The sequence below is a fragment of the Hydrogenophaga sp. GW456-12-10-14-TSB4 genome, assembly GCF_059424305.1.
Window position 1 is genome coordinate 1 of the sequence record NZ_JBWKZH010000051.1, and the last position, 41,737, is coordinate 41,737.

Annotated in this window: 31 protein-coding genes; 15 read left to right on the plus strand and 16 right to left on the minus strand. The window is 70.0% G+C overall.

Annotation, left to right across the window (positions count from 1 at the left end):
* Positions 1–33 precede the first annotated feature (33 nt).
* From dctP to AC07ZS_RS21540, 4 genes are read left to right on the plus strand one after another with little or no spacing between them, the layout of a single operon-like run.
* On the plus strand, positions 34–1,086 hold the full coding sequence (dctP, locus tag AC07ZS_RS21525; protein WP_494800572.1) for a TRAP transporter substrate-binding protein DctP: 1,053 nt from the start codon (positions 34–36) through the stop codon (positions 1,084–1,086).
* Between the two features lie 20 nt (positions 1,087–1,106).
* Positions 1,107–2,309: an MFS transporter gene (locus AC07ZS_RS21530; RefSeq protein ID WP_494800573.1), complete on the plus strand. Its 1,203-nt coding sequence runs from the start codon at positions 1,107–1,109 to the stop codon at positions 2,307–2,309.
* 18 nt (positions 2,310–2,327) lie between these two features.
* On the plus strand, positions 2,328–2,837 hold the full coding sequence (locus AC07ZS_RS21535; RefSeq protein WP_494800574.1) for a TRAP transporter small permease: 510 nt from the start codon (positions 2,328–2,330) through the stop codon (positions 2,835–2,837).
* A gap of 10 nt (positions 2,838–2,847) precedes the next feature.
* Complete coding sequence (locus tag AC07ZS_RS21540; protein ID WP_494800575.1) at positions 2,848–4,149, plus strand: TRAP transporter large permease; 1,302 nt, start codon at positions 2,848–2,850, stop codon at positions 4,147–4,149.
* A gap of 18 nt (positions 4,150–4,167) precedes the next feature.
* Here the strand turns inward: AC07ZS_RS21540 and AC07ZS_RS21545 are convergent, their stop codons facing one another.
* Both AC07ZS_RS21545 and AC07ZS_RS21550 read right to left on the minus strand, forming a co-directional pair.
* On the minus strand, positions 4,168–4,803 hold the full coding sequence (locus AC07ZS_RS21545; RefSeq protein WP_494800576.1) for a LysE family translocator: 636 nt from the start codon (positions 4,801–4,803) through the stop codon (positions 4,168–4,170).
* Positions 4,804–4,818: 15 nt separating this feature from the next.
* Positions 4,819–5,610: an exodeoxyribonuclease III gene (locus AC07ZS_RS21550; RefSeq protein ID WP_494800577.1), complete on the minus strand. Its 792-nt coding sequence runs from the start codon at positions 5,608–5,610 to the stop codon at positions 4,819–4,821.
* Positions 5,611–5,620: 10 nt separating this feature from the next.
* On the opposite strand from AC07ZS_RS21550, the gene pyrE reads away from it, so the two are divergent.
* Positions 5,621–6,337 (plus strand): orotate phosphoribosyltransferase, encoded by a 717-nt coding sequence (gene pyrE, locus AC07ZS_RS21555; protein WP_494800578.1) that lies wholly within the window; start codon positions 5,621–5,623, stop codon positions 6,335–6,337.
* Positions 6,338–6,350: 13 nt separating this feature from the next.
* Positions 6,351–7,034 (plus strand): DUF4124 domain-containing protein, encoded by a 684-nt coding sequence (locus AC07ZS_RS21560; RefSeq protein WP_494800579.1) that lies wholly within the window; start codon positions 6,351–6,353, stop codon positions 7,032–7,034.
* A 6-nt stretch (positions 7,035–7,040) separates the two neighbouring features.
* On the opposite strand, the gene gatB is transcribed toward AC07ZS_RS21560, so the two are convergent.
* Genes gatB through gatC form a run of 3 tightly spaced genes read right to left on the minus strand, consistent with a single transcriptional unit; the run spans position 7,041 to position 10,283 of the window.
* Positions 7,041–8,495, minus strand: coding sequence for an Asp-tRNA(Asn)/Glu-tRNA(Gln) amidotransferase subunit GatB (gatB, locus tag AC07ZS_RS21565; RefSeq protein WP_494800580.1), 1,455 nt, complete (start codon positions 8,493–8,495; stop codon positions 7,041–7,043).
* Position 8,496: 1 nt separating this feature from the next.
* Entirely contained in the window at positions 8,497–9,987 is a 1,491-nt protein-coding gene (gene gatA / locus AC07ZS_RS21570) for an Asp-tRNA(Asn)/Glu-tRNA(Gln) amidotransferase subunit GatA (RefSeq protein WP_494800581.1), read from the minus strand.
* A complete protein-coding gene (gatC, locus tag AC07ZS_RS21575; RefSeq protein WP_494800582.1) occupies positions 9,984–10,283 on the minus strand; it encodes an Asp-tRNA(Asn)/Glu-tRNA(Gln) amidotransferase subunit GatC in 300 nt (99 codons plus the stop codon). Before gatC ends, gatA begins: the two co-directional genes overlap by 4 nt.
* Before the next feature lie 270 nt (positions 10,284–10,553).
* Here gatC and AC07ZS_RS21580 point away from each other — a divergent pair, with 270 nt between their 5' ends.
* From AC07ZS_RS21580 to mrdA, 4 genes are read left to right on the plus strand one after another with little or no spacing between them, the layout of a single operon-like run.
* Positions 10,554–11,597, plus strand: a complete 1,044-nt coding sequence (locus tag AC07ZS_RS21580; RefSeq protein WP_066269288.1) for a rod shape-determining protein — start codon at positions 10,554–10,556, stop codon at positions 11,595–11,597.
* Positions 11,598–11,657: 60 nt separating this feature from the next.
* Positions 11,658–12,602 carry a rod shape-determining protein MreC gene (mreC, locus tag AC07ZS_RS21585; protein WP_494800583.1) on the plus strand — a complete coding sequence of 315 codons (945 nt, stop codon included), beginning with the start codon at positions 11,658–11,660 and terminating at the stop codon, positions 12,600–12,602.
* Positions 12,599–13,129 carry a rod shape-determining protein MreD gene (gene mreD, locus AC07ZS_RS21590; RefSeq protein ID WP_494800584.1) on the plus strand — a complete coding sequence of 177 codons (531 nt, stop codon included), beginning with the start codon at positions 12,599–12,601 and terminating at the stop codon, positions 13,127–13,129. Before mreC ends, mreD begins: the two co-directional genes overlap by 4 nt.
* Positions 13,130–13,134: 5 nt before the next feature.
* A complete protein-coding gene (mrdA, locus tag AC07ZS_RS21595; protein WP_494800585.1) occupies positions 13,135–15,099 on the plus strand; it encodes a penicillin-binding protein 2 in 1,965 nt (654 codons plus the stop codon).
* A gap of 24 nt (positions 15,100–15,123) precedes the next feature.
* On the opposite strand, the gene AC07ZS_RS21600 is transcribed toward mrdA, so the two are convergent.
* On the minus strand, positions 15,124–15,885 hold the full coding sequence (locus AC07ZS_RS21600) for a sulfite exporter TauE/SafE family protein (RefSeq protein WP_494800586.1): 762 nt from the start codon (positions 15,883–15,885) through the stop codon (positions 15,124–15,126).
* Between the two features lie 345 nt (positions 15,886–16,230).
* Here AC07ZS_RS21600 and AC07ZS_RS21605 point away from each other — a divergent pair, with 345 nt between their 5' ends.
* Complete coding sequence (locus AC07ZS_RS21605) at positions 16,231–17,526, plus strand: ammonium transporter (RefSeq protein ID WP_494800587.1); 1,296 nt, start codon at positions 16,231–16,233, stop codon at positions 17,524–17,526.
* Positions 17,527–17,535: 9 nt separating this feature from the next.
* A complete protein-coding gene (locus tag AC07ZS_RS21610; protein ID WP_494800588.1) occupies positions 17,536–17,841 on the plus strand; it encodes a hypothetical protein in 306 nt (101 codons plus the stop codon).
* 92 nt (positions 17,842–17,933) lie between these two features.
* On the opposite strand, the gene AC07ZS_RS21615 is transcribed toward AC07ZS_RS21610, so the two are convergent.
* Both AC07ZS_RS21615 and AC07ZS_RS21620 read right to left on the minus strand, forming a co-directional pair.
* The gene (locus AC07ZS_RS21615; protein ID WP_494800589.1) at positions 17,934–19,592 is read right to left on the minus strand and encodes a GMC family oxidoreductase; all 1,659 of its coding nucleotides are present in this window, start codon (positions 19,590–19,592) and stop codon (positions 17,934–17,936) included.
* Between the two features lie 132 nt (positions 19,593–19,724).
* Positions 19,725–21,242: a CoA-acylating methylmalonate-semialdehyde dehydrogenase gene (locus AC07ZS_RS21620; RefSeq protein WP_494800590.1), complete on the minus strand. Its 1,518-nt coding sequence runs from the start codon at positions 21,240–21,242 to the stop codon at positions 19,725–19,727.
* Between the two features lie 113 nt (positions 21,243–21,355).
* On the opposite strand from AC07ZS_RS21620, the gene AC07ZS_RS21625 reads away from it, so the two are divergent.
* A complete protein-coding gene (locus tag AC07ZS_RS21625) occupies positions 21,356–22,306 on the plus strand; it encodes a LysR family transcriptional regulator (protein ID WP_494800591.1) in 951 nt (316 codons plus the stop codon).
* A gap of 7 nt (positions 22,307–22,313) precedes the next feature.
* Here the strand turns inward: AC07ZS_RS21625 and AC07ZS_RS21630 are convergent, their stop codons facing one another.
* The 3 genes from AC07ZS_RS21630 to AC07ZS_RS21640 are packed head-to-tail and all read right to left on the minus strand — an operon-like array spanning position 22,314 to position 25,077.
* Complete coding sequence (locus AC07ZS_RS21630) at positions 22,314–23,300, minus strand: Bug family tripartite tricarboxylate transporter substrate binding protein (RefSeq protein WP_494800592.1); 987 nt, start codon at positions 23,298–23,300, stop codon at positions 22,314–22,316.
* Positions 23,297–24,028 (minus strand): hypothetical protein, encoded by a 732-nt coding sequence (locus AC07ZS_RS21635; RefSeq protein ID WP_494800593.1) that lies wholly within the window; start codon positions 24,026–24,028, stop codon positions 23,297–23,299. The genes AC07ZS_RS21630 and AC07ZS_RS21635 overlap by 4 nt, the downstream gene beginning before the upstream one ends.
* Positions 24,025–25,077 (minus strand): zinc-dependent alcohol dehydrogenase, encoded by a 1,053-nt coding sequence (locus AC07ZS_RS21640; protein WP_494800594.1) that lies wholly within the window; start codon positions 25,075–25,077, stop codon positions 24,025–24,027. Before AC07ZS_RS21640 ends, AC07ZS_RS21635 begins: the two co-directional genes overlap by 4 nt.
* Positions 25,078–25,174: 97 nt before the next feature.
* Between AC07ZS_RS21640 and AC07ZS_RS21645 the strand changes: the two genes are divergently transcribed.
* Positions 25,175–26,098 carry a LysR substrate-binding domain-containing protein gene (locus AC07ZS_RS21645; RefSeq protein ID WP_494800595.1) on the plus strand — a complete coding sequence of 308 codons (924 nt, stop codon included), beginning with the start codon at positions 25,175–25,177 and terminating at the stop codon, positions 26,096–26,098.
* A 16-nt stretch (positions 26,099–26,114) separates the two neighbouring features.
* Here AC07ZS_RS21645 and AC07ZS_RS21650 read toward each other — a convergent pair whose 3' ends face one another.
* The 4 genes from AC07ZS_RS21650 to AC07ZS_RS21665 all read right to left on the minus strand — a co-directional run bounded on the left by AC07ZS_RS21650 (position 26,115) and on the right by AC07ZS_RS21665 (position 40,074).
* Positions 26,115–27,176, minus strand: coding sequence for an OmpA family protein (locus tag AC07ZS_RS21650; RefSeq protein WP_494800596.1), 1,062 nt, complete (start codon positions 27,174–27,176; stop codon positions 26,115–26,117).
* Between the two features lie 20 nt (positions 27,177–27,196).
* Positions 27,197–30,235 (minus strand): hypothetical protein, encoded by a 3,039-nt coding sequence (locus tag AC07ZS_RS21655; RefSeq protein ID WP_494800597.1) that lies wholly within the window; start codon positions 30,233–30,235, stop codon positions 27,197–27,199.
* A 14-nt stretch (positions 30,236–30,249) separates the two neighbouring features.
* Positions 30,250–38,661: a DUF7933 domain-containing protein gene (locus AC07ZS_RS21660; protein ID WP_494800598.1), complete on the minus strand. Its 8,412-nt coding sequence runs from the start codon at positions 38,659–38,661 to the stop codon at positions 30,250–30,252.
* A 495-nt stretch (positions 38,662–39,156) separates the two neighbouring features.
* Entirely contained in the window at positions 39,157–40,074 is a 918-nt protein-coding gene (locus tag AC07ZS_RS21665; RefSeq protein ID WP_494800599.1) for a LysR family transcriptional regulator, read from the minus strand.
* An 83-nt stretch (positions 40,075–40,157) separates the two neighbouring features.
* On the opposite strand from AC07ZS_RS21665, the gene AC07ZS_RS21670 reads away from it, so the two are divergent.
* A complete protein-coding gene (locus tag AC07ZS_RS21670) occupies positions 40,158–40,898 on the plus strand; it encodes a sulfite exporter TauE/SafE family protein (RefSeq protein ID WP_494800600.1) in 741 nt (246 codons plus the stop codon).
* A 57-nt stretch (positions 40,899–40,955) separates the two neighbouring features.
* On the opposite strand, the gene AC07ZS_RS21675 is transcribed toward AC07ZS_RS21670, so the two are convergent.
* A complete protein-coding gene (locus AC07ZS_RS21675) occupies positions 40,956–41,603 on the minus strand; it encodes a hypothetical protein (RefSeq protein WP_494800601.1) in 648 nt (215 codons plus the stop codon).
* Between the last annotated feature and the right edge of the window lie 134 nt (positions 41,604–41,737).

Sequence of the window (41,737 nt, forward strand, 5' to 3'; positions counted from 1 at the left end):
CCCCCGCGTAACCCACCCCACCAGGAGACAACAATGAAATTCAAACAACTGCTCACACTCACCGCCCTGGCCACCGCCGTCTGTGGCGCCAGCGCCGCCAGCTTCACCCTGCGCATGGGCGGCGGCCACCCCACCGGACTGACCTACGTGGGCGTCTACGACACCTATTTCGCCACCGAAGTGGGCAAGCGCGTGAAGGAAAAGACGGGGCACGACATCCGCTTCATCAAGGCCTGGGGCGGCAGTGTCGCCAAAGTCGACGGCGTGATCGAGGCCGTGCAGAAAGGCACGCTGGACATCGGACTGTCGCCCATCGGTTTCGAGCAATCGCGCGCCGGCCTGCTGAACTACAGCGCCTATGTGCCCTTCACCTCGCCCGACCCGGTGCTGCAGCAGAAGGTGTCCAACCGCATGATCAAGGAAGTGCCGGCCCTGCAGGCCAGCATGAAGCCTTACAACAGCCACGTGCTGGGCGCCATGACCTCGGAAGCCTATGGCGTGACGACCAAATTTGACTGGAACAGCGTGGCCGAGCTCAAGGGCAAGCGCATTGCGCTGGCGGGCACCAACGCACCGCTGTTCATCCCACTGGGCGCGGTGCCCGTCACGCTGGGCATTGGCGAGCACTACCAGGCGATCCAGAACGGCCTGGCTGATGGCAGTCTGTTCTACATCTCCGGCCTGGAAGCCTTCAAGCTGCAAGAAGTCGCCAAGGTGTTCAACAAGACAGGCTTCGGCTCGCTGAGCACGCTGGTGGCCTTCATGAACCTGGACACGCGCGCCAAGCTGCCCAAGGAAGTGGTCGCCATCATCGACGAGGTGGCCGAGGAATCGGCCATGCGCGTGGCCGAGATCAGCAAACAGCGCGACATCGAGGTCGAGACGCGGGCCAAAGCCGCGGGCGTCAAGGTCAACACCCTGCCCGATGCCGAGAAAAAGCGCTGGGCCGAGTCGCTCAAGGACCTGCCGGGCAAGGCGGCCAAGGAACTCGACGGCAAGGGCCAGCCCGCCACCGAGGTGCTCAAGACGTACATCCGCTTCATGAACGAAGCGGGCTACAAGTTCCCGATCGACTACCCGCTCTGAGCCACCGCACCCGCTGACCGGTGACGAACACCGCATCCAGCCGGACCACGCGCTCATGGCTGATCTGGCTCACCGCCATCGCCTGCCTGCCGCCGCTGGGGCTCAACGTGCTGGTGCCGCTCGACGCGGCCCTGCGCGACGCCTTGCAGCTCACGGCGCTGCAGGGGCAGGCGACGATCGCGCTTTATGTGCTGGGACTGGCCGTCGGTCAGCCGCTGGCCGGGGTGAGCGCCGACCGCTGGGGGCGCCGCCGCACGCTGCTGGCCGGTCTCTTGCTGGCGCTTCTCGGCAGCGTGGCCGCGGCCATGGCACCGGCGGCCGGCCCGCTCCTGTGGGGACGCGCGCTCACCGGACTGGGACTGAGCGTGGTGCTGGTGGTACCTCGGGCAACGCTGCGCGATCTGTGCGGCGGCATGGCGCTGCAGCGCGGCATGGCCATCATCTCGGTGGCCTTCGCGCTCACGCCGGCCCTGGCGCCCTTGTTGGGCTGGGGCCTGCTGGCCTGGGGCGGCGGCTGGCGCGTGGCGCTGGGCGCCGTGCCGGTGCTGATCGCGCTGGGCACGGTGCTGGCCTTGTGGCGCCACACGGAGACGCGCCCCACCAGCACCACCCAGCCCGACTGGGACACCCTGGGCGTCCTCTGGCGCCACCGCGTGCCCCGCTGGGTGGCGCTGGGTTTCGCCGCGATCAGTTCGGTGTTCTTCCTGCTGATCGCACAGGGCCCCGCCGCACTGCGCGAGTCCGTGGGGCTGGACGGGCGCGAGATCGCCTGGGTGCTGGGAGGGACCTACCTGGGTTTCCTGGCCGGCAGCCTCTGGGCCATGCGGCAGTCTCGCCATTGGAGCGGTCTGGCGTTGAGCACCTGGGGGGGCGGCCTGTCGGCACTGGGGGTTGCGGCCATCCTTGCGTGCGCCTGGTGGCCCTCGACGCTGACCTGGATCGTCGGCATGCTGATCTACTCGGCCGGCCACGGGGTGATCTTTCCATCGGCGCTGAGCGTGGTGATGCAGGCCATGCCCACGCGCGCCGGCATGGCCGCGGCCTTGACCGGCATGCTGCAAATGGCGGTCGGTGCCGTGGTCAGTGGCGGTGCGGCGCTGCTGCCCGGCACGGCCACACAACGAACGGCCGCGGTGGCCGTGGTGATGGTCGGTTCGGGCGTGCTCGCCCTGGTCGCCGCCCACCGCCAACGCGCCGCAGCGGGCCTTGAAAACAATGCGTGAAGCTGAATAGGAGATTCGATGAAAACCTGGACCGATCGGGCCCTGCTGGGGCTACATGTGGCGGGCGCAGTTGTGCTGGTCATCCTGACGCTGGTGATCTGCTACGACGTGGCGGGCCGGCTGCTTTTCAACAAACCCTTCGCAGGCACCGCCGAGCTGGCGGCCGTGGGACTGGTGCTGCTGACTTTCATGCAGGCACCTTACGTCATCCGCGAACGCAAGCTGCTGCGCGTCACCTTCTTCCTGGACCGCATGCCGCCCGCGGTGCGCAGCCAGTTCAACGCCTTCACCTACCTGCTGGGCGCAGCGTTCTTCATCGCCATCGTGATCGCCTCCTGGGAGCCTTCGCTGGCGGGCTGGAACAGCGGTGAATTCTTCGGTAACGACGCCTTCCGCATCCCCGCCTGGCCGCTGCGCTTCGGCTCCATCGTGTTGTGGGTGGTGGCCGCACTGGTGTGCATCGGCTTCGTCGCCGAGGGCGTGCGTGGCCGCATGGGCCAGCGCGAAGAAGAACAACTGCCGGAATAGGAATTCCAACATGTCATTCGAAATGTGGAGCGGCCTGATCGCGCTGCTCGTCCTCGTCGTGGTGGGTGTGCCCATCGTCTTCGCCTTTGCTGCGGCGGCCTCGCTGGGCCTGTATTTCGCGCTCGGCGGCATCGACCCCGTGATCAACCTGCTGCAACAGTCGGCGCTCTCGGGGATCAAGGAATACAACTTCGTCGTCATTCCCTGCTTTACCGTGATGGGCATGCTGATCGCGCACTGCGGCGCGGCCAGCGACCTGTTCAACGTGGTCAACCGGGGACTGCGCGGCGTACCGGGGCGACTGGCGGTGGCCACCGTCGGCGGCAACGCGGTGTTCGCCGCCGTGACCGGTGTGGGCGTGGCCGCCGCCGCCGCCTTCAGCCATGTGGCCTATCCGGCCATGCGCGAAGCCCGCTACAGCCGCAGCTTCGCCACCGGCTGCATCGCCGGCAGTTCCGTGCTGGGCCTGCTGATCCCGCCCTCCGTGTTCATGATCGTCTGGGCCATCCTCACCGAGCAGTCGGTCGGCAAGCTGTTCGCGGCCGGCGTGTTCCCTGGTCTGCTCCTGGCCTTTCTGTACGCGGTGTATTGCATGGTGTACGCCAAGGTCAAACCGTCGGTCGCACCGGAGTTGACCAACGAGGAGCGCGTATCGCTCACGCGCACCCAGATCGGCGGATCGATCGGCGTGGGCCTGCTGATCGCGGTGACGCTGGGCGGCATCTGGTTCGGCTTCTTCACGCCCACGGAGGGCAGCGCGATCGGCCTGGTCGGCTCGGCCATCCTGGCCTGGGCCAAGGGCATGCGCTGGCGCGGGGTGTTCAACGCCTTCGTCGAGGCCGGCCGCACCGTCACACCCATCATGCTGTTGCTGCTGACGGCCACGATCTACAGCAAGCTGATTGCCCTCAATGGCATTCCGCAGGAAGTCCAGGCTCTGCTGGAATCCATGGGCCTGGGCACCGGCGGCACGCTGCTGTTCATGGTCGCGGTGTGGTTCATCCTGGGGGCGATGATCGACAGCATCTCCATCATGCTGCTCACGGTGCCGATCTTCTGGCCGGTGGCGATGGCGCTCGGCATCGACCCGATCGTGTTTGCGCTGATCGGCATCCTGGTGATCGAAGCCGGCGTGCTCACGCCCCCCTTCGGCATCGGTGTGTTCGTGGTGAAGGCGGCCATTCCGGACCGCAACATCACGGTCAGCGAGATCTTCAAGGGCTCGGTGCCGTACTGGGTGCTGATCCTCTTCCTGGCCTGGCTGATCTACGTCTGGCCGGCGCTGGCCACCTGGCTGCCGTCGCACATCTGAGCGAACGACGCAGCGCGCTCAGAGCGCGCTGCGTTGCTTGAGCGACAGCACCGACAGACCGGCGGCGATGAAGGTCAGGCCCGCGCCCACGTTCACGCCCCGCACCACCCTCGGCCGTGCCTGCAGCCAGCCCGCGAGACGGGACGCGAAGGCGCCCATGAGCGTGAAGATCAGCGCCGTCATCAGTGCGAAGATCGCGCCGTAGACCAGCATCTGCACCGCCACCGAACCGCGCCCCGCGCTCACGAACTGCGGCAGAAAGGCCAGCACGAACAGGCCCGGCTTGGGGTTGAGCACGTTGGACAGCACGCCGGTGAGCAGGACCTTGCGCAGCGGCACCCGCGCCGACGGCTGGAACGAGATCAGGTCGCCCGCGACCAGCGCCTTGTAGCCCAGCCACAGCAGGTACAGCGCGCCCACCACTTTCACCACCCAGAACGCCTCGGGCGAGCCCTGGATGATCAGCGACAGACCGAAGGTGGCGGCCAGCGTGTGGAACAGGATGCCCAGCCCTGCGCCCAGGGCCGAGAGCGCAGCGGCCAGCGGCCCCTGGCTCAGGCCCCGGCCAATGGCCAGGATGTTGTCGGGCCCGGGCGAGACCACCACCAGGGCGCAGGCGGCCACGTAGGCCAGCAGGATCTCCGTCGGGAACATGGGGACCTCCCTCGTTCAGTGCTTGAAGTCGTACTCGATCGTCAAGGGCGCGTGGTCGGAAAACTTCTCGCCCTTGTAGATGGCTTCGCTGCGCGCCAGCTCGGCCAGTGCGGGGGTGGCCAGGTGGTAGTCCAGTCGCCACCCCACGTTGTTCGCGTAGGCCTGGCCCCGGTTGCTCCACCACGTGTAGCAGGCGTCGGTGGTGTCGGGCTGCAGCCGGCGGTAGACGTCCACCAGACCGGCCTCGTCGAGCAGCTTGGTCATCCAGGCGCGTTCCTCGGGCAGGAAACCGCTGTTCTTCTGGTTGCTGCGCCAGTTCTTCAGGTCTTTCTGCTGATGCGCGATGTTCACGTCGCCGCACAGGATGAACTCGCGCCCGCCCTTGAGCGCCTGCAGGTGGGGGTAGAAGCCATCGAGAAAGCGGTACTTCGCTTCCTGCCGCTCGGGGCCGGACGAGCCGCTGGGGAAGTAGACGCTGAGGATGGACAGCTTGCGCTGGGGCGTGTCGAAGCGCAGCTCGGTGAAGCGGCCTTCGGCATCGAACTCGGGCGAACCATAGCCGATGATCACGTCGCTGGGTTCGTGGCGGGTGTAGACCGCCGTGCCCGAGTAACCTTTTTTCTGGGCGTAATGGAAATGCCCCTTGAGACCGGCGATTTCTTCAAAGCGGCCGCTCACATCGGCGGCCTGGGCCTTGACCTCCTGCACGCAAATACAATCGGGCCGGTGCGCGGCGAGCCATTTCTCCAGCCCCTTGGTGGTGGCGGAACGGATGCCGTTGAGGTTGAGGCTGGTCAGTTTGAACAAGGATCTCTCCATGGTGTTGGATACAGGCGCGGCGAAGGCCGGCGCACCAGAGGCTGCGCTCGCGCAGGAATTCGTGCAGTTCTGCGTGGATGCCGGCGTGTTGCGCTTTGGTGAATTCAAGACCAAGGCCGGCCGCATGAGCCCCTACTTCTTCAACGCCGGTCTGTTCGACGACGGCGCCAAGCTGGGCCGGCTCGCACAATTCTATGCAAAAGCCCTGGTGGCCAGCGGCATCGAATTCGACATGATCTTCGGCCCGGCCTACAAGGGCATTCCGCTGGGCGCGGCGGTCTCCATCGAGCTCGCGCGGCTGGGCCGCAACGTGCCCTTCGCCTACAACCGCAAGGAAGCCAAGGACCATGGCGAAGGCGGCACCCTGGTCGGCGCCCCGCTCAAGGGCCGCGTGCTGATCGTGGACGACGTGATGTCCGCCGGCACCGCCGCGCGCGAATCCATCGCGCTGATCCGCGCAGCCGGCGCCACCCCGCACGCCATCGCGATCGCGCTGGACCGCCAGGAGAAGGCCACCGAGGTGGCGGCCGACGGGCAGGTGCGCGACGTGGACCACAGCGCCGTGCAATATGTCCAGCGCGAGCTGGGCATGCAGGTCTGCACGATTGCGAGGCTGGCCGATTTGCTGCACTATCTGACCGCCCGCGCCGGCGGCGAGTTCGATTCGCACCGCGAACGCGTCCTGGCCTACCGACAACGCTACGGCGTCGCCTGACCCTGCTCCCAAGATGACCCTGCACCGCCCCCTGCTTTCCGTTCTGTCCGCCCGACTTTGGATCGCCGGTGGCGCCTTGCTGGCGGGCACGGTGCACGCGCAGAGCGGCATGTACACCTGCGTGGACGCCAAGGGCAACCGCATCGTGCGCGACCGCCCCATCGTCGAATGCCTGGACCGCGAACAGAACCAGCTGGGCAACAGCGGCACCGTTCGCAAGACCCTGCCCCCCAGCTACACCGCCGACGAGCGCGCCCGGCTCGACGCCCAGCGCAAGGTGGAAGAGGAACAGCGCGCCCGCGTGCTGGAAGAGCGGCGGCGCGAGCGCGCCCTGATGACCCGCTACCCCAACCAGGGCGTGCACGACAAGGAGCGCGCGGACGCGCTGGCCCAGATCGACGAAGTGATCGGCGCGGTGAACAAGCGCGAGCTGGCGCTGGTGGCGCAGCGCAAGGACATCAATATCGAGCTGGAGTTCTACCAGAACGACGTCAACAAGGCCCCCAACTGGCTCAAGCGCAAGGTCGAGGACAACGAGAAGCAGATGGTGGTGCAGAAGCGCTTCCTGGACGAACAGGCCCAGGAAAAACAGCGCATCAACGCCCGCTTCGACGAAGAGCTGGCCAAACTGCGCCAGCTCTGGACCGCCGCGGGCGGCAGCCGCACCGGCGTCAGCGCAGCGCCCGCCGGGCGCTGACCGGCATCAACCGAGTTTCTGGCGCAGCAGGTCGTTGACCTGTTGCGGGTTGGCCTTGCCCTTGCTCGCCTTCATGGCCTGACCCACCAGCGCGTTGAAGGCCTTGTCCTTGCCGGCGCGGAACTGCTCCACCATCTCGGCGTTGGCGGCCATCACCTCGTCGATGATCTTCTCCAGCGCGCCGCTGTCGTTCATCTGCTTGAGGCCCTTGGCTTCGATGACGGCGTCGACCTCGTGGCCCTCGCCGGTCCACAGGGCGTCGAAGACCTGCTTGGCGGCGTTGTTCGACACCGTGCCGTCCGCGATGCGCCCGATCAGCGCCGCGAGCTGGGTAGCGCTCACCGGTGCGCCGGCGATGTCGCCTTCCTCTGTGTTGAGCCGGCGCGAGACCTCGCCCATGATCCAGTTGCTCACCAGTTTGGCCTGGCCGCTGGCCTGCGCCGCCGTCTCGAAATAGGCGGCCATCGCCGGGCTTTGCGTGAGCGTGGTGGCGTCGTATTCGGGCAGGCCATAGTCGCGCACCAGGCGCTCGGCCATGGCGCGTGGCAACTCAGGCATGGCCGCTTTCACGCGCTCCACCCAGTCGCGCGCGATCACCAGCGGCGGCAGGTCGGGGTCGGGGAAGTAGCGGTAGTCGGCCGCGTCTTCCTTGGTGCGCATGGCGCGCGTCTCGCCGGTGTCGGGGTCGAACAGCACGGTGGCCTGCTGGATCGCGTGGCCGTCCTCGATCTGCTCGATCTGCCAGCGCACCTCGTAGTCGATCGCCTGCTGCATGAACTTGAAGCTGTTCAGGTTCTTGATTTCGCGGCGCGTGCCCAGCGGTGCGCCGGGCTTGCGCACCGAGACGTTGGCGTCGCAGCGGAACGAGCCTTCCTGCATGTTGCCGTCGCAGATGCCGATCCAGGTGACGATCTTGTGCAGCTCCTTGGCATAGGCCACGGCCTCGGCGCTGGAGCGGATGTCGGGCTCGGTCACGATCTCCAGCAGCGGCGTGCCGGCGCGGTTGAGGTCGATGCCGCTCTGGCCGATGAAGTCCTCGTGCAGGCTCTTGCCCGCGTCTTCTTCCAGGTGGGCGCGCACCAGCCGCACGGTCTTCTTCTCGTCGCCGAGGAAGAACGAGACCTCGCCGCCTTGCACCACCGGGATCTCGAACTGGCTGATCTGATAGCCCTTGGGCAGGTCGGGGTAGAAGTAGTTCTTGCGCGCGAACACGCTCTGTTCGGCGATGTGCGAACCGAGCGCCAGGCCCAGGCGGATGGCGAGCTCCACCGCCGCCTTGTTCATCACCGGCAGCGTGCCGGGCAGGGCCAGATCCACCGCGCAGGCCTGCGTGTTGGGCTCGGCACCGAAGGCCGTGGAGGCGCGGCTGAAGATCTTGGATTGCGTGGCGAGCTGGGCGTGGGTCTCGAAACCGATCACCACCTCGTAGCCGCCGACCAGAAGGGATTTGCTGGAACTCATGTCAATAGCCTTGCGGAGCGCGGGTGTGCCAGTCGGTGGCCTGCTGGAAGGCGTGCGCGGCCTGCAGCAGCGGACCTTCCTGAAAGTAGTTGCCCACGAGCTGCAGGCCCACGGGCAGACCGCCCGCGCCGAAACCGGCCGGCACGCTCATGCCGGGCAGGCCGGCGAGGCTGGTGGAGAGGGTGTAGATATCGGCCAGGTAGTTGGCCACCGGGTCGTTGCTCTTCTCGCCCAGCTTCCAGGCCACGGTGGGGGCCACCGGGCCGGCGATCAGGTCGCACTGCGCGAACGCGGCCTGGAAGTCCTGCGCGATCAGGCGGCGGATCTTCTGCGCCTGCAGGTAGTAGGCGTCGTAGTAGCCGTGGCTGAGCACATAGGTGCCGATCATGATGCGGCGCTGCACCTCGGGCCCGAAGCCTTCGCTGCGCGACTTCTTGTACATGTCGATCAGGTCGTCGTACTTCGCGGCGCGGTGGCCGAACTTCACGCCGTCGAAACGGCTGAGGTTGGAACTGGCCTCGGCCGGCGCAATGATGTAGTAAACCGGGATGGAGAGCTCGGTGCGCGGCAGGGACACATCGACCAGGGTGGCGCCCAGTTTTTCATATTCCGCCAGCGCGGCGCGCACGGTGGCGACCACGTCGGGCGCGCAACCTTCGCCGAAGAACTCCTTCGGCAAACCGATGCGCAGACCCTTGAGCGGTTGGGCCGCGGTGGCGCCTTCGCGCGGCCGGCCCAGCAGCACCGAGTAGTCCTCGGCGGGGTGGTCCAGGCTGGTGGAATCGCGGTCGAGGTCGGGGCCGGCCATGGCGCTGAGCAGCACGGCACAGTCGGCGGCGCTGCGTGCCATCGGGCCGGCCTGGTCCAGGCTGGAGGCGAAGGCCACCATGCCGTAACGCGAGCAGCGGCCGTAGGTGGGCTTGATGCCGGTGACGCCGCAGAAACTGGCCGGCTGACGGATCGAGCCGCCGGTGTCGGTGCCGGTCACGGCGGGCGCCAGGCGCGCGGCCACGGCCACGGCCGAGCCACCCGACGAACCGCCCGGCACGCGCGTGGTGTCCCAGGGGTTGCGCACGGCACCGAAGGCCGAGTTCTCGTTGCTGCCGCCCATGGCGAACTCGTCGCAGTTGAGCTTGCCCAGCGTCACCGCGCCCTGCGCGGCCAGGCGCTGCACCACGGTCGCGTCGAACGGGCTCTGGTACGCCTCCAGCATCTTCGAGCCGGCGGTGGTGACGAAGTCCTTGGTGACGAAGATGTCCTTGTGCGCCAGCGGCACGCCCAGCAAGGGTGAGCGCTCACCTGCGGCGATGCGTGCATCGGCCGCCCGGGCCTGGGCCAGCGTCGCGTCCTCGTTGACGGCGAGGTAGGCACCCAGGGCACTGTGCTGCTTGGCACGCGCCAGCAGGTGCTGCGCGGCCTCGACGCTGCTGGTTTTCTTGTCGGCGATGGCGCTGGCGAGCTCGCCCACGCCCAGGGTATGCAGCTCGTTCATTCGATCACCTTGGGCACGAGGAACAGGCCGCGCTCGACCGCCGGGGCGCTCTTCTGGTTGGCTTCGCGCTGGTCGGGTTCGCTCACCACGTCCGGGCGCAGGCGCAGCGACACATGGTCGATCACCGCCGTGGGATGGGCCAGCGGTTCCACGCCGGTGGTGTCCACCGCGTTCATCTGTTCGACGATGTCGAAGAAGCCGTTGAGCTGGGAGAGCATGGTCTCGCTCTGGGCGCCGGAGAGCTCCAGGCGCGCGAGGTTGGCGATGCGCCCGATGTCGGACTGGGTCAGGGACATGACAAAAAGAGGGTTGCGGATGGGGAGGAGAGGCACCGTTTGCGGGTTTTCCGCCCTGAAACGGCTTGTAACTGGACAAAATGCGCCCTGTTTGCACGCAGTTACACACAGGGGATACGGTATTATCCAAGGTTTAACGGCAGCGCCCGTGCCGTTGCGGTTTTCGCGTTGAAATCAACCACTTAGCACCGATGCCCGGCCAACGACCCGGCCCCATACCCGGCGACGAGCGCGCGCAGCCGCGCCCGTGCCCCACAGGACCCATGCACCATGTTTGAAGCTTTCCGTCGGCAGTTTTCGACCGACCTGGCCATCGACCTCGGCACCGCCAACACCCTCATCTACGTTCGCAACAAGGGCATCGTGCTCGACGAACCCTCCGTGGTGTCGATCCGCCACGAAGGCGGCCCCCAGGGCAAGAAGACCATCCAGGCGGTCGGCCACGAAGCCAAGGCCATGCTGGGCAAGGTGCCCGGCAACATCGAAGCCATCCGCCCCATGAAGGACGGTGTGATCGCCGACTTCACCGTCACCGAGCAGATGCTCAAGCAGTTCATCAAGATGGTGCACCCGCGCTCGATGTTCAAGCCGAGCCCGCGCATCATCATCTGCGTGCCCTGCGGTTCCACCCAGGTCGAGCGCCGCGCCATCCGCGAATCCGCGCTGGGCGCCGGTGCTTCCGAGGTCTACCTGATCGAGGAACCCATGGCCGCGGCCATCGGCGCCGGCCTGCCGGTGTCGGACGCCTCCGGCTCCATGGTGGTCGACATCGGCGGCGGCACCACCGAAGTGGGCGTGATCAGCCTGGGCGGCATGGTCTACAAGGGCAGTGTGCGCGTGGGCGGTGACCGCTTCGACGACGCCATCATTGCCTACATCCGCCGCAACTACGGCATGCTGATCGGCGAACCCACCGCCGAAGCCATCAAGAAACAGATCGGCTCGGCCTTCCCCGGCAGCGAGGTCAAGGAAATGGAAGTCAAGGGCCGCAACCTCTCCGAGGGCGTGCCGCGCAGCTTCACCATCTCCAGCAACGAGATCCTCGAAGCCCTGACCGACCCGCTCAACAACATCGTCACCGCCGTGAAGATGGCGCTGGAACACACGCCCCCCGAGCTGGGCGCCGACATCGCCGAGCGCGGCATGATGCTCACCGGCGGCGGCGCGCTGCTGCGCGACCTCGACCGCCTGCTGGCCGAGGAAACCGGCCTGCCGGTGCTGGTCGCCGAAGAGCCCCTCACCTGCGTGGTGCGCGGTTGCGGCATGGCCCTGGAGCGCATGGAGCGCCTGGGCACCATCTTCACCAGCGAATAAGCCCCGGCCGCCCACCGGCGGCCCCTCCTTTCCTCCACCGACCAGAACCCTCCGAGCGCCATGCCACTGGGCACCCTGGACCGCACCCCGCCCCCGTTTTTCAAGCAGGGTCCGTCGGCCCTGTCCAAGCTGGTGGTGTTCAGCGCCCTGGCGCTGTTCCTGATGGTCGCCGACCTGCGCTTCCGGCTCACCGAGCCGGTGCGTGCCGTCGTGGCCGTGGTGCTCTACCCGGTGCAATGGGCGGTGCTGCAGCCGGTGCAGCTGGCCTCGATGGCCGGCGGTTACTTCACCTCGCTGCATGCCGCGCAGAAGAGCGAAGGCGAGGCCCTGCAGCGGCTGGCGGTGCAGGCCGAACGCAGCCTGCAGCTTGAACAGATCACCCTGGAGAACCAGCGCCTGCGCGAACTGCTGGCCATGCGCGAGCGCCTGGGCACCCAGGCCGTCGGCGCCCAGGTGCTGTACGACGCGGCCGACCCGTACTCGCGCAAGATCGTGATCGACCGGGGCCAGACGCACGGCATCGAGGCCGGCTCGCCGGTGGTCGATGAAAGCGGTGTGCTGGGCCAGGTCACGCGGGTCTATCCGCTGCTGTCCGAGGTGACGCTGCTGATCGACCGCGACCAGGCCATCCCCGTGCTCAACACCCGCACCGGCGTGCGCAGCGTGGCCTACGGCCAACCGTCCACCAGTGGCGACGGCCTGGAACTGCGCTACACCCTGGCCAGCGCCGACATCGCCGAAGGCGACCTGCTCTCCACCAGCGGGGTGGACGGCGTCTACCCGGCGGGCCTGCCGGTGGCGCGCGTGACCCTGGTCGAGCGCCAGGCCGAGTCCTCCTTCGCGCGCATCCAGTGCGAGCCCCTGGCCCGTGTGCAGGGCACGCTGCATGTGCTGGTGCTGGGCTCCATCGCGGCCGCCGTGCCGCCCTCGCCGCTGGCCGAGTCCGCCGACACCCCGCGCCCGGCCCGCGCCAACCGCCCCGGCGTCCGGAGCACCGCGCCATGATCATGCGTCCCGGCCAGCAGCTGCTGCTGCCCGCCAACCCTGGCTTCATCTGGTTCAGCCTGCTGGCCGCGCTGGTGTTCAACATGCTGTTGAACATGGGCCTGTTCGGCCGCGCCGCCTGGGTGCCCGACCTGCTCGCCGTGGTGCTGGTGTTCTGGAGCGTGCACCAGCCCCTGCGCATCGGTGTGGGCGTGGCCTTCGCTTTCGGCCTGGCCATGGATGTCCACCAGGGCGCCCTGCTCGGCCAGCACGCCCTGGCCTACACCGCGCTCGGTTTTCTGGGCATTTCCATGCACCGGCGACTGCTCTGGTTCAGCGTGCCCAACCAGGCCGTGCAGGTGCTGCCGCTGTTCGTCGCCGCGCACCTGCTCGAAATGCTGGCGCGCCTGGCCGGCGGCGGCAGCTTTCCGGGCCTGACGTACTTCCTCGCCCCCCTCATCGAGGCCGCGCTCTGGCCGGTGGTGAGCGTGCTGCTGCTGGCACCGCAGCGCCGCGCACCCAACCCCGACGACAACAGACCCCTGTAGTCAACATGACCGAGATCCGCAACGTCGAAGCCGATCTGGCGCAGTTCCGCACCCGGGCGCTGCTGATCGGCCTCACGGTGGTGTTCGTATTCGGCCTGATCGCCTCGCGCATGGTCTACCTGCAGGTGGTGCGCCACGAGGACCTGGCCGCGCAGGCCGAGAGCAACCGCACGGCCGTGCTGCCGGTGGTGCCCAACCGCGGCCAGATCCTGGACCGCAAGGGCCGCATCCTGGCCACCAACTACTCGGCCTACACGCTGGAGATCACCCCTTCGCGCGTGGAAGACATGGACGCCACCATCGCCGGCCTGAGCGAGCTGGTGGAGGTCACGCCACGCGACCAGCGGCGCTTTCGCAAACTGCTGGAAGAGTCGCACCGCTTCGACTCGCTGCCGCTGCGCACCCGCCTGACCGACGTGGAAGTCGCGCGCTTCACGGCGCAGCGCTACCGCTTCCCCGGCGTGGACGTGCGCGCACGCCTGCTGCGCCAGTACCCCAACGGTGAAGTGGCGAGCCACGTGATCGGCTACATCGGGCGCATCAACCAGCGCGAGACCGAGCTCATCGCCGACTGGCCCGAAGAAGACCAGGCCAACTACCGGGGCACGGAGTACATCGGCAAGCTCGGCGCGGAACAGAGCTACGAGCGCGAGCTGCACGGCATCACCGGCTTCCAGCGCGTGGAGACCTCGGCCGGCGGGCGCGCCGTGCGCTCGCTGGCCAACACCCCGGCCACGCCGGGCAACGCCGTGGTGCTGTCGATCGACATCCAGCTGCAGAAGCTGGTGGAAGACATGTTCGGCGAACGGCGCGGCGCGCTGGTGGCGATCGACCCGCGCTCGGGCGAGGTGCTGGCCTTCGTGAGCAAGCCCACCTTCGACCCCAACCTGTTCGTCGAGGGCATCGACGTGGAGAACTGGCGCGCGCTCAACGAGTCGATGGACAAGCCCTTGCTGAACCGGGCCCTGCGCGGCACCTATCCGCCCGGCTCCACCTACAAGCCCTTCATGGCGCTGGCCGCACTCGAAACCGGCTCCCGCAGCGCGAGCATGGTGATGAACGACCCCGGCTACTGGATGTTCGGCGGCCACCGCTTCCGCAGCCACGGCGACGGCCTGGGCGCGGTCGACATGCACCGCGCCATCGTCAAGTCCAGCAACACGTACTTCTACTCGCTGGCCAACGACATGGGCGTGGACGCCATGCACGACTTCATGAAGCCGCTGGGTTTCGGCCAGATCACCGGCATCGACCTCAAGGGCGAGGTGCGCGGCGTGCTGCCCAGCCAGGCCTGGAAGCGCAACACCTACAAGCGGCCCGAGCAGCAGCGCTGGTACGCCGGCGAGACCATCTCGCTGGGCATCGGCCAGGGCTACAACAACTTCACCATGCTGCAGATCGCGCACGCCATGGCGACGCTGGCCAACGGCGGCATCAAATACAAGCCGCACCTGACCATGGCGACCGAGAACGTGATCACGCGCGAGCGCGTGCCGCTGCCCGGCCCGCCGCCCGAGAACCTGGGCTTCAAGCCCGAGAACGTGCGCATCGTGCTCAACGCCATGCAGGCCGTGACCACCGAGGGCACCTCCACCCGCGTGTTCGCCGGCGCGGGCTACGCCAGCGGCGGCAAGACCGGCACGGCCCAGGCCGTGACCATCGGCCAGAAAGAGCGCTACGACGCGCGCCGGCTCGAAGAACACCAGCGCGACCACTCGCTCTACCTGGCCTTCGCGCCGGTCGACCAGCCGCGCGTGGCGCTGGCGGTGATCGTGGAAAACGCCGGCTTCGGTGCGGCGCACGCCGCGCCGATCGCGCGCCGCGTGTTCGACTACCTGCTGATGGACCAGTACCCCAACCCGCAGGACCTGGCCGCCGTGCGCGTGGGCCAGGCGGGCGCGCCCATCGGCACGCCGCTCAAGGCCAGCGAGCAGCCCTGGCCGCCGGCCTCCATGGCGCCCGCGCCCTGAGGCCGCGCTCAGGCCCTGGGGCACTCAGCCCCGGAGCCAGGCGTCGTAGGTGGTCTTGAGGATCAGCGCGCTCACCACGAAGATGAACACGATGCGCACGAAGCCGCTGCCGTGCTTCAGCGCCAGCCGCGTGCCCAGCAGGCTGCCGACCACGTTGGCGATGGCCATGGCCAGCACGAAATGCCACCAGACATGGCCCTTCCAGGCGAACAGCATCAGCGCCGCCAGGTTGGTGGCGGTGTTGAGCAGCTTGGCGCTGGCGCTGGCGTGCAGGAAGTCGTAGCCCAGCCAGCGAACGAACAGAAAGACGAAGAAGCTGCCCGTTCCGGGGCCGAAGAAGCCGTCATAGAAGCCGATGACGCCACCCAGCAGGCTGGCCGCCAGCATTTCCCGCCGGCCGCTGAAGCGTGGCGTGTGGTGCCGGCCCAGCTCCTTGCGCGCCAGGGTGTAGCCCAGCACCAGCAGCAACACCAGCGGCAAGGCACGCCGCAGGAAATCGGGCGAGATCACCGTGACCGTCCAGGCCCCGGCCATGGAGCCCGCAAACCCGACCGCCGCCGCCGGCAGCAGCGCGTGCCAGGGCATCTCGACCCGGCGGGCGTACTGCAGCGTGGCCGCCGCCGTGCCCCAGACCGAGGCGCCCTTGTTCACGCCGAACAGCGTGGCCGGGTGGGTGGTGGGAAACATCGCAAAGAGCGCCGGCACCAGGATGAGGCCGCCGCCGCCCACGATCGAATCGACAAAACCGGCGAACAGCGACGCCAGCGAGACCAGAATCAGTTCCATCCCCGGATTGTCGCCGGCCGCCACAGGCAAAAAAAAGGCCGACCCTTGTGGGGCCGGCCTTGGGAATCTGGCATCTCTTGGGGACGCTGAAACCGTTGTTCGAATTGGACTGGGTTGTCTCCTCGGTCCCCCGCGGTCACCAGCGCTGGGCGCTGTCGGCGAGTGCATGCACTGTAGCCGCTTGCACCACGGCTGTGCATTCGGGCTTTCCCTTGCTTTTTCGCCGTTTGGCACAGGAAATGCAACGGTCTGTTCGTCGTTGGAAGAGAACAATTCATGCACCAAAACCGCTATTTCGTTCGGCGGAGCTGGCTTCTGCCCGCCTTCCTTGGACCTTCGTTGGCGATGGCCCAGGCCCCGTCCACTGAAATCGTGACAAAAGTCACACTCGATTCGCCCGGGCTGGTCGCGGCCAATGCGATCCAGGGCGCCGACACCGCCTGGCTCATGGTGAGCACGGCGCTGGTGCTGCTCATGACACTGCCCGGCATCGCCCTCTTTTATGGCGGCATGGTGCGGCGCCAGAACGTCATCAACACCATGGCCAGCGTGGTCGGCATCGCCGCCGTGGTCAGCGTGCTGTGGTTCGCACTGGCCTATTCACTGGCCTTCACCCCCGGTGGTGCGCTGGGCGGCTTCATCGGCGGCGTCGGCCGCATGGGCTTTGCGGGCATGGAAGTCCTGGGGGCCACCGGCCAGGTGGCGGTGAGCCACATCGCCCAGCACGTGCCGGAATCGGTCTTCGCCATGTTCCAGCTCACCTTCGCCATCATCACCTGCGCGCTGGTGGTGGGCGCGCTGGTCGAGCGCATGCACTTCGGCGCGCTGCTGCTGTTTGCCGGCCTGTGGCTGCTGCTGGTGTACGCGCCGATCGCGCACTGGGTGTGGGAACCGGGCGGCTGGCTCGCGCAGCTGGGCGCGCTGGACTTCGCCGGAGGCGCCGTGGTGCACATCAATGCCGGGGCCGCCGCCCTGGTCTGCGCCTACGCCCTGGGCCCGCGCACAGGCTACGGGCGCGAACCCTTCGTGCCGTTCAACCTGGGCCTGACCATGGCGGGCACCGGGCTGCTGTGGGTGGGCTGGTTCGGCTTCAACGCCGGCTCGGCCCTGGCCGCCGACGGCCGCGCCGGCCTGGCCCTGCTGGTCACCCACGTGGCCGCCGCCTCGGGCGCGATCGCCTGGATGGGGGCCGAGTGGCTGGCGCGCAAGCGCGCCTCGCTGCTCGGTCTGTGCTCGGGCGTGGTCGCGGGGCTGGTGGCGATCACCCCGGCGGCCGGTTTCGTCACGCCGCGCGGCGCGCTGGCCATCGGCCTGGCGGCCGGCGTGGCCTGCTACTGGGGCGCGACCGCGCTCAAGCGCCGGCTGGGCGCGGACGACTCGCTCGACGTCTTCGGCGTGCACGGCGTGGGCGGCCTGGTGGGCGCCCTGCTCACCGGCGTGCTGGCCGACCCGGCGATCTCGGGCGCGCAGGCCAGCGTGCTGACGCAGCTGATCGCCTGCGTGGCGGTGCTGGCCTACAGCCTGGTGATGACGGCCGTGGTGCTGTGGATCACCTCGCGCTTCGCCACGCTGCGCGTGCGCGAGGGCGACGAGCGCGCCGGGCTGGACGCCTCGCTGCACCAGGAACAGCTCGGTCACTGAGGCACGGCCATGAGCACCGCGCCCGACCCCTTTGCCATCGCCGCCCACCTGCACGTGCTGCTGCGGCGCAAGACCGGGCGCGTGACCGACACCGAGTGGATGGCGACCAACGCCGACTACGCGCGCGAGATCGTGCGCCATGCGCGCGAGAAGGCCGCGAGCGACGGGCACGAGGAACTGCTGCCCTGGGCCGAAAAACTGGAGGCCGCCATCCCCACCATGGGTGCGGCGCCGCGCAAGACCCTGCTCGACGCGGCGGCCGACGCGCTGCGAAAGGCGCCTGACGGCAACCACTATGTAGGCGGGCTGAGGTGACCTGATGCCAGAGACACCGAGGGTCCGGCTCCGCCGGCCCCAGGTGTCGTCCCCCCTCCCAGGGGGGAAGCCGCGTCAGCGGCGCAGGGGGGTCAATCCCCTGCCGTGATCCAGTGGGCGGCCTTCTCCGCGATCATGAGCGTGGGGCTGTTGGTATTGCCGCTGGTGATGGTGGGCATCACGCCCGCGTCCACCACGCGCAGCCCGGCCACGCCGCGCACCCGCAGGTGGCTGTCGACCACCGCCATGGGGTCGTCGGCGCGGCCCATCCTGGTGGTGCCCACCGGGTGGAAGATGGTGGTGGCGATGTCGCCGGCCAGGCGCGCGAGCTCTTCGTCGGTCTGGTACTGCACGCCGGGCTTGAACTCCTCGGGCTGGTACTTGGCCAGCGCCGGCTGCGCCACGATCTTGCGCGTCACGCGCAGGCTGTCGGCCGCGACCTGCCGGTCTTCCGGCGTGCTGAGGTAGTTCGGCGCGATCAGCGGCGCGTCCGCGAAATTCGCGCTGCGGATGTGGACCGTGCCCCGGCTGGTGGGGTTGAGGTTGCACACGCTGGCGGTGAACGCGGGGAAGCTGTGCAGCGGCTCGCCGAAGGCGTCGAGCGAGAGCGGCTGCACGTGGTATTCGAGGTTGGCGTAGGGCAGGGCCGGATCGCTGCGCGTGAAGGCCCCGAGCTGCGAAGGCGCCATGCTCATCGGCCCGCTGCGCTTGAACAGGTACTCCAGCCCGATGCGCGCCTTGCCCATCCACGAGGAGGACAGCACGTTGAGCGTGGGCGCGCCGTTGACGGTGTAGACCGAGCGGATCTGCAGGTGGTCCTGCAGGTTGGCGCCCACGCCGGGCAGGTCCACCACCACCTCGATGCCGTGCCGGCGCAGCAGCTCGGCCGGACCGATGCCCGAGAGCTGCAGGATCTGCGGCGACCCGATGCTGCCGGCGCACAGCACCACCTCGCTGGTGGCCTCGGCCGTCACGTGGGCCACACCGTCCCAGACCTCCACGCCGGTGCAGCGCAGTTCGCCGTCGGCGCCGCGCTGCGTCACCAGGCGCGTGACCTGCGCGCTGTTCCACAGCTCGAAGTTGGGCCGGCCGTAGCAGGTCGGGCGCAGGAAGGCGCGCGCGGTGTTCCAGCGCAGGCCTTCCTTCTGGTTGACCTGGAAGTAGCCCACGCCCTCGTTGTCGCCGCGGTTGAAGTCGGTGGTGTGCGGGATGCCCGCCTGTTGCGCGGCCTCGGCGAAGGCGTCGAGCACGTCCCAGCGCAGGCGCTGCTTCTCCACCCGCCACTCGCCGCCGTGGCCGTGGTACGCGCGGAAGTTGCCGTCGCGCTGCGCGGCGTTCTGCTCGTCGCCCAGGTAGTGGTTCTCGTGCTTCTTGAAGTCGGGCAGCGCGTTCTCCCAGCGCCAGGCGTCGTCGCCGGTGAGCGCGGCCCACTGGTCGTAATCGCGCGACTGGCCGCGCATGTAGATCATGCCGTTGATGCTGGAGCAGCCGCCCAGCGTCTTGCCGCGCGGGTAGCGCAGCGCGCGGCCATTGAGCCCGGCCTCCGCCTCGGTGTTGTAAAGCCAGTCGGTGCGCGGGTTGCCGATGCAGTAGAGATAACCCACGGGGATGTGGATCCAGTGGTAGTCGTCCTTGCGACCGGCCTCGATGAGCAGCACGCGCTTCTGGCGGTTGGCGGAAAGCCGGTTGGCCATCAGGCAACCGGCGGTGCCACCGCCGATCACGATGTAGTCGAAGGTCGTCTCACTCATGCATGTCTCGCTCTCGTTTTCGTTGTGATTCAGCCGGCGAAGACTACCAGGGCTGTCAAGGGTCCGGCTCCGCCGGCCCAAGACAGCGTCCCCCCTTCGGGGGGAAGCGCCGAAGGCGCGCAGGGGGGATTCCTACTTCGCGGTCGGCATGATGAACTCCGCACCTTTCCCGATACTTTCAGGCCAGCGCTGCATGATCGACTTCTGCTTGGTGTAGAAGCGCACGCCCTCTTCCCCGTAGGCATGCATGTCACCGAACAGGCTCTTCTTCCAGCCGCCGAAGCCGTGCCAGGCCATGGGCACGGGGATCGGCACGTTGATGCCGACCATGCCGACCTGGATGCGCCGCGCGAACTCGCGCGCCACGTGGCCGTCGCGCGTGAAGCAGCTCACCCCATTGCCGAACTCGTGGTCGTTGATGATCTGCACCGCGTTCGCGAAATCGGGCACGCGCACGCAGCTGAGCACCGGGCCAAAGATCTCTTCCTTGTAGATCTTCATGTCGGTGGTCACGTGGTCGAACAGCGTGCCGCCCATCCAGAAGCCGTGGTCGCAGCCCTCGCCCGCGTCACGGCCCTGGAAGCCTCGGCCGTCCACCAGCAGGGTGGCGCCCTCTTTCGCGCCGGCCTCGATGTAGCCCGCGATGCGGGTGTGCGCGGCGGCGGTGACGATGGGGCCCATCTCGGCCGCGAGGTTGGTGCCATTGAGCACCTGCAGCGCCTGGGTGCGCTCGATCAGCCTGGGCATGATGCGCTCGGCCACGTCGCCCACGAGCACCGCCACGCTGATGGCCATGCAGCGCTCGCCGGCCGAACCGTAGGCCGAGCCGATCAGCGCGTCCACCGCCTGGTCCAGGTCGGCGTCGGGCATCACCACCATGTGGTTCTTGGCGCCGCCCAGGGCCTGCACGCGCTTGCCGTGGTGGGCACCGGTCTCGTAGATGGTGTTGGCGATCGGCGTGGAGCCGACGAAGCTGACAGCCTTCACGTCCGGGTGCACCAGGAGCGCGTCCACCGCTTCCTTGTCGCCCTGCACCACGTTGAACACGCCGTCGGGCAGGCCGGCCTGCCTGAGCAGCTCGGCCATGAACAGCGAGGGCGAAGGGTCGATCGGGCTGGGCTTGAGCACGAAGCAGTTGCCCGCGGCGATGGCCACCGGGAACATCCACATGGGCACCATCACGGGGAAGTTGAACGGCGTGATGCCGGCCACCACGCCCAGCGGCTGGCGCAGGGTCCAGTTGTCCATGCCGGTGGACACCTGGTCGGTGAAGTCGCCCTTGAGGAGCTGCGGGATGCCGCAGGCGAACTCGATGATGTCGATGCCGCGCGAGACCTCGCCCTGCGCGTCGGTGAACACCTTGCCGTGTTCGGCGGTGATCAGGCGGGCCAGGTCGTCCTTGTGCAGGTTCACCAACTCCAGGAACTTGAACATCACGCGCGCGCGGCGGATCGGCGGCGTGTCGGCCCAGGCCGGGAAGGCGGCCTGCGCGGCGGCCACGGCCGCGTTCACATCGCCCGCGTTCGCCAGCGCCACCTTGCCGCTCACCGCGCCCGTGGCGGGGTTGTAGACGTCCTGCCGGCGCGGCGAGGTGCCGGCGGTCACGGCGCCGTGGATGAAGTGATCGATGGGATGGGGGGTGGTGGCCATGGCGGTTCTCGCGTGAAGGGTTCGACGAAACGAGGGCCAGTTTAGGCAGCGCAAACCCCCTCGCCTAGGGGGCTGACCTGAACGGATTGTTTTCCATGGTGAACAATGGGGGCATGATCGACAAAAAAGTGGAAAACCTCTGGATGCACCTGCACGGCCTCACCGTGCTGGCGCAGCAGGGCAGCTACACCGCCGCGGCGCAGCGCCTGGGCGTGAGCAAGGCGGCCATGAGCCAGCGCATCAGCGAGCTGGAACGCGCCGCCGGCGTGCCCCTGGTGCAGCGCACCACGCGCAGCGTGCGCCTGACCGAGGCCGGCCAGCGCCTGGTGGACGGCCTGCGCGATCCGTTCGAGCGCATCGCGCAGAGTTTTTCGAGCGTGCGCGACCTGGCCGACGAACCGGCCGGCCTGGTGCGGGTCACGGCGCCGGTGGCCTTCGCGCGCCAGCAGCTGGTGCCGCGCATCGCGGCTTTCGCGCGCGAACACCCCAAGGTGCGGCTGGAGCTGGACCTGTCGGACCGGTTGAGCTCGCTGGCCACCGAAGGCTTCGACCTCGCGATCCGCCACACCGCCGCGCCGCCCGACACGCACGTGGCCTGGCCGCTGTGCGCCACGCGCTCGGTGCTGGTGGCCAGCCGCGACTACCTGCGGCGCCACGGCCGCCCGGCTTCGCCGCCCGAGTTGGCGCAGCACGCCTGCCTGCACTACCCACGCGCGCAGGACACGCCGGCCTGGCATTTCCTGCCGCCCGAAGGCCGCCGCAAGGCGCCACGCCCGCGGGTCACGGTGCCGGTGTCGGGGCCGTTCTGCGCCAACAACAGCGAGGCCCTGCGCGACGCGGCCATCGCCGGCCTGGGCATCGCGCTGGTGCCCGACTTCAGCGCGCAGGCGGCGTTGAAGTCGGGCCAGCTGGTGGAGGTGCTGGAGGGCTGGGCCTCGGTGGGCACCTTCAGCCCGCAGATCTACGCGATCCGGCCCTACGCCAGCCACGTGCCGCGCGCGGTGTCGGCCTTCGTGGCCTGGCTGCGCGGGGCGCTGGCCGAAGGTTTCGACGCCCGGGCCTGAGCCCGCCTCAATCCAGCCGGATGCCGTTGCGCGCGATCACGTCGCGGTAGATCGCGGTGTCCTGCGCGATGCGCGCGCTCAGGCTTTTGGGGCTGGGGTCGTCCACCCGCCAGCCTTGCTGGAACAGCTTCTGGCGCGTCTCGCGCTCGTTGAGGATCTTGCCGAGTTCGCTGCTCAGCCGCGCCTGGTGGGCCGCCGGCATGCCGGCCGGCGCCATGACGGCGTTCCACACCTCGATGTTGATGCCCTTGGCGCCGATGTCTTCCATCGACGGCAGCGTGGGCGCCAGCGGGCTGCGCTTGGCCGAGGTGACGGCCACGGCCTCGAGCTTGCCGGCCTGCACCAGCGGGTTGACGGTGGAGGCCGGCAGCAGCGTCATCTGCACATGCCCGCCCAGGATGGCGTTGATGATGGGCGGCCCGCCGTTGAAGGGCACGTGCAGCGGCTGGATGCCCAGCGCCTGCTTGAGCAGCTCCATGCCCAGGTGCCCGCCCGAGCCCGGGCCGATGGAGCCGTAGGACAGCTTGTCGCCGTCGGCGCGCATCTGCTTCAACACCTCGGCCACCGGCCGCTCCGGGCCCGACTTGTTCGTGACCCAGATCAGTGGCGCCGCACCGATCAGCGCGATGGGGGCGAAGGCGGTCGCGGGGTCGTAGGGCAGCTTGGCGTAGAGGTACTTCGAGCTGGTGAGTGGGCCGTTGCCGATCACGCCGATGGTGTGGCCGTCGTCGGCGCGGGCCAGCAGGTCTGCGCCGATGTTGCCGCTGGCACCCGGGCGGTTCTCGACCACCACCGGCTGGCCCAGCGCGCGCGACAGGGGCTCGGCGATCAGCCGCGCCTGCATGTCGGGCGATGAGCCGCTGGGGTAACCGACGATCATGCGCACGGGCTTGCTGGGCCAGGCCTGCGCCAGGGCGCCCAGCGGCAGCAGGGCGAGACCGAGCGCGACCAGGCGCGCGCGGGCGAGAAAGGAACGTTGGCGGGGGGAAGTCATGCGTTGTCTCCTGGATGGAATCGTTCAAACAAATCTGCCCGCGCCGGCTGGCGGCGGGTCAACGGCGCTTTCAGAGCGCTCTGCCGGACCTGGGTCAGGCACTCGAACACATCGGGCTCGGCCAGCGGCCGGGCCAGCGGGGCGATGGCGCGCAGCAGGTCCTGCACGCGGTCGCGCAGGGCCGGCAGCTCGCTGTGCTGCAGCAGCACCACGTGCGAGGGCGCGTCGGCGCCCGGGGTCTGGTTGGCGATCGGAAAATCGTCCGCCGGATGGCAGCGGCCCCATTGCGCGCTGACCAGGCCGGCCTGCGCCAGCTCGCGCGACAGAAAGGCTTCGATGCCGGCCTCCGCACCGCTGTCGCGCTCACCCAGGTGCAGCGCCGCGAGGTAGCGCGCCGAAGACAGGCCCACGCTGCCCGAGAGCGTGCAGGGCATGCGCACGAAGTGGCCGAGCTCGGCGCGCATGCGGCGCGACCACGGTGTCGGGTGCGCCACCAGCTCGCGGTATTCGGCGCTGCCCAGCGCGTCCAGCGAGCGCAGCCAGTAGCAGGTGAAGAAGCGCGTGGCGTCACCCACCGAGCGGTAGCGCACCGCTTCCACGAAACCCGGCGAGCCCACGCGCTCGGGCACGTGCTCGTGGGTGTGCCAGACCTCGTACTCGGTCGCCACACCCTCGCGCTCGGCGCTGTTCCACAAGGCCAGGAAGGCGGCCGCGCCCACCGGGTTCATGCGGGGGTCCATTCGCCGTCGGGCAGCACCATGACCTTGGTCGCCACGCGATCGCGCGCCAGCGCGAAGCCCTGCGCCGCCTCGGACAGCGGCACCCGGTGCGTGATCATGTGGCGCAGCAGGTCCTGGTGCCGCTCCATGAAGGCCACCACCTCGGGCCAGGCCGCCTCGGGCGCACGGTAGGAGCCGCGCAGGGTCTGGTGCTGGCGCACCAGGGCCGTCAGGTCGATCGGCACCGGTGCCGCATGGATGCCGGTGATCACCAGCACGCCGTGGGGCTTCAGGGCCTGCAAGGCGGGCGCGATGACGGCCGCCGCGCCGGTGGCTTCGATCACCACGTCGAAACGGCCGGCCGCCAGGTAGGGCGCCAGGCCCTGGGCCATGCCGCCTTGTGCCACGTCGATGAGGTCGTTGAAACCCAGGCGCTGCAGCACGGCCATGCGCGGCGCGTCGCCGTGCCCGGCCACCACCACCTGCGAGGCACCGGCCTCGCGGGCGAACAGGGCGATGCCCTGGCCGATGTTGCCCGGGCCCAGCACCAGCACGCGGTCGCCGCGCTTCACGCCGCCGGTGCGCACCGCCTCCAGGCTGACCGACAGCGGCTCGGCCAGGGCCGCAACCAGGGGATCGACCCCGGCCGGCACCGGCACGCAGTTGCGCGCGGGCGCCACCACCCAGTCGGCGAACGCGCCGTGGCGCATGACGCCGATGCCCTGGCGCGTGGTGCAGGTGTCGAAGTCCTGCGCCTGGCAGGCGGCGCACACGCCGCACACCACCGAGGGGCGCACGGTGACCAGCTGGCCAGGCCGCAGGCCGCTGACGCCTTCGCCGCAGGCGCTCACCTCGCCGCTGAACTCGTGGCCGATGGTGACCGGCAGCGCGCGGGTCATGAAGTGGTAGCTCGACGTCCACTCGTCGATGTGCAGGTCGGTGCCGCACACGCCGGTGGCCTTCACCCGCAGCAGCACCTCGCCCGGGCCGGGCGTGGGCACGGCGGCGTCGCGCAATTCAAGGCCGGGGGCGGGGCTGGGTTTCTGCAGGGATTTCATGGGCTGCAGTCTCGGTGGCCGGCACCCATACGTCAAATACTCATTTTGTATGCAAGGCATACTCATGAGGTATGTCAATGCCTTCGGGAGCACGCGAATGGAACTCCGACACCTGCGCTATTTCGTCGCCGTCGCCGATCTCGGCAGCGTGAGCCGCGCCGCGAGCAAGCTGTTCATGGCGCAGCCGCCGCTGTCGGCCCAGATCCGGCAGCTGGAGGAAGAAGTGGGCGCGCCCCTGCTGGTGCGCCTGCCACGCGGGGTGCGCCTCACGCCGGCGGGCGAGTCCTTCCTGGTCGATGCGCGCGCCATCCTGGCCCGCGCGCAGCAGGCCACCACCCGGGCGCGCGAGCGGCAGGCGGGCCAGCGCAGCGTGCTGCGCGTGGGCCTCATGCCCTCGGCCACGCAGACCGTGCTGCCCGGCCTGCTCAAGCGCCTGGCGCGCGCCGGCCTGCAGGTGAGCGTGGAGGCGCACGAGCTGATTCCGTCGGCGCGCCAGTTGCAGGCGCTGCGCAACGCGGAGATCGACCTGGGCTTCATCCGCCCAGGCACCAGCAGCGCGCCGCCCGAGGCGGTGGCCAGCATCGACGACCCCTACTGCCTGGCCCTCGCGGCCAACCACCCACTGGCCGGCGCGCGCGGGCCGCTGTCGCTCAACTCGGTGGCGCAGGAACCCTTCGTGAGCTTCTCGCGCCACGCCGAGAGCGACTACTTCGACCAGACCGCCGCGCTCTGCGAAGAGGCCGGCTTCAGCCCCGACCTGCGGCACACGGCCGGGCAGTTCGTGAGCGTGCTGTCCATGGTGGCCAGCGGCCTGGGCGTGGCCATCGTGCCGGCCTCGTGCACGCTGATGGCGCCGCGCCAGGTGGTGCTGCGCCGGCTCAAGGGCCCGCGCCGCCCGAGCCGGCTGGTGATGGTGCGCAACGAGCGCCAGATGCAGGATGCCTGGGGCAGCCAGGTGGTGCACGAAGCCACGCTGGAGCTGCAGGCGCTGGAGGCGGCGATCCGCAAGAAGATGCCTTGAGCCGCCCCGGCGCGGTTCAGCGCGCCCGGTTCGCCACCCGGCCCCGGATCTCCACCTCCACGCGGCGGTTGTCGCGCAGGCAGGCGATCAGCGCGTTGCGCGGCAGCTCGTCACCGCAGGTCTTCACCGGTTCGGCGCTGCCCCGGCCTTCGACCGTGAACAGCGCGGCGTCGAGCCCGCGCGCCACGAGATGGTCGCGCACGGCGGTGGCGCGCTGCAGCGAGAGCGGCTGGTTGTGCGCGTCGCTGCCCAGGCGGTCGGTGTGGCCGACCAGCACGATGCGCTCGATGCCCTGCAGCCCCTTGGCGCGATTGGCCAGCACGTCCAGGCGGGCGCGGCCGGCCGCGCCGATGTCGTTGAGGCCCGAGCGGTCGAACTCGAACACCGCGTCGGTGGCCAGCACCAGGCGTTCGATGACGCGCTCGGTCACCACGGGCGCCAGTGCGGGTGCGGCGGCAGCCACGGCCGGCGCGGCGCAGGCGGCCTGCCCGGCTTCCATGCGCGCGGCCATGGTTTCGGCCATGCCGATGTAGGGGTTGGCGTGGCGCCAGCCGCCTTCGGCGTACTCGTGGCCCATCCACACCAGCTGCACGTCCAGGCACGCGGCCTGGGCCGCCACGCAGGACGCGCCGGCGCCGGTGCGCCCGCGTTCGGCACGGGCCCACAGGTCTTCGCGCAGGCGCACGGCACCACCGATCAGGGGGTTGGTGACGGCCGGCGTGGTGCCCTTCTCCAGCGCCTCGACCAGCTTGACGGATTCGGCCAGCGCCTCACCGATCACCGGGCCGCGGTCGTTCTCGTGGTAGTTCTGGCGCGCCATGTCGAGCCAGCACTGGGCCTTGGCCCAGGGGTAGCTGGTCTGCGGCACGCGGCCGTCTTTCTGCAGCGCGGCCAGGCGGTCCTGCACCGATTGCAGTGCGCGGTGGTCGGCACGCTGCGCCTCGTCGGTGTAACGGCTCGACTCGGCGAACGGCGGCACGGCGCCGGGTGCGCGGTCGGTGGCGCGCGGGTCGGTCACGGCGCAGCCGCCCAGGGCCGCCAGCGCCAGCAGGGAGAGAAGAAAGCGTTTGGAAGTCATGGCAGAGGTCTCTCAACAGGTCAGGGACGGGCGGCCGAAGCCAGCGGGCTCAGGGCGCGGTTGGTGGCGGGATCGGCGCCCCGGAACAGGGTTTCGTCGAACTTGAAGCGCAGCCGCAGGTAGGCGCCCTTGCGGGTGTAGGCGGCACCGGTGAGCTCGTCGTCGCGGAAGCCGCGCACGTTGTAGCCGAGCGAGACCCACAGGTTGGCCTTGATGAGGTAACCGGCTTCCACACCGTAGGAGTGCTGGCGCGCGTTGCCTTGCGGGCTCCCCATCAGGTGGTGCTGCAGGCCCACGTCCCAGCGCTCGGACAGGTCCCAGGTGATGCGGCCGCCGATCAGCCAGGCGGTGTAGTTGGAGCGCAGGCCGCCAGGGAAGGTCTCGGAGACGCGCTTGCCCGCCAGCCGCCCGGTGAGCCACCAGGGCCGGCTGGGGTGGTAGTCGGCGTGCAGCGAGACCGCGTGCGAGGTGCGGCGGTAGTCCACGCCGGGGTTCTCGTCGTTTTCGGCGCGCAGCTCGTACAGGCCCAGGGCGTTGATGCGGTTGAGGTCGGTCTGGCGGTAGGCCGCGCCGATCTGGAACCGGTCCTGCCACTGGTCGTGCGCGCCCGCGTGGCGCGCGTTCTGCAGCGAGAGCGTGTTGCGCGCGAGCAGCGACCAGTCGCGGTCGAGCTTGACGGTGGTGCCCAGGGTGGAGAGCCAGGCGTCGTGGTTGCGGTCGCGCCGCCACTCCAGGCGGCCGGTGGCGCGCCAGGTGGGGTCGTAGGCGAGGTCGATGCCACCGGTGACGGCAGTGGCCGAGCTGGTGTCGCCCGCGATCGCCTTCTGGTGCTCGACGCTGGCGCTGTAGCGCACGCCTTCGGCCACGCGGAAGGTCTGGCGCAGGCCGATGGCGTTGACGGCGTCGTGGCCCGAGATGGCATCGCGCAGGCGGTACTCGTTGAAGACCTCGCCGTCGCGCAGGGTCTCGCTCGACAGGCCGGCCACGAACGCGGTCTCGCGGCCATCCACGGCCAGGCCGTTGACACCGCCCAGGCCGTCGGAGACTTCCGCCCGGCCGTAGGCGCGGAACTGCTCGTTGAGCCGGTAGTCCGCGCCCAGCGTGATGCGCTGGCCGTGCGCGTCCTCGATGTCCTGCTCGTATTCGGCCAGCACGCTGAGGCGGTCGGTGAGCTGGCCCTGCACGTTGAGCGAGAGTGCGTCGTAGCTGCGCGTCTGGCCGGGGGTGGCAGCGAACAGCGGCGCGTTGATCTGAAACGGCGTGAAGCCGGTGTTGGAGCCGATGTTCACGCCCGAGGCCGAGGCCGCGTTGGGCACGCCGCCGTCGTCGGTGACGTGGCGCAGGCCCACGCCCACGACCCACTTCGGCGTGAGCCGGTACTGCACGCCGGCGTAGGCGGTTTCGCGCACGGCGTCGATGCCTTTGTCTTCCGAGCGCATGGCGTCCACGCGCAGGGTCCAGTCCTCGTTGACCTTCCAGCTCGCCACCGCGCCGGCTTCGCCCCGGCCGCCGTTGTACGAGGAGGAGATGTTGTGGAACTCGCGGTCGGTCTCGCCGGCCCACACGCGCGCGTCCAGCGCCTCGCCCTGGTGGCGGAACTCGATCCGCGCGCCGTCGCCCTTGCCGCGGTCGCCCAGGGCTTCGCGCTCGGAGCGCGCCACTTCCACCAGGGCCCAGGTCTGCTCGCCCAGGCGCAGCGTGGCGTTCACGCCGCTCAGGGTGTAGGGGTTGGCCGGGTCCTGCGATTCGACATGGCTGGCGCCGATCTCCAGCGCAGGCGCGATGCGCCAGCTGCCGTCCACGCCGCCCAGCCAGTACTTCGGCCCGCCCTGCTCCACCTCGTAGGTGACGCGCACCGACAGGGGGTTGAAGTTGGCGTCCACCGACGGGATCGGCGAGCGGAACACGATGTTGCCCGCGAAGGGCTCGAACTCGTAGTCGACAAAGCGCACCATGGGCTCGGCGCGCAGGATGATGGAAGGCTGGTTGCGGTCGCGCGTGAGGATCTCGACCTTCTCGGAGCCCGAGATGCCTTCGCTGCTGGTCAGGCGGTACGGGCCGGAGACGCCGCGCGCGGGCTGCTCGTCCACCACCTGCGAGACGTTGTCGCGCACCACCCAGGCGTTGGCCTCGAAGCGCTCGCCCTCGTGGTGCAGCTGCAGGCCGGAGACCGAGCGGTTCATGCGGCTGAGTTCGCGCGCGGGCCCGCCGGTGCCGGTGTTGAAGTCGCCGAACAGCACGAAGGACGAGCCCTTGTCCACACGCACGTAGAGGCGCTGGCGCGACTGCGCGTCGAAGCCGCGCAGCGACGAGTCGCCGTAGATCGGGTAGTACTGGTCGGGCTGGATGTCGCGGAACAGGCGGCCGTTGTTCTCCTTCTCGGAGTCGTAGGCCAGGGTGAGCAGCACGTCGCCCTTGACCACGCCCTTGAGGAAGAACGCGGTGCGCGCGCCCAGCGAGCCCTTGCCGTTGTCGAAGCCGTTGGTGTGCCGGCGCAGTTCGAGCTCGAAGCCGTCGTCCTCGCGCGCCGGGCTGATCTGCGAGGCGTCCAGGCGGTTGAGCTGGATCGCGCCTTCGACCACGCCGACGGCGATCATCGGGCGGCGCTCGGTGACCATGCCGACGCGGCCGCGCACCACCACGTTGCCCGACTGCACCTGCAGTTCGGCCTCGCCCGGTTCGTAGGACGCCACGAGTTCGACCACCGCCTCACCTTCGCGCACCGAGAGGCGCAGCGTCTGGCGCGGCGGTTCGTCGATCGCGGCGCCGGGCAGGCGCACGCGCCCGCGGTTGGTGCTGACGGTCACGTCGGTCGGCGCGGTGACGGGCTTGCCGTCGCGGTCGAACAGGCGCAGCTTGAGCAGCACCACGGAGCGGCCGTCGGCGGCCACCTGGTCCTGCTCCGCTTCGAGCACGAGCTGCCCGGTGTCGGCCAGGCTGGTGGCGCGCCAGTTCGCGGCCAGCGGCAGCGAGGTGGTGGGCGCGGGCAGCCCGTTGGTCTGCGCCAGCGCCAGGCCCAGGGGCAACAACAGCACGGCCGAAGTCAGAGCGGATCGCATGGGGAGACGGGCTTTCATTTCGCACCTCCCACGCGGGCCGGCGGGCCGGAGCGGAAGACACGCGGGGTGGGTGTCGGTGGATCGACCAGCGGGGCGACGATCTGGCCCAGGCGGCGGCGGTTTTCCACCTGTTCGAGCACGGCGGGCGAGCAGCTGCCTTCGATGAAGTCGGCGCGGTGCAGCTCACCGAACTTGAGGTCGAGGAACAGGCTGCCGGCGTCCAGCGCGTTGCGGTTGCTGCTGGTCACGAGCTGGCTGCCGTCGGGCAGCGTGGTCGGGTCCGCGCGCAGCACCGAGGTGCGCGCGGGCAGGCCGCAGATGCTGTACTTGCCTTCGCTGTCGGACACCAGGTGCGTGCCGTCCTGCAGGTACAGGCGCACGCCCGGGATGCCGACCTCTTCCGCGTCCTGGATGCGGTTGCGGTTGCAGTCGACGAACACCTTGCCCATCACGCAGGCTTCCTGGAAGAAGACGCCGCCGGTGATGCGGATGCGCGCTTCGGCCCGGTTGGAGCTGACGGTCACGCCGCCGACGGTGCCGAAGGCCTGCGCACGGTTGATGCCGTCACCTTGCTGCGCGCCGACACCGACGCGCACGCGGTAGGTCACGGTCACCGGTGTGTTGGCGGCGAAGCCGCCGAGCGCGAAGCTCAGCACCGGACCGGGCGAACCGGCCGGGTCGGCCACGGTCACGCCGTCCTGCTGGACAGTGCCCGGGATCAGGCGCAGGCCGGCCGGCAGGGTATCGGCGATGGTCACGTTGGTGGCCGCGCCGTTGGGGCTGAGCACGCGCAGCGTGTACTGCACCGAGTCGCCGATCTCCACCACGTCGCGCATGGCCTGCTTCTGCAGGAAGAGGCCGCCGCCCGCGAAGGGTTCGAGCGGGATGTGGTTGTGGATCACATCGGGCATGCCCGGCGCGAGGTTGAAGCGCAGGTGGTAGGTGGTCGGCTGGGCGCCCGTGGGCGGGCCGGCCTGGGCCTGCACCAGGTAGGGCGTGGCACCCGAGGGCGTGAGCACGCCCGGCGCGGGCGGGATCGAGGCGATCGGCGCGGGCGTGTAGCCGGGCGCGGATGCTTCCAGGCGGTACTCCCCCGAAGGCGCGCCCGGCACCAGCACAAACTGGTAGAAGCCGTTCGGGCCGGTGACCATCTGGGCGCAGTTGCCCACGGCGGTGTAGCTCGCGCCACCGACCAGCATGGTCGCGGGGTTGAAGCCGGCCGGGCCGCAAAAGCGCACCAGCGAGCCGTCCACCGGCAGGCGGGTGTTGGCGTCGTAGATCACGCCGGCCGGGTCGAGCGGCAGGTCCTGCTGCACCAGGTTGGCGCCAGGCTGCAGCGAGACGGCGAGGTGATCGCGCGTGCTGGCGACGCGGGAGTTCGCGTCGCCACCGCTGTTCTGCGGCGTGCCGTAGATGACGTTGTTGGCCGGGTCGCGGAACTGGATCTTGTAGTCGCCGGGCACCAGGCCGATCACGCCGTAGGCGCCGTCGGCCCCGGTGCGGAACAGGCTGCGGCCGTCGGGCATGGTCACGCAGCCGTTGGCGCTGTTGGACGGCGCGGTGCGGCAGGCCACGGCCTGGCCATCGCTGCCCACGACTTCCACCGCCCAGTCGGCGATGGGCGTGTCATTGGCGTCGCGGCGGCGGTCGCCATTGTTGTCGCGCCAGACGAAGCCGGAGAGCGCGGCCGGCAGCGACGACAGCGGCACGCCGGTGGCGTCCAGGCCCGGGGTCTGGTACGGGGTCTGCGGCACGCTGCCCGGCGGGATCACGCCCGAGGGCGGCTGGCCCGGACCACCGGTGGGCGTGGTGCTGTCCACCGCGTCGGTGCGGATGCCGGTGGGGCCGGCCGTGGCCTGGTTGAAGCGCGTGGTGGTGGCACCGGCGGTCACCAGCACCGGGATGTCGACCGACACCCAGGCGCCAGCAGGCAGGTTCGCGGAACCCAGCAGGTCACCGCCGGCGGTGCCGGTGAAGCCGGCGTTGGGCGTGAAGACGCCGCCGTTGCCGCCGCCGTGGCTGAGCGCGGGCGCGCCGGTGCGCGTCATGTAGTCGGGCAGCGTGTCGCGAACGTCCATCGTGACCGGGAAGGCGCTGTCGTTCTGGTAGATCACCTGCCAGACCACCTGGGCACCGGGGGAGACGCCTGCGGCACCGGCCGGCGAGACGATGCGCACCGACTTGTAGCCGCGCACGCCCTCGCCCTGCGTTTCACCGAAGTTCACCTGCAGCGCCGCGCCGGGCGTGGCGTTGAAGCTGAAGGCCATGGTCTCGACCGCGCCGCCGAGCGCGCCCACGGCACCGGCGCTGCCGCCGGTGACCGGGCCCGGCGTGTTGGCCACGCTGGTGTAGCCCAGCGGCTGGGTCTGGCGCACCGTGTAGTTGCCGGGCGCCAGGCCCGTGAAGCTGTACTGGCCACCGGCGTCGGTGGTGGTGTAGCGCGTGACGGCGTTGCCGAAGGCGTCGGTGCCGACCAGGCCGATCGTGCTGCCGGGCAGGCCCACGTCGGCGCCGCCGAACTGGCCGTCGAAGTCGCGGTCTTCGTAGACGCGGCCGGCGATGCGGATGTCCGAGACCAGCGGGAAGTTGTGGTTGGCCGTGCTCTGGTTCGCGGCCACCACGATGCTGGCGATGGCCGCCGGCGCCACGCCCGGGGCGGTGGGCGTGCCGTTGGGCGCGCCCGCCAGGGTGCCGGCGCTGGTGAGGCCGTGGGTGGTGCCCGATGGCAGGGCTGGCATGACCACGCGGTAGCTGCCGGCGGGCAGGCCCGCGAAGCTGTAGGCGCCGCTGGCGTCGGTGGTGGTGGTGGCGATCAGCGCGTTGCTCACCTGGTCGCGCAGTTCCAGCGTGCGGCCCGGCACCGGCTGGTCGTCGGGCGTGAACACGCCGCCGCTGTTGTCGGGGTCGAAGTAGACGACGCCCGAGATCAGGCTGCCCGGCAGGGTCTTGGTGAAGTGGTTGTCCACCGAGGTGGTCTTCACGCCGCTGAGGTCGATGCCGGTGATCGCGGGCACGGCCTGGCTGCCGCCGGCGGTGCCGCCGGTGCTGCCCGGCCAGGCCAGCGGCGTGGTGCTGTTGATGAAGCCGGCCGGGGGCGCGCAGGTGGTGCACGTCACGGTGTAGCTGGTGCCCGGTGGCACGCCGGTGAAGCTGTACTGGCCCGAGGCGTCGGTCGTGGTGGTGATCGACACCGGGTTGCCGTTGAGGTCGTTGCCGGTGAGCGTCAGCGTCTGCGGCACGTTGTTCGCGCCGCCCGCGCCGCTGCCCACGCCGGCGTCGCTGCCGTTGAAGGCACCGTCGCCGTTGTTGTCGGTGAAGATGCGGCCGCTGATGCTGCGGTCGCTGGTGATCTCACCAAAGTTGTTGTTGGCCGAACTCGCGTTGGGCGGCAGCACGATGCCGGCGATGCGGCTGGTGCCGGCCGGGATGCTGTAGGCCGGCGCGCCGTGGCTGATGGCGGGCGCGGTGTTCGAGGCCGTGCCGGCGGTGCCGGTGGCGGCGCCCGAGCCCAGGTCGTTGACCGTGCCGGCCGTGGGGATGCCGTTGACCGTGCCGGCGGGCTGCGCGCCCTGCGTGATCACGTAGCCCGGGCAGGCGGGTGCGGCCAGCGGGCTGCAGCTGGGCCGCAGGTCCGGGAAGCGGTAGTGGCCGCTGGCGTCGGTGGTGGCGGTCAGCGAGACCGGGGTGCCGCGGTCATCGACGCCCACGAGCGTGATCTGCACGCCGGCCAGACCGGGCTCGGTGCCGTTGACCACGCCGTTGTGGTTGTCGTCGCGGTAGACCTGGCCGGCGATTTCGGACGCGCGCAGCTCGCCGAAGTGGTTGCCCACCGAGCTGGCCACGTTGCCGCCGGCGGCGTCGAGCCGGATGCCGCTGCGCAGCGTGAAGGCGTTCGTGCTGTCCACCGAGGGCGTGGCCACCTGGCCGGTGCCGCCGACGATGCTGGCTTCGGCGGTAGTCGCGCCGTTGACCTGGGCCTGGAAGCTCCGGCTGCTGGCGTTGAGCGCGCTCGACGGCGCGAACCCGCTGCTGCCCACCGTGTCGCTGCCCGAGCGCAGGTAGCGCACCGTGTAGGTCGAGCCCAGCGTGGCGGAGTCCGCCAGGCCGCTGAACACATAGAAGCCGCCGGCGTCGGTGGTGGTCTTCTGCAGCACCTGGCCGTCGCTGGCGCGCAGCAGGCTCACGGCCTGGCCGGCCAGCGGTGCTTCGCCGGCGTTGAAGGCGCCGTTGTTGTTGGCATCGAGGTAGATGCGACCCGAGATCGAACCCAGCGGGCTGACCACCAGCGGGGCCTCGGCGGGCGTGGGGTTGCTGCCGCCGTCGGTTTGCAGGGCGCCGGCCAGGATGCGGTTGGGGTAGGTGCCGGCCGCGGCGGCCGTCACGTCCACCGAGATCGTGCAGCCGCCGGACGGGATGCTCGCGCCGCTGGCGTAGCGCACCAGCGCCGTGCCGGCGGCCGCCGTGACCGAGCCGGTGCTGCAGGTGCCGCCGATGTTGGGCGTGGGTGCCACCAGCACGCCGGCGGGCAGGTTGTCGTCCAGCGCCTGCGTGAGCGTCTGCGCTGCCGGGTTGGCGTTGCCCAGCGTGATGGTGAGGCGGGAGATGCCGTTGGGCGAGATGCTCGGCGGCACGAAGGCCTTCACCACGGTGGGCGGTTCGAGCACGCGCACCGGCGCGCTCGCCGGGTCGGGGTTGCTGACCCCTTCGTGGCTGGTGAGGGCACCGGCGGGGATGGTGTTGGTGTACAGGCCCGGCACGTTGGAGACGGTGTCGAAGGCGAAGCTGCACGAGCCGCCGGCCGGCACGGTGGCGCCGGCGATCTGGGCGCTGTCGGCCGAAGGAATGGCGCTGACCGTGCCGCCAGCGCAGGTGGTCGAGGCGTTGGGCACCTGGGCCACGAACAGGCCGGCGGGCAGCGGGTCGCGCAGCGCGACACCGGTCAGGGTCTGCGCGGCGTTGGGGTTGCTGATGGTCACCGTCAGGCGGTTGGCCACGCCGGGCGCCACGGTGGCCTGGGCGAAGGCCTTGGCGATGGTGGGTGGCTGCAGCACGTGCAGCGTGGCGCTGGGGCCGGGCTGCGGGTTGGTGACCGCGCCGTCGTTGGCGATCACGGTGCCACCCGGCATGGTGTTGACGTAGGCGCCCGCGAGCGGCACGACCACGTTGACGCGCACTTCGCAGACGCTGGGGCCGGCCGGCAGCTGCGCACCCCGGAACGAGACCTTGTCACCGACGGCGGTGATCACCGCGCCCGCGCAGGTGGTGCTGGCATTGGCCGGGCTGGCCACGACCATGCCGGCAGGCAGGTTGTCGGTGGTGGAGATGTTGGTGAGCGCCTGCGGCAGCGAGTTGCGCACCTGGATGACCAGGCGCGCGGGCTGGCCGGCCGCCACGGCGGACGGCTCGAAGTGCTTCTCCACGCCCATGCCCGCGAGCGCACCGAGGTTGGCGGTGAAGGGGCTGGCGTTGGTCACGCCCTGGGTGTTGGTGATGGCACCGGCCGGCAGGGTGTTGTTGAGCGTGCCGACGACGCTGGAGGTGATGTCCACCGAGACCGTGCAGCTGGCGTTGCCGGCCAGCGTGCCGCCGCTCAGGCGCACCAGGCGGGTGCCGGTCACGGCCTCCACGCTGCCGCCCGGGCAGGTGGTGCTGGCGTTGGGCACCACGCCGACCACCATGCCCGCGGGCATGTTGTCGGCCACCGCGAGCTCGGTCAGCGCGGTGGCGGTGGTGTTGTCGATGACGATGGTCAGGCGCGAGACACTGCCCGGGCCGGCGATGGCCGTGGGCGCGAAGCTCTTGGTGAGGTTGACGCGGCTGGTGACCTTGTTGAGCGTGGCCGTGGTGGTGCCGGTGCTGGCCACGCCGCCATCGGCCGAGACGGCGCCGGGTGCGAGCGTGTTGACCGAGGGCGTGGCGCTGGTGCTCAGCACGTCGAACAGGAAGTCGCAGCTGGTGCCGCCGGCGATGGTGGCGCCGCTGATCGAGGCGGTGCTGCCGCCGTCGGGCGCGTTGAGCACCACGGGGCCCGCACAGGTCGTGCTGGCCTTGGCCGGGGTGGCGAGCGTGAGGCCGGTGCCGGCCAGCGGGTCGGTGGCGCGCACGCCGGTGAGCTGGCCGTTGCCGGTGTTGCCCAGCGTGATGCGCACGCGGCTGGTGCCGCCGACCTGCACCGGGTTGGTCAGAAAGGTCTTGGCCACGGTCAGCGCGGGCAGGTACTCCAGCGTGGCGGACGTGGCGTTGAGGTTGCGCACCGTGGTGCCGGGCACGTTGGCCACGGTGCCGGTGGCGCTGACGGTGGCGGCCGCGTTGCTGCCGTTGTAGGCCGGGATGCTGTTGGTGTGCACGCCGATCGTGCCGCCGACCACGTTCACGCGCACGCTGCACTGGCCGGGCGAGAAAGGGTCGGTGCCCGCGCGCGCCGGCAGGCTGCCGCCGCTGAGCGAGAAGCTCGCGTCGCCCGGGTTGGCGCTGACGCTGCCGCCGCAGGTGGTGGTGGCGTTGGCCGGGTCGGCCACGCGCAGGCCGGCGGGCAGCGTGTCGGTGAAGCTGAGGTTGGCGAGCGCCGAGAAGTTGTTGTTGGTCAGCTCGATCTGCGCCACCGAAGGTGCGCCCTGGAAGCGCTGGCGCGCGGTCACGCCGTCGAAGGTCTTGGTGACGACCAGCGGGTTGACCGCCGTGAGGCTCACCGCGCCCGAGCTGCCCGAGACGGTGCCGTTGCCGGCGCCGAAGCTGGCGTTGGTGAGCGTGGTGCCCGGCGCGGCATTGGCCGGCACGCGCGCGGTGAAGCTCACCACGCAGGTGGTGCCGCCCGGTGAGGCACCGGGGAAGTTGAAGCTGAAGCCCGGCGCGGTGGCCAGCGGCGTGGGCATGGGCACGCCGCCGGCGAAGCTGCAGCCGCCGCTGATGACGGGCGTGATGCCGCCGGTGGTGGCGTCCACGTAGACCATGCCCGCGGGCAGGGTGTCGGTGAAGTTCACGCTGGTCTGCGGCGTGAGGCTGAACGAGGTGACCGAGACCGAGAAGAGCGCCACGTCGCCGGGCGCCACGGTGGTCGGGCTGAAGGCCTTGGCGACGGTGAGCGCGTTGTCGCGCACCTCGATCGGCGCCGAACTCGCGGGCGAGGTGAAGCCCTGGGCGTTGCTGACCGCGCCGCCGGGCAGCGCGTTGGTGTGGGTGCCGGTGGTGGTCGAGGTGACGTTGAACTGGATGCGGCATTCGCCGCCGGCCGCGATCTCGGCGCCCGAGAGCACGAAGCCCTGGCTACCGGCGCCGGCGACCAGGCTCGCGCCCGCACCGCAGCCGCTGAGCTGGGCCGCGCCGATGGCGCCCGAGTTGTTGAGCGCGGCCGGCCAGCGCGCGCCCACGGTGGTGTCGCTCAGGCCGACGCCGGTCAGCGCGGCGGCGCTGTTGTTGCCGATGCGCACGGTCATCAGCGAGTCGGCGCCCGCCGTCAGCGGCGTGACCGAGAAACCCTTGGCCACCGTGATCGGGCTGTTGACCGTGATGTGGGTGGTGTCCGCGGGCGAGGTCAGGCCACGCGTGTTGCCGATGGCGCCGGCGGGCAGGCTGTTGGTGCCGGCCTGCGAGGCGGTGGCGGGCGGCAGCACGCCGATGACGGTGAACTGCACCCGGCAAGTGCCGGGCGAACCGGCGGGGATGGCGCCGCCGGTGAGGGTGACGCTGCTGGCCGTGAAGCTCGTGGTGCTGCCGCAGGTGTTGGCCACCACGCCGGTGACCTGCAGGTTCGAGGGCAGGTTGTCGGTGAAGCTGGTCAGCGGGATGTTGTATGCGCTGTTGGGGTTGCTCAGCGTGATCGTGGCGGTGCGCGAGAGGCCCTGGGTGAGCGTGGCGCCGCCCAGGTCCTTGGCCACCGTGGGGTTCTTGAGCTCGGTGACCGACACGGTCTGGGTCGCCGCCGAGGCCGCCGCGGGCGAGAGGTCGCCCGCGTTGATGACGTTGTCCCAGTTGTCACCGCCGTCGTAGGAGGTGAGGTCCAGCGAGATCGTGCAGCTGCCGTCCACGCCACCGACGTGGGGCGGGATGGTGAAGCCGGTGACCCGCAGCTGGTCCACGCCGCCGGGGCCCGTGCCGAGGGTGATGGTGGCGCCCGCGCAGGTGCTGGTGGGCGCCAAGCGCCCCGGGTGGCCCACCGGGTAGAACCGCAGTTGCGCCGGCAGGGTGTTGATCAGCGACGCGTTGTCTTCCTGCACGTCGCTGTTGTTGATGGTGATCGTCAGGCGCGTGCGATCGCCCACCGCGATCGTGCTGGTGCTCACCGCCTGGCTCACCACCAGGGTGGCGTGGGCCGCGCCCGCCGAGAACACCGTGGCCGCCGCCCACAGGCCGAGCGCGCGCAAGAAGGCTGGCGAACGCGCAGGCGCGCCCCTACCCGTGGCCCCGCCACGTGCAAAAAATCGAAGCATGGTTTTTCCCTCGGAGTGGCGCGCGAACGACCCGCCGCGCGTCCCTTGAAGCACCCGGCCCGGCGGACCTGAGATGCCCTTGCGCCCGCCGCGGTCGGACACAGGCGTCCGCACGCATCAGCGCATTTCGTTACAGGTGTGCACTATATCGAGGCATGCAACTTGTTACAAATTCACGACTCAATTACTGCATTAAAAGTCATGTATTTGAAAAAGTGTTGTAGGAAAAAACATGCCTATGCAGGCATTCAAATGTTAAAAGATTGTTGTTTTTATTCTGTTTTTTCGATAAAAATCGAACAGAATGGCAATTTACCCGCTCTATATTCCATAGCAAATGCTGGTGCTCACTGACTTATATTCATGTACAATTAGTTAAATAATTGTTAAAAGACCAACCGACAAACGGTCAGGGCCCGGGTGCCACTTTTCACCATGAAAAAAGCCGGGATTCCTCACGGAACCCCGGCCTGGCGGTCGGTGCAGCGGTCGGGCCTAAGCCTCGCGGTGCCCGGCGAGGAAGGCGTGCAGGGCCGCCGCCCCCGCGCCCAGGGGGGCATCGCCCGCGGTGCAGAGCAGCAGCCGCCGTGTGGCCCAGGCGTCGCTGAGCGGGCGCGCCACCACGCGCTCGCCGGCCAGGCGCAGCGCCGTGGCCTGCGGCACCACCGCCACGCCCACGCCCTCCCCCACCAGTTGCATCACGGCGTCCAGCCCGCGCACCCGCACGCGGTGGTGCAGGCCGCGGCCATGCTGCAAGGCCTGGTCGTGCAGCAGGCGGCTGAGGCCGCTCTCCACCGGCAACCCGACAAAGGGCCGGTCTAGCAGGTCCACGAAGGGCAGCGGCCGGCGCGTGGAGCGCGCGCCCTGCCGGGGCAGCACCGCCACCAGCCGGTCTTCGCGGAAGAGGCGCGTGTTCAGGCCGTCGGTGCCCACGTGGTCGGACACGATGCCGATGTCGGCCTGCTCCTGGCGCATGCTGAACAGCGCGTCGAGGCTGCTCAGCTCGCGCAGGTCCACGTCGATGTCCGGGTGCTGGACCAGGAAACGGCCCAGCAGCGCCGGCAGGTGCTCGGTCATGGCGGCGGTGTTGCACAGCACGCGCACGGTGCTGCGCACCCCATGGGCGTGCGCCGCCATGTCGGCGTGCAGCGCCTCCAGTCCGCGCTGCAGGCGCCCCGCATGCAACAGCAGGGTGCGGCCGGCGTCGGTGGGGCTCACGCCCTGTTTGGAGCGCCGCAGCAGGCTCGCACCGAGGGCGTGCTCCAGTTGCTGCAACCGCGTGCTGGCGGCGGCCAGCGAGAGGTGGATGTGGCGCGCCCCGGCGGTGATGGAGCCCTGCTCCACGACGGCGGCGAACAGGCGCAGGTCGAACGGGTCGATGCGGTGGGTGGGCACGGCACGGGGCGGCGTCATGGGCGATCCTCCGGAATTGGCGAAGGATACCTCCGGCGATGCGCGATGGACAGACGGCTCCATGGGCCGCACCATGCCGCCCCATGGACCTCCTGCTGCTCGGACTGATCGCTGCTGTTTTTCTCGCCGCCGGGGCGGTCAAGGGCATTTCCGGCATGGGCCTGCCGACCTTCTCCGTCGCGCTGCTCGGCCTGTTCATGCCCACCGCCACAGCGGCCACGCTGATGCTGCTGCCTTCGCTTTTGACGAACATCGCCCAGTGCATCGGCCCCCACGCCCGCACCCTCGCACACCGCCTGTGGCCCATGTGGCTGATGCTGGCCGCGGCCACGGTGTGGAGCCCCTTGCCCGACCTCGGCAGCGCCGGGCCGGGTGCGCGCCTCACGCTGGGCACGGTGCTGGTGGTCTACGGCCTGTGGGGCCTGACCCGGGCGGCCCTGCCCGAGCCGGGCCGGCTCGCGCGGCCCCTGGGCGGTGTGGCGGGCGCGCTCTCGGGCCTGCTCACCGCCGCCACCGGGGTGTTCGTGATGCCCATGGTGCCGTACCTGCAGTCGCTGCGGCTGGAGAAGGACGTGATGATCCAGGCCCTGGGCCTGAGTTTTCTCGTGGCCACGCTGGCCCTGGCGGTGCGGCTGGGGCCGCTGGCCGTGCTCAGCGGCGCGGCGGTGCCGCTGACGGGCCACGCCGTCGCGCTCGCGGCGGCCTTCGCCGGGCTCTGGTTCGGGTCGGTGCTGCGCCGGCGCCTGCCGCTGCCGGTGTTCCAGCGCGCGCTCTACAGTGTGTTCATCGCCCTGGGCGCACTGATGCTCGCCCGCGCCCTATAGGGACCCCATGCCGCCCGACCCCGACGCGCTGGCCCTGGCCGAAGCCCTGGAACGGGCCTACCGGCTGGCGCTTGCGGTGGAGGCGCTCGCGGGCTCGGAAGGCCAGGTGATCTCGGTGATGGCCACGGAACTGCTCGGCGTGCTGGACCAGGCCCGGGCGTCGATGCTGCGGCCCAGCACCAGCAGCCGCACCGGCTGATGAAAACGGCTGCTGTTCGAGGCCAGGATCTGCACGGCCTCGGCCAACGCGGCACCGTCCAGCCCCGGTTCGGCCACCACCAGCGTGGCGCGGCGCGGCCGGAACGCCCGCCAGGCCGACGGATCACCGGTCAGGTAACCGGCGTCCCAGGGATCCGAGGGCTGGCGCGCTCGCCACCACATCGCGTCCTGGCCCTTGACGCGCAGGCGCAGCCACAGGCCCGCGAGCGCGCCACCAGCCGCCGCGAGCTGGTCGCTGCCGTCGAGCCGGCGCGAGAAGGCCTCGACCAGTCCGGCCCGTTCGGCCGGTGGCCCCTGCACCAGCGTGGCCACGGTGAAACGCCCACCCGAGAAACACCAGGCCTGCAGGGCGGCCTCGACAGCCTGCCGCGTGGCGGCCGTGGGCGCGCGGGATGCCTCGACGGCCTGGGCCGGTTCGACGCGCAGCACGGCGCCGTCGAAGCGGGCCGCCAGCGCGCGCGCCCAGGCCGATGCGGATTCGTTCATTCGGGCCCTCCGGGCGCATGACAACAAGGTCGGGCGATGGTAGCCGGGCGGCCTCATACTGCGCATGCCGTCCACTTTCCTTCGCGCCCATGACCACCGACGACAGCCCTGCGCCCCCGCCTCCCGCCGAAGCC

Bases quoted from the DNA above. Each gene is read 5' to 3' on its own strand.
- dctP (WP_494800572.1), top strand. From the start codon at position 34: ATGAAATTCAAACAACTGCTCACACTCACCGCCCTGGCCACCGCCGTC.
- AC07ZS_RS21535 (WP_494800574.1), top strand. From the start codon at position 2,328: ATGAAAACCTGGACCGATCGGGCCCTGCTGGGGCTACATGTGGCGGGC.
- AC07ZS_RS21540 (WP_494800575.1), top strand. From the start codon at position 2,848: ATGTCATTCGAAATGTGGAGCGGCCTGATCGCGCTGCTCGTCCTCGTC.
- AC07ZS_RS21545 (WP_494800576.1), bottom strand. From the start codon at position 4,803: ATGTTCCCGACGGAGATCCTGCTGGCCTACGTGGCCGCCTGCGCCCTG.
- pyrE (WP_494800578.1), top strand. From the start codon at position 5,621: ATGGTGTTGGATACAGGCGCGGCGAAGGCCGGCGCACCAGAGGCTGCG.
- AC07ZS_RS21560 (WP_494800579.1), top strand. From the start codon at position 6,351: ATGACCCTGCACCGCCCCCTGCTTTCCGTTCTGTCCGCCCGACTTTGG.
- gatB (WP_494800580.1), bottom strand. From the start codon at position 8,495: ATGAGTTCCAGCAAATCCCTTCTGGTCGGCGGCTACGAGGTGGTGATC.
- gatA (WP_494800581.1), bottom strand. From the start codon at position 9,987: ATGAACGAGCTGCATACCCTGGGCGTGGGCGAGCTCGCCAGCGCCATC.
- gatC (WP_494800582.1), bottom strand. From the start codon at position 10,283: ATGTCCCTGACCCAGTCCGACATCGGGCGCATCGCCAACCTCGCGCGC.
- AC07ZS_RS21580 (WP_066269288.1), top strand. From the start codon at position 10,554: ATGTTTGAAGCTTTCCGTCGGCAGTTTTCGACCGACCTGGCCATCGAC.
- mreC (WP_494800583.1), top strand. From the start codon at position 11,658: ATGCCACTGGGCACCCTGGACCGCACCCCGCCCCCGTTTTTCAAGCAG.
- mreD (WP_494800584.1), top strand. From the start codon at position 12,599: ATGATCATGCGTCCCGGCCAGCAGCTGCTGCTGCCCGCCAACCCTGGC.
- mrdA (WP_494800585.1), top strand. From the start codon at position 13,135: ATGACCGAGATCCGCAACGTCGAAGCCGATCTGGCGCAGTTCCGCACC.
- AC07ZS_RS21600 (WP_494800586.1), bottom strand. From the start codon at position 15,885: ATGGAACTGATTCTGGTCTCGCTGGCGTCGCTGTTCGCCGGTTTTGTC.
- AC07ZS_RS21605 (WP_494800587.1), top strand. From the start codon at position 16,231: ATGGCCCAGGCCCCGTCCACTGAAATCGTGACAAAAGTCACACTCGAT.
- AC07ZS_RS21610 (WP_494800588.1), top strand. From the start codon at position 17,536: ATGAGCACCGCGCCCGACCCCTTTGCCATCGCCGCCCACCTGCACGTG.
- AC07ZS_RS21615 (WP_494800589.1), bottom strand. From the start codon at position 19,592: ATGAGTGAGACGACCTTCGACTACATCGTGATCGGCGGTGGCACCGCC.
- AC07ZS_RS21620 (WP_494800590.1), bottom strand. From the start codon at position 21,242: ATGGCCACCACCCCCCATCCCATCGATCACTTCATCCACGGCGCCGTG.
- AC07ZS_RS21625 (WP_494800591.1), top strand. From the start codon at position 21,356: ATGATCGACAAAAAAGTGGAAAACCTCTGGATGCACCTGCACGGCCTC.
- AC07ZS_RS21630 (WP_494800592.1), bottom strand. From the start codon at position 23,300: ATGACTTCCCCCCGCCAACGTTCCTTTCTCGCCCGCGCGCGCCTGGTC.
- AC07ZS_RS21635 (WP_494800593.1), bottom strand. From the start codon at position 24,028: ATGAACCCGGTGGGCGCGGCCGCCTTCCTGGCCTTGTGGAACAGCGCC.
- AC07ZS_RS21640 (WP_494800594.1), bottom strand. From the start codon at position 25,077: ATGAAATCCCTGCAGAAACCCAGCCCCGCCCCCGGCCTTGAATTGCGC.
- AC07ZS_RS21645 (WP_494800595.1), top strand. From the start codon at position 25,175: ATGGAACTCCGACACCTGCGCTATTTCGTCGCCGTCGCCGATCTCGGC.
- AC07ZS_RS21650 (WP_494800596.1), bottom strand. From the start codon at position 27,176: ATGACTTCCAAACGCTTTCTTCTCTCCCTGCTGGCGCTGGCGGCCCTG.
- AC07ZS_RS21655 (WP_494800597.1), bottom strand. From the start codon at position 30,235: ATGCGATCCGCTCTGACTTCGGCCGTGCTGTTGTTGCCCCTGGGCCTG.
- AC07ZS_RS21660 (WP_494800598.1), bottom strand. From the start codon at position 38,661: ATGCTTCGATTTTTTGCACGTGGCGGGGCCACGGGTAGGGGCGCGCCT.
- AC07ZS_RS21665 (WP_494800599.1), bottom strand. From the start codon at position 40,074: ATGACGCCGCCCCGTGCCGTGCCCACCCACCGCATCGACCCGTTCGAC.
- AC07ZS_RS21670 (WP_494800600.1), top strand. From the start codon at position 40,158: ATGGACCTCCTGCTGCTCGGACTGATCGCTGCTGTTTTTCTCGCCGCC.
- AC07ZS_RS21675 (WP_494800601.1), bottom strand. From the start codon at position 41,603: ATGAACGAATCCGCATCGGCCTGGGCGCGCGCGCTGGCGGCCCGCTTC.